This window comes from Pseudomonas sp. UBA6315 (assembly GCF_002438125.1).
GTDB lineage: Bacteria > Pseudomonadota > Gammaproteobacteria > Pseudomonadales > Pseudomonadaceae > Aquipseudomonas > Aquipseudomonas faucium.
This window is the reverse complement of the sequence record NZ_DJTF01000070.1, coordinates 1-53,689: the sequence shown is the minus strand read 5'-3', so window position 1 is coordinate 53,689 and position 53,689 is coordinate 1. Positions and strand designations below refer to the sequence as shown.

The window sequence follows — 53,689 nt, the reverse complement described above, 5'->3', positions numbered from 1 at the left end:
CCTGGCATTCAGCGTGGGTGCGCTTGATTGTCCGCCGCCTGGGCGTTGGCCCAGACTCGCTGCATTCAACCTGACCTGGAGCCAAGGGCATGAACGAGCCGGTATCTGTGCAAGACCGTGTGGTGATCGTCACGGGGGCCGGCGGCGGCCTGGGCCGCGCCCATGCGCTGTTGTTCGCCGCGCGCGGTGCCCGGGTGGTGGTCAATGACCTGGGTGGCTCCAGCCACGGCGAAGGCGCCAGTGCTTCGGCAGCCGACCGGGTGGTGGCCGAGATTCGCGCCGCCGGCGGCAGCGCCGTGGCCAACCACGATTCGGTCAGCGATGGCGCGCGCATCGTCGAGCAGGCCCTGGACGATTTCGGCCGGGTCGATGTGCTGGTGAACAACGCCGGCATCCTGCGCGACAAGACCTTCCACAAGATGGACGATGCCGACTGGGAGCAGGTCTACCAGGTGCATGTCGAGGGCGCCTTCAAGGTCACCCGCGCCGCCTGGCCGCACCTGCGCGAGCAGAACTGGGGCCGGGTGATCTTCACCGCCTCCACGTCCGGCATCTACGGCAATTTCGGCCAGGCCAACTACGGCATGGCCAAGCTGGGCCTGTATGGTTTGACCCGCACCCTGGCCATCGAAGGGCGCAAGCACGGCGTGCTGGTCAACGCCATTGCGCCTACCGGCGGCACGCGCATGACCGAAGGGCTGATCCCGCCGCAGGTGTTCGAGCGCCTCAAGCCCGAGTTGGTCAGCCCGTTGGTGGTGTACCTGGGCAGCGAGCAGTGCCAGGACAGCGGGGCGCTGTTCGAAGTGGGCGGCGGCTGGATTGGCAAGGTGCGCTGGGAGCGCAGCCTGGGCGTGGGCTTTGACCCGCGTGAAGGCTTCACCCCGGAGCAGGTGGCCGAGAGTTGGGCGCAGATTGGCGATTTCGAAGGCGCGCTGCACCCGCAGGACAACATCCAGGCCCTGCAGCAGATGATGGCCAACCTGCAGAAGTATCCGCTGGCGTGATCGCCGCTTTTCACCGGGCATAAAAAAAGCCGCTGCAATCGCAGCGGCCAATCGAGACGTTAGATCAAGGAGCTTCAAAATCTACGTCGGTGAACCTCGCAAGCCTGAAGAGCTGGGGGGGTAGTGCCCTTCATGCCGGCCAGTGAGTTAAGAATAAGCGCTTGATCCTGTGGGAAAAATAGCCGCTTATGACATTCACCTTTACGTTTCGGGCAACAGTGCCCAGGCGCTTCAGGCCTGTGGCGAATGGCCCATGCGCCAGCTCGTGTCACGCGCTGCCGCCAGCAGGCGCTGGGCCGCCGGGCCATGTTCATCGGCATGGAAGATCGACGTCGGCCCCACCACGGTCATGACCGCAGCAATCTGCCCCAGGGCGTTGAACACCGGCGCCGACAGCGCATCGACGCCAGGCATCAGCAGGCCATGCACATGGTGCAGGCCACGATCGCGAATGCCGGCCAGCAGCGCTTCGTAGTCGGCGGCGGTGTGCTGCAGCGTGGCCAGTTCACGTTCGCGCAGGTCCACGGTTTCGCGTTCGGGCAGGTAGGCGGCAAACACCAGCCCGGTCGACGAACTGAGCAGCGGCAGCACCGAACCGATCTGGGTCACCACGGTAACGGCCCGCACCGCAGGCTCGATGCTCACCACCGTGGCGCCCTGGTTGCCCCACACCGCGATGAAGCAGCTCTCGTTGAGCGCGTCGCGCAGTTGCGACAGCGGCAGCGCCGCCACCTTCAGCACATCGATGCTGCCCAGCGCCGCCAGGCCCACGCGCAGCGCTTCACGGCCCAGCCCATAATGGTTGGTGGCCGCATCCTGTTCGGCAAAGCCACTGGCGATCAGCGCCTGCAGGTAGCGGTGCACCTTGCTCGCCGGCATCTGCACATGTTCGGCCAGGCGCGACAGCGAGGTGGACGGGGACAGCTCGGCGAGGGCCTTGAGGATGTCGGTGCCGACTTCCGCCGAGCGGACCTTCTGCTTGCCGGTGTCGGTGGGGGAGCTGGCTTTGGCCATGGGCGTGGAGGTTCCGGATTCTTCGAGTCGCGCCTTTATAGCTTGACGCCATGCAGGGAGCAAATTACGTTATTCGTAATCTGATTACGATAAAAACAAAACCCGGAGGCTTCGATGAACCGCGACACGTCCCCCGACCTTCAGTACCTGAGCGGCTTCGGCAACGAATTCGCCTCTGAAGCCTTGCCCGGCGCATTGCCTGTCGGGCAGAACTCGCCGCAGAAGGCCCCCTATGGCCTGTACGCCGAGCTGCTGTCGGGTACCGCGTTCACCATGGCCCGCAGCGAACTGCGCCGCACCTGGTTGTACCGCATCCGCCCCTCGGCCCTGCACCCGCGCTTCGAACGCCTCGAGCGCCAGCCCCTCGGCGGCCCGCTGGGCGCGGTCACCCCCAACCGCCTGCGCTGGAACCCGCAGCCGATCCCCAGCGAGCCGACCGACTTCATCGAAGGCTGGCTGCCGATGGTGGCCAACGCGGCGGCGGAAAAACCCGCGGGCGTGAGCATCTACATCTACCGCGCCAACCGCTCCATGGACCGGGTGTTCTTCAACGCCGACGGCGAACTGCTGCTGGTGCCCGAACACGGCCGCCTGCGCATCGCCAGCGAACTGGGGGTGATGGATGTCGCACCGCTTGAAATCGCGGTGATCCCGCGCGGCATGAAGTTTCGCGTCGAGCTGCTCGATGGCCAGGCGCGTGGCTACATCGCGGAAAACCACGGCGCCCCGCTGCGCCTGCCGGACCTCGGCCCGATCGGCAGCAACGGCCTGGCCAACCCGCGCGATTTCCTCACCCCGGTGGCGCACTACGAAGAAGCCGAAGGGCCGGTGCAGCTGGTGCAGAAATTCCTCGGCGAGCACTGGGTCTGCGAGCTGCAGCACTCGCCGCTGGACGTGGTCGCCTGGCACGGCAGCAACGTGCCCTACAAATACGACCTGCGCCGCTTCAACACCCTGGGCACGGTCAGCTTCGACCATCCCGACCCGTCGATCTTCACCGTGCTGACCTCGCCGACCAGCGTGCATGGCCTGGCCAACATGGACTTCGTGATCTTCCCGCCGCGCTGGATGGTGGCCGAAAACACCTTCCGGCCACCGTGGTTCCACCGCAACCTGATGAACGAGTTCATGGGCCTGATCGACGGCGCCTACGATGCCAAGGCCGAAGGCTTCGTGCCGGGCGGCGCTTCGCTGCACGGGGTGATGAGCGCCCACGGGCCGGATGCCGACACCTGCGAAAAAGCCATCGCCGCCGACCTTGCGCCGCACAAGATCGACAACACCATGGCCTTCATGTTCGAGACCAGCCAGGTGCTGCGCCCGAGCCGCGAGGCCCTCGAATGCCCGCAATTGCAGGCCGACTACGACAGCTGCTGGGCCACCTTGCCGAGCACCTTCAACCCGAACCGGAGATAACCGATGAACCAGACCGCCAATGCCCGTAGCTGGGTCGAGCATGCCAACGGGCACCGCGACTTCCCGCTGCAGAACCTGCCGCTGGGCATCTTCAGCCGCCCGGGTGAAGCGCTGCGCTGTGGCGTGGCCATCGGCGACGCCATCCTCGACCTCGAGGCGGTGCTGGCCGCCGGGCTGTTCGATGGCCAGGCCAAGGCCGCCGTCGAGGCGACCCGTGGCGGGGCGCTGAATGCCTTCTTCGCCCTCGGCCGCAACGCCCGCGTGGCGCTGCGCGAACGCCTGCAGGCGCTGTTGGGCGAGCACAGCGAGCACCAGGCTGCACTGGGCGCGGCGCTGTACCCGGCCAGCGATTGCCAGATGCACATGCCGGCCAAGGTCGGCGACTACACCGACTTCTACGTCGGCATCCAGCACGCCACCAACGTTGGCAAGCTGTTCCGCCCCGACAACCCGCTGCTGCCCAACTACAAATACGTGCCGATCGGCTACCACGGCCGCGCCTCCACCCTGCGCCCCTCGGGCGCCGACGTGCGCCGGCCGAAAGGCCAGACGCTGCCGGCCGGCCACAGCGAGCCGAGCTTCGGCCCCTGCGCGCGCCTGGACTACGAGCTGGAGCTGGGCATCTGGATCGGCCAGGGCAACGACATGGGCCAGGCCATCCCAATCGCCGAGGCCGAACAGCACCTGGCGGGCCTGTGCCTGCTCAACGACTGGTCGGCGCGAGATATCCAGGCCTGGGAATACCAGCCGCTCGGCCCGTTCCTGTCGAAGAGCTTCATCACCTCGATCTCGCCGTGGGTGGTGACGGCCGAAGCGCTGGCGCCGTTCCGCTGCGCCCAGCCGGCGCGCCCGGAGGGCGACCCGCAGCCACTGCCGTATCTGCTCGACCCACGCGACCAGGCCAGCGGCGCCTTCGATATCGAACTGGAAGTGCTGCTGCTCACCGAGCGCATGCGCGAGCAGGGCCTGCCGGCCCAGCGCCTGGCACTGAGCAACACCCTGAACATGTATTGGACAGTGGCGCAGCTGATCGCCCACCACAGCGTCAACGGCTGCCAGTTGCAGCCTGGCGACCTGTTCGGTTCGGGCACCTTGTCCGGTGCCACGCCCGACGCCTTCGGCAGCCTGCTGGAGACCACCGTGGGTGGCAAGCAGCCGGTGGAGCTGGCCAGTGGCGAGCTGCGCAAGTTCCTCGAGGACGGCGACGAGATCATCCTGCGCGCCCGCTGCCAGCGCGATGGCGTGGCCAGCATCGGCTTCGGTGAATGCCGCGGCAAGATCATCGCGGCCAACTGAGGGGGCAGGGCCATGGAGCTGTACACCTATTACCGTTCCACCTCGTCCTACCGGGTGCGTATCGCCCTGGCGCTCAAGGGCCTGGATTACCAGGCCCTGCCGGTCAACCTGCTCAAGGGCGAACAGCGTGGCAGCGACTATGTCGCGCTGAACCCGCAGGGCCGGGTGCCGGCCTTGCGCACCGACGGCGGTGAGCTGCTGGTGCAGTCGCCGGCGATCATCGAGTACCTGGAGGAGGCTTATCCACAGCCTGCGCTGTTGCCGGCGGGTGCCGAGGCGCGGGCCAAGGTGCGCGGTGTGGCGGCCATCATCGGTTGCGATGTGCACCCGCTGCACAACGTCAGCGTGCTCAATGAGCTACGCCGGCTCGGGCATGACGAGGGGCAGATCAATCAGTGGATCGGCCACTGGATAGGCCAGGGCTTGGCGGCAGTGGAGCAACTGATCGGCGACCGGGGTTTCTGCTTCGGCGATGAGCCGGGCCTGGCCGATGTGTACCTGATCCCGCAGCTGTACGCGGCCGAGCGTTTCAACATCGACCTGGCGGGCTACCCGCGCATTCGCCGGGTAGCGGCGTTGGCAAGCGAGCACCCGGCCTTCGCCAAGGCGCATCCGGCCTGCCAGGTGGACACGCCCGCTTAGTGAAGCGAGTGGTTGGCTGTCGGGAGCTTGCCGATCCGTTCGGACAGCTTCAGGCGCTGCACCGGGTCGTCGGTCAGCAGCAGTGCATGTTCCAGGTCGAAGCGCTCGGCCTGCGGGCAATCCAGGTGCTGGTACAGCGATGCGCGAGTCATGTAGTCGCTGACCTGCACCGGGCCCAGTTGCATGACGCGCTCGGCGTCGATCAGCGCAGCCAGGTGGTCGTCGTTGCTGATGTGCAGCTGGCGCAGGTTGCGTGACAGGCGCTGGAGCATCTGCATCGGGCTGGCCGCGCGCAGGTGCTCGGCGGTCAGCGGCACATGCGGGCCGAACTGGCGTGCCAGCAGTTCGCGGCAATCGTTGGGGTACAGGCGCCGGCCGCCGCAAGGGTCGAGCAAATGATCGGCACCCGGCACTCGCAGCAGGAAGTGCCCGGGGAATGCCACGCCTTCCAGCGGTATCGACAGGCGGCGGGCCAGCTCCAGGGTGATGATGGCCAGTGCCAGGGGTTGGCCGCGGCGGCGTTGCAGCACCTTGTCCAGCAGTGCTGCCTGTGGGCGCAGCGGGTGAAATTCGTCTTGCTGGAAGCCCAGCGCGGTGAGTTGGCGCAGCAGCGGCTGCGCCAGTTCGCTCAGTGGCAGCATCGGCAGGCGGGTACTGATCTCACGCTGCAGCTCATGCAAGCTGGCAATCGCGCTCGCGGGCTCGGCCTTGCGGTCGTGCTCGGTGGCAATCCACAACGCGGCTTCAAGCAGGGCGACAGGTTCGCGTTCCAGGCAGGCCAGGCAGGCTTTACGTGGGTTCATCGGGGTTCTCCACACACCCTTGAGTATTAGCCCCGGCGCCGGCATTCGTCCAGTGGTCCGCCCGGCGTGCCGGCGATGGCCGCGTGCCTATACTGGTAGGAGCACCTCGTTGGGGAGCCCGTCGATGTTCGCGCTGATGCAAAGCACCCGTACCCAGTCGCTGCACCTGTTTATCGACCCGCCCACTGGCCTGAAGGCCGTGGTGGCGATTCACAGCGAGCACCTGGGCCCGGCAATGGGCGGTTGCCGCTATCTGCCCTATGCCGATGACGAAAGCGCCATGACCGACGCTATCCGCCTGGCCCAGGGCATGAGCTACAAGGCAGCGCTGGCGGGCCTGGCGCTGGGCGGCGGCAAGGCCGTGATCATGCGCAACCCGCATGTGGAAAACCGCGCGGCGCTGTTCGAGGCGTTCGGCCGTTTCATCGATACCCTGCAGGGGCGTTTCATCATTGCCGTGGACAGCGGCACCTCGACCCTGGACATGGACTGCATCGCCCAGAGCACACCCCACGTCACCAGCACCACGGCCTCCGGCGACCCCTCGCCGCATGCGGCCATGGGTGTGTTCGCCGGCATCCGTGCAACCTCCCAGGCGCGCCTGGGCAGCGGCAACCTCGAAGGCCTGCGGGTGGCGGTGCAAGGGCTGGGCAATGTCGGCTATGCCCTGGCCGAGCAGCTGCACGCCGCGGGCGCGGAACTGCTGGTGAGCGATTTGGACCCCGGGCGCGTGCGCCTGGCGGTCGAGCAGTTCGGTGCTCACCCGGTCACCAATGATGCCTTGATCAGTACCCCCTGCGATATCTTCGCGCCGTGCGGGGTAGGGCCGGTGCTCAATGGCCAGAGCGTGATGCAACTCCGCTGCGCAGCCGTGGCCGGGGCGGCGAACAACCAGCTGACCACCTTGCAGGTGGCCGACCAGCTGGAATCACGCGGCATCCTGTATGCGCCGGATTACGTGATCAATGCCGGTGGGCTCATCTACGTGGCGATGAAGCACCGCGGCGAAGACCTTGGCACCATCACCGCGCACCTGGCGCGCATTCCCTCGCGGCTGACCGAAGTGTTCGCCCACGCCCAGGCCGAGAAGCGCTCGCCGGCGCGGGTGGCGCAGATGCTCGCCGAGCGCCTGCTGTACGGCTGACAAGCACCTGGCAGCGCTTATTGCGCAGCGCCCCCTTCGAGCAGCTCGGCCAATGCATCCGGCTGGCTCTTGAACGCCCGGGCGAACACGTCACGGTTCTTGGCCATGTAGATGCCGGCTTCCTCGACTTGCTGCTCGGTCAGCGACGGCACTGCCTTGTGCAATACCTCGGCCAGGCGCTCGGCCAGCTCGAGCATCTTGTCGTGACGATCTGCTTCGGCCTTATCCATGAACAAGCGCTCCGGGTCGCGGCTGCTGCGGTACACCACTTCGACGGCCATTCATCACCTCTGTGCCTTTTTGCGGTTGGTTGATCGATTACTGTATGCGCATACAGTAATGGCCCGGCGCCCCAGGCGCAAGCCTTGCTGCAAAAAAGCCTAGCCCACAGGTGCCTTGCGGCAATCGGCCGCCTTCCAAGGCGAGGGCCTGGCCCTTTAACTGCATGGCACAAGCGTCACAGAGTTGGCGCATCATCTTCAGGTCGTATCGGGGGAGTTGGACATCGTGAACATCAAATGGGCTGAAAAGCTGCGCAAGGGGCTGCATGGCTCGGCCGATTCGCTGGGCAATCTGTGCGTCGAGGGGTTCCACTACCTGGCGCTGTTCGGCATTGGCGCCATCACCGCCTATGCGGCAGTGGTGACCTTCCTCGACATGCTCGGCAAGGGTGGGGTCAGCGTCGATGACATCCTGCTGCTGTTCATCTACCTGGAGCTGGGGGCGATGGTCGGGATCTACTTCAAGACCAACCACATGCCGATCCGCTTCCTGCTCTACGTGGCGATCACCGCGCTGACGCGCCTGCTGATCGGCGATGTGTCGCACCACAAGGCTCCGGACGTGGGCCTTCTGTACGTGTGCGGCGGCATCCTGCTGCTGGCCTTCGCGATCCTGGTGGTGCGCTACGCCTCCTACCGCTACCCGTCGACCAAGGTGCTCGATGCCAATGGCAAGGAAGTCGAAGACGGCAAGTGAGGGGCTAGCTATCTAGGCCCGAGGTTTGCGGCCTGCCGTGTTGAATCTTCGCCGGCGCCCAGCAACGAATCGTGACATCGGGTCGCGATCGAGGGGCGCTGGAGGAGAACAGCAATGAACGTGACCACCGAACAAGTCCATGCCCACCTCAAGTACGCGCTCAAGCTTGACCCTGAAGCCGTGCATGTCACCGAAGTCGCCGACGTCGTCCAATTGCGCGTGGTGGCTAGCCGCACACTGGTCGACGAGTCCATCCACTGGCTCAAGCAACAGCAGGAACCGACCTACGACCCGGGCCTGTTCGGCCTGTTCCATAAACCGCACACCTTCGACAGCGCGCACCGGTTCAAGGGCCTGGTCCTTGCCGACCTGGAGCGTGAAATCGGGCGGATGCTGGCGACCTTGGGCTGACGCTCAGTTGGCGATGCGCGCTGCCGCGAATGGGCGTGCGCCAGGGGCCGGCTCGCGGGTCAGGGCCGCGAGCACCTGCAGCGGGTTCTGTCCCAGCTCGATGGCCAGGCCCAGGCGAATGCTGTCGATGACCCGCTGCAGGCGCAGCGGGTCATTGCGTTGGGCTTGAGTGATCAGGCGCTTGGCGACCACGCCGGCGTCGTCGGAAAGGGTCAGCATGATGCTGCCGTCCAGGCGTTCGATGCTCAGGTTGACCCGGTATTCGGGGGCGAAGGCGGCGCTGATCTGATCGAATGGGTTGTGCATGGCCCAGCTCTGCAAAGTTGACTGCAGAAGTTGACCGGGCAAACGCCGGGTTGGTTCAGGGCCATTGATCGGCACCTTCATGCAAGGGGTAAGGCAATACGCCATCACCGCGACTACACTCCTTTGACCGACGCTGCAAAGGCTGGCCCCAGGCCTGCAAAGGAGTGCCCCGTGGTTCCCTGTTCCGCTGCTCGTCAACGCGGCGCGATTGGCCTGATGGCCGTGACCACCCTGGCCATGGCCTTGCTGTTTCTGCTGGTGGTGCTCGACAGCGGCCGCCTCTACCTCGAACAGCGCAAGCTGCAACGCATCGCCGACATGGCGGCGCTGGAGGCGGCCGGCCAGTACGCCGTGTGCACCGGCAGCGGCCCGCAGGCCACGGCCATCGCCCGCACCGCAGCCACGCGCAATGGCCATGCCGCCGGCAACCCGCTGGTGGCCAGCTGCGGCTACTTGCAGACCGGCGCCAACAGCCTGCGCAGCTTCACCAGCGACAACACCCGCAACGAAGCGATCCGGGTGGATGTCAGCAACACCGTCACCACCAGCGTCGCCGGCGGTATCTACACCTTGATGCAAGGCGCCGGGGTGCCGCTGACCACCACCTTGCACGCCCATGCCGTGGCCTCCATGCCGTTGCCGCCGCAGGCCATGCTGAGCATCCGCACCACCCTGGCCACGGTGGATTCACGCCAGTCGGTGCTGCTAAATGCCCTGCTCGGCGCCCTGGGCGGCAGCGTGCAGCTGGACCTGGCCGGCTGGAAAGGCATCGCCGCCACCGACCTGAACCTGCTCAAGTACCTCGACCAACTGGCCATCGACCTCAACCTCAAGGTGGGTGACTACAAGCAATTGCTCAATGCCAACGCCACCGCCACGCAGCTGCTGCAAGCGGCGGTGAAGGTGCTGCAGCAAAGTGGCGCGGCGGTCGATGTGGTGACCAACCTGGGCAAGCTGGCGCTGGGGGCCGGCAACAGCACCTTGCTGCAGCTGGGCGATATCCTCGATATCCAGAACGGCACGGCGCAGGCGGGCCTGGATGCCAGCATCCAGTTGCTGCAGCTGGTGCAGGGGGTGATCCAGCTGGCGGCGAGCGAAAGCGCCGCCAACGTCGACCTGCCGCTCAACGTGCTCGGCCTGGTCAATGGCCGGGTGCGGCTGAAAGTGATCGAGCCCCAGCAGATCTCGGCCGTCGGCGACCCACGCAAGGATGAGCTGAGGGTGCATACCGCCCAGGTGCGGGCGATGATTTCGCTCGACCTGCCACTGCTCAACTCCGTGCTGGGCCTGGTCAACGCGGTGCTCGACCTGGCCGCGCCACTGACCAACGTACTCGGCAACCTGCTCAGCCTGAACCTGGCCGCGACACTGGATTCGGTGTTCTGCCTGCTGGGCGTGCCGTGCACGGTCACCGACATCGTCCTGGTGCCCGACAAGCTGCAGGTGGACATCGGCCTGGAGGTCGCTGAAGCCACCACACGCCTCGACCCGAAAGCGTCCAACACCTTCAGCTGCTCGCCAAAGCGGCTCACCACCCAGGCACAGAGCGCGGCGGCGAAAATCGCGGTGGGGCGCTTCGATTCCCCCACGGCGTTCTTCACCACCGGCACCACGGCGATCAAGGCCTTGCCGTTGATCGACATCGGCACCAAACGCTGTACCAAGCTGCTGATCCTCGGCACTTGCGAGCCGCGCGTGCCGTTCGCCGGTGGCGGCCTTGGCCTGCGTGTCGACAGCAAGCTGCTGGGCAGCGGCCCGCTCGAGCGCCCGCTGGTGTTCCAGGCACCGGGCAGCGAGCCGCCCAACATCGGCCAGCCTCCGGCCTACCTGAACATGCGCACGATCAACGACAACGTGGTCGGCAGCCTCAGCGACACCTTGCTCGGGGTGCAGATACAGGCGTTCAAACCCACGGTCAACAGCGGCCTGGGGGAGGTGCTGGTGATCGTTGGCAACGTGCTCTCCACGGTCAAAGGCATTCTCGAACCGCTGATCAAGAACCTGCTCAGCCCGCTGATCGACCCCTTGCTCAACGTGCTCTTGAAGGTGCTGGGCATCGACCTGGTCAACGCCGAAGTCGGCGCCAACCTCAGTTGCTCCAGCGGCCGTGCTCAGCTGGTCTTGTAGGCCGGCAAGAGCACGCGGAAACAGGCGCCTTCGCCGGTATTGAACACCTCCAGCCGGCCGCCCATGGCCTCGACGATGCCGTGGCTCACCGACAGCCCCAGCCCCGTGCCGGCCCCCGCCGGCTTGGTGGTGAAGAACGGTTCGAAGATGCGCTCGAGCAGGCGCGGGTCGATGCCGCCGGCGTTGTCCTGCACGTGCAGGCACAGGTGCTGCCCCTCGATGTGCTGGCTCACGCTGATTTTGGGTGTGGCTGCCTGCCGTTCCAGCAGGGCATCACGGGCGTTGACCATGAGGTTGATCAGCACCTGCTCAAGCTGGTCCTGGTGGCCGAGCACCTGCGGGCACAGCTGCGGCTGTTCGAGCTGCAAGGCCACGCCCTTGCCGCGCAGCCCCTCCGCCAGCAGCGCCACGGCACCGTTTACGGCGGCCCAGGCGGCAAATGCCTGGGTTTCGACCTCAGACCGCCGGCCGTAGGTGCGCAGGTGTTCGACCAGGCGTGCCGCGCGCTCGACCTGGGCGTCGATGCGCTGCAGCTTGCCGTTGAGGTAGTCGACATCCACCGCGCCGCTTTCCAGGCGCTTGAGGGTGTTGGCCACGGCCAGGCGCATCACGTTCAGCGGCTGGTTGATCTCGTGCACCAGCCCGGTGGCCAGCTCGCCGAGGGTCGCCATCTTGGCGCCTTGCAGCAGTTGCTGCTGGCTCTGGCGCACCTGCGTGTTGTCGCGGCCCACCGCTTGCACTTCCAGCAGCTGGCCCTGTTCATCGAACAGCCCGCGCTCGGCCCATACCCACCAGGCGTGCCTGTGCCCCGGCAGTTGCAGGCAAACTTCTGCGCTGCTCAATGGCTGCGCCGGGGTCAGCGTTGCCAGGCGCTGCACGAACGCCTGGCGCTGGCTGTCGGACATCCATTGCCCCAGGTTCATCTCGCCCAATTGCTCGGGCGTGCACTCCAGTTGCTCGGCCAGCGGCCGGTTGCCGAACAGCAGCTGCAGGTCAGGGCGGTAGCGGCAGATCATGGCCGGCGAGTCTTCCACCAGCACCCGGTAGCGTTCTTCGCTCTGGCGCACACGTTCGGCAGCCTCGGTGGCTTCGCTGACATCCAGCCACAGGCCGACCACCTCGACCGGCTGGCCCAGGTCGTCGCGCAGCAGGCGCGCCTCGTCCAGCACCCAGTGGTAACCGCCCAGGTGATCGCGCAGGCGGTAGCGGCTGCGCACCTGGCCATCGCGCAGCAACCCACGGGTGCGCTCCAGCCACAGCGGGCGGTCGTCGGGGTGCACCGCCTGGCCGGGTTGGCGCGCCAGTTCGCTGTCCTTGGCCCAGCCGAGCAAGGGCATCAGGCTGTCGCTGAAGAACTCGCTGTGCAGGGCGCCGGCGGCGTAACGCTGGATGTAGATCACTGCGGGCGAACTGGCGATGAGGTTTTCCAGCCGGGCGCGGGCGGCATTGGCTTGAAGCTCCTGGGCCTTGAGTGCGCTGATGTCGAGCACAAAACCCTGGACCTGGCGGCCCTGCAGTTGCCCCACCCAGTGCAGCCAGCGTGGGCTGGCCGCGCTGTCGGCCTCCGGCAGGCGCAGGTTGAGGCTCAAGGCGACGCCGTCGCGGGCTTGCTCCAGGGCCATGTGCGCGGCCTCGCGGTCGGCCGGGTGCAGGTGCAGCAGCCAGCGCTCGAGGCTGACCTCGCAGGGCAGGCCGAGGCTGGCGGCCAAGGCCGGGTCCAGGCGTAACGGACCCTGCAGCGGCCATTCCCACCAGCCGGCGCCCAGTTGCCGTTGCAGCTCATCGAGGTGGCGCGAGCGTTGCTGCAACTGCACCTGGCGCAGGCGCGCCAGCAACGGCTCGACCAGCGCCTGCAGCAACAGCGTGGCGGCCTCCGGCGCAGGCACCGAAGGCGCCCCGGCACACAGCAGCCAGGCCTGGACGTGGTGGCCGTGGCTGTACGGCAGCAGAACCAGCGGCGCCCCTGCGCACAATGCCTGCCACTGGGGCGAGTCGGGAGCCACGTGCTGAAAGCGTGCAGGCAGCGCCTGCAGCCAGGGGTGCAGGCGTTCGTCATCGGGCCACGGCCAGTCGCCTTCGCTGCTGGCATAGGTGCGCCAGCCGGCGTCGTCCGCCAGCAGCAGCCGCAGCGCGCCGGCCTGCCAGTGCATGGCCAGGTGCTGCAGTTGCTCGGCGCTGGTCTGTGCCAGCCAGGGTTCGCTGCAGTCGCGCACGGCCTGGCTGATGTCGGCGGCCAGCTGGCGCAGGTTCAGCCACTGGTCCTGCTGGTTGCCCTGGCGCAGCAGGTCGCCGGTATCGAACAGCTGCAGCATCCAGCCGGCTGCGTTGCGCTGCAGCGAGCCTCGGGTATGCAAGGTGTGGCCGTGCACGGTGTGAAAATCCAGGTCCAGCGCCTGGCCTTGCCAGTCGGCGGGCTCACCTTCGAGCACCAGCCAGCTGTGCTGGCACAGGTAGCTGTGCAGGCGCGTGGGGGCCTGTTCGGGCACTGCCAGCACACAGCGCAAGGGGCCGGACAGGCGCAACACCTGGCCGTGCGCGTCAAGCCATACCTGCAGGCCGACGGCCGCGGGCATTTCGGCGGCCGGCTCGGCGGCGTGGCTGCTCAGCCAGCGGTTGAATAGGCCGCTCACAGCTGCAGGCTCGCTTCGGCCTTCAGGGTTGCCGGCAACCTCGGCACTTCGCCAATCAACGGTATGACCAACTGCGGCAGGACGTTGGTCAGCTTGGCCTTGGGGTAGTTGATGGTCACTTTCAGCAGCTTGCTCGCATCCAGCTGCACCTGCGCGTCGCTGGCAGGCTGAAAGTCCAGCGCAGCGGGCATCCAGGCCAGTTGGTCGCGGATCACCTGGCGGCCAAGTACCTGCACGTCGTTGGCGTAGGTGGCGCTGGTCGGGTCCAGGGCAACGCAGCGGCGCACCGCCTCGCTGCTGGCCTGGTTGAACGATTGCAGCATCAGCATCGGCAGGGTGTAGCTGACCAGCCCGTAGAACACCGAGAAAAAGATCATGAAGACAGCGACGAACTCCAGGGCTGCCGCGCCTTTTTGCCGAGTTGCCGGGCCTGCTTGCATGCTTGCGTCTACCCTGACCATGAGTCCTGAGTAACAGCATAGAACCGTTCGACGAACAGGGATGGCCAATTGCCAATATCTAGCGTTGCCCTGCTGGCGTGGCTTGCCCTGTGTGCCGGGCAAGACCTGCGGGAGCGGCAGATTTCCAACCTGCTCACCCTGGGCATCGCCGCGTGCGCGCTGGCCTGGCTGCTGGTGACCGGGCGCAGCTGGGTCGGTGCCCAGGCCAGTGATGCCGGCTGGGCGCTGGCCATCGTGCTGCTGCTCACGCTGCCGGGGTACATGCTCGGGCGCTTTGGCGCCGGTGACGTCAAGTTGCTTGGCGCGCTGGCCCTGGCCACCAGCCAGGCGCACGTGCTGGGCACCTTCATCGGCGCCGGCGTGGCCTTGCTGGCATGGGCGCTCGCCCGGCGGCTGTGGCGGCGCGGGGCAGGGCAGGCGGGCGACAAGCAGCCGTTCGCGCCCTGTGTGCTGGTGGGGTTCGTGCTGGCCAGTGCGTGCCTGGCGTGACAGGGCCGCTTCAGTTGTTGCTCGACTTCACCCGCTCCCAGCGATAGAAGTCCGGGATGACGTATTTGTAGGTGTCCAGCCAGCGCTGCTTCGACAGGTCACGCTCGCGTGCCGTCTGCACCTGCAACTTGGACGATGCCTGCTCGCCACTGGACTGCACCTGCAGCAAGGTTTCGGTCGCCGTCAGCGTAGACGGGCGCTGACGCGGGGTGTCGTCGGCCCAGGCCAGAGAGACGCTGGCGCAGCAGGCCAGCAGCATCGCAGAGCGGATCATCAGCATCGCCGTTCCCTCAGTTGACCATTTCGGTGGCGCGAGTGGCCGAGGCCAGCGGCCCGCGCCCGTTGGCCTTGATCTGGCTGGCGCGGTCCTGGGCCTGGGCGAACTGGTCGGGCTTGAGCCGCAGCCGCCCGACCAGGTCGGTGGCTTGCTGCCAGTTGTCCTGCAGCAGCGACAGGGTCACCAGGTTGACCGCCGGCAGCGGGTTGTCGTCCTTGAGCTCGACCGCCGTGAGGAACTCGAAGCGCGCCTGTTCATAGCGCCCCAGGTTCATCAATACGACGCCCAGGTCGTTGCGCACGCGCTCGTCGGTCGGCGCAAGGTGCGCCGCCCGCTGCAGGTTCTGCAGGGCCTGCACGTCATCGCCGCGGGCCGAGGCCAGCTGGCCAAGGCCGTGCTCGCCTTCGGCGGCCAGGCAACCGCCCAGCAAGCTGCGGTACAGCGGCTCGGCCTCGCTGCGCCCGAGCAGGCGGGAAACCCGGGCTTTGCGCAGGCGCACCTGGTCGAGGTTGTTCGGCAACTGCTCCAGGTGGGCAAGGCTTGCATGCGGGCGGCCTTCGTTGAGCATCTCGTCGGCCAGGTTCAGCGACAGTTGCTGGTCGGCGTCGGGCTTGGCGCAGCTGGTATTGCCGAACAGCTGGCGCAGCCCCTCGGGTTGTTGCCCGGCGCAACCGGCCAGCAGTAGCAGGCTTGTGAACAGCAGGATCGCTTTCATCCAATCTCCTCAGGGGCTCAAGGCCCGCGCCAGTGCAGAAAACCCCGGCCCGGCCAGGACGATGAGCAACGCCGGGAAGAGGAACACCATCATCACCGCCGACATCTTTGCCGACATCTTCGAGACCCGCTCCTGCATGCGCGTCAGGCGCCGGTCGTCGAGCAGGTCTTTGAGCGCCAGCAGCGACTTCATCGCGCCACTGCCCTGGGTCAGCAATTGCTGGAGGATCACGCAGGTGTCGGTGAATTCGTCCACGGCCAGCACGCTTGCGGCCTTTTCCAGCTCCGGCCCGAGCGCCAGGCCCGAGTCCACCCGGTGCAGGACCTGGCGTAGCTCTTCGCTGATTTCCGGCACCAGCGCCCGGCCTTCCAGGCTCAGCACGCGCAGCGCCTGCTCCACCGCAAGGCCCGTCTCGAAGAGGATGCGCAGCAGCGGGATCATCAGGCTCACTTCCAGGGCAATGCGTTGCTGGCGGCGTTTTGCCGCGCTGGCCAGCAGGCGCTTGGGCAGCAGGTAGCTGGCGCCCAGCGCGCACAGCGGCCAGATCAGCCAGTGCATGCCTTCACCGCTGCTGACCCCTTGCTGCAGCAGCACGGTCAGCAGCACCGTCAGCAGCGGCAGGCCCAGCTGCACCGCGGCGAACAGCGCCCGCTGGCGGCTGCGGCGCCAGCCCACACGCTCGAGCAGGGCCTGGCTTTCACCGTCGAGCTTCTGCAGGCGCTGGCCAAGCCGGCTGCTGCCCAGCCAGTGCAACCAGTCGCCCAGGCGCTCATCGCGGGCCAGGCGCCCTTGCAGGCGCCTGCCGATCAGGTAGCGGGCGCGCAACTGGCGGGCGGCCTGCAGGCCCAGCAGGCAGGCCGCGAACAACAGGCACAGGGCGCAGATCAGCAAGGCCATGTTCAGAGGCTCCTCATCATGCGCCACAGCACCAGGCAGCCCAGCACCTGCAGGGCGAACGCCAGCAGCAGCATCAGCTGCCCGGCGCTGTCTTGCCACATGGCCAGCAGGTAGCGCGGGTTGGCCATCAGGAAATAACCGGCCATGCACAGCGGCAAGGCGCCGAGAATCATCGCGGTGATGCGGGTTTCGCCGGTCATGGCCTTGAGCTGGCGGGCGCCTTGTTCACGCTCGCGGATCAGCTTGATCAGGTTTTCCATCAGCTCGCTGGTGTTGCCGCCATAGCGTTGGTTGATGCGCAGGCCCATGGCGAACAGGCGCAGTTCGTCCTGGTCGTACAGCTCGGCGAATTCGTTGACCGCATCGTCCAGCGGTACGCCCAGCTGCACGTTGCGCCGTACCCGGGTCATGGTCGAGCGCAAGGGTTCGCGGGTGCCATCGATGCCACCGAGCACCGCGTCGTTGAGCGTGCGCCCGGCCTTGAGGCTGCGCACGCTGTAGTCCAGCAGCGCCGGCAGCTGCTCGACCAGCTGGCGCACACGCCGGCGGTACAAGGCGCTGAGGGTGAAGTAGCCCAGCAGCGGCATGCTCACCAGCACCATCAGGGCGGCGATCCAGCCGCCGGCCAGTAGCGCCAGGAGCACCAGGCCCAGCCAGGCCAAGAGCCAGCGTTGCGGTTGCCAGTCGCTGGCGCCAAGCCCTGCACGCTGCAACATTGGCTCGAGCCAGTCGCGCCGCGCATTACCGCTGCGCACCACCTGCAAGGCCTGGCCCAGGCGCTGCAGAATGCGCTGTTCGCTGCGCTTGTACAGGCCCTTGCGAAACAGCAGCAGCGACACGCCCAGCAGCAGGGGCGACAGCGCCAGCAGCAGGGGGCCGATCACGGCACACCTTCGGTGCGCAGCTTGCTGCCGGCAGGGTTGGGCGCTTCGCGCAAAAAGACGTCGCCGCCGCGGCGGTCGAGGCGGAACAGGGTGTTGGTGACGTACACGTCGTCGCGCACGCCCACCACTTCCAGCACCTCGCTGACGCAGCGCCGGCCATCGGGCAGGCGGGTCAGCTGGATCACCACATCCAGCGCTGCGCAGATCATCTGGCGCAAGGTCTTTTCGGCGATCTGCCGGCCGCTCAGGCCAACCAGGGTTTCCAGGCGCAGCAGGGCATCCTGGGCGGTGTTGGCGTGCACGGTGCTCATCGAGCCGTCGTGCCCGGTGTTCATCGCGGTGAGCACATCGAGCACTTCGGTGCCACGGATTTCGCCGAGGATGATGCGGTCCGGGCGCATCCGCAGGGCGTTGCGGATCAGTTCGCTGGCCTTGATTTCGCCGTGCCCCTCGGCATTGGGTGGGCGGGTTTCCAGGCGCACCACGTGGGGGTGGTGCAGCTGCAGTTCGGCCACGTCCTCGATGGTGACCAGGCGCTCGCGCGGGGCGATCATCTGGCTGAGGATGTTGAGCAGGGTGGTCTTGCCGGTGCCGGTGCCGCCGCTGACCAGGATGTTGCAGCGCCGGCCGACGGCGCGCTCGAGGAAGTCGAAGATGTGCTGGTCGATGGCCCGGGTGGCGAGCAGGTCGGCGCTCTTGAGCATGTCCTGGCGGAACTTGCGGATCGACAGGCACGGGCCATCCAGCGCCACCGGCGGGATGATCGCGTTGACCCGGCTGCCGTCGGGCATGCGCGCATCGACCATCGGCGAAGACTCGTCCAGGCGTCGCCCGAGCGGGGCGAGGATGCGCTGCATCACGCGCTCGACGTGGTGGGCGTCGATGAAGCGCAGGTCGGTCTGCTGCAACTGGCCGGCCCGTTCGACGAACACCCGATGCGGGCCGTTGACCAGGATTTCGGTGACGCTGCTGTCGCGCAGCAGCACCTCCAGGGGGCCGAAGCCGGTCAGCTCGTCGACCAGCTCTTCGGCCAGGCGCTCCATTTCGTAGCGTGACAACGCCAGGCGCAGCCGCGCCACGTAGTCGCCCACCTGCTCCAGAACGAACTGGGTCAGCGCCGGGCGCGCGCCTTCGAGCAGGTTGCGCCCGCTGTCTTCGATGGCGTCGATGGCAAAGCGGTGCAGGGCGCGCTTGAGCGCGTAAGGGTCGCCCGAAGCATGCTGCTGGCCGCCAAAGGGCTGGTCGCCGTTCATCTGCTGCCCCACAGCCGACGCAGCCAGGTGAAGGCCGGTGGCGAAAGGTTTTCCGAGCGCTGTGCCAGCCGTTCACCCAGGCTGCGCAAGGCTTGCGTGAGGTTTTCCCGCGGGGCCAGTTCGAACAGGCTCAGCCCTTGGTTCTTGGCGTTCAGGCGCAGCTCGGCGCTGTCGGGCATGACCTTGAGCAGCGGCAGGGCGTAGCGCTTGGCCAGGCTTTCGGGGTCGGGGGCGACGTTGTTCAGGTGGCGGTCGACCAGCAGGCTGGCGTGCTCCAGCTTGATGCCATGGTCACGCCACAGCTCGAGCACTTCCAGGTTGCGCCGGCAGTCGAGGATGTTCTGGTCGGTGTAGACGATCAGCTTGTCGCAGTGGCTGACCAGGGTGCGCAGGGCTTCGCTGTCGGCGTGGCCGGTCAGGTTCACGACGATGTGCTGGAAGTGCTGGCGCAGGGCACTGAGCAGCATGTACAGCTCGGCGGCGCTGGTCTGGCGCAGCGGCTCGTCGTTTTCGGCGCAGGTGAGCAGGCGCAGGCCTTTCTTGTCGCGGGTGAAGGCGCTGTCGATCAGCGTGGTATCCAGCCGGCGCAGGTGGCGCAGGGCATCGCCGAAGTAGAACGACGCCTCCAGCCCAAGCAGGGCCAGGCTGTCGCCGCGTGGCATGCCCAGGTCGAGCAGCAGCGTCTGTTGCCCGCTTTCCTGCACCACCCGCGCCAGGTGGGTGGTCAGCAGCGCGCCGTCGGCGCCGGTCTGCGCACCGTACAACACGGTGAGCCCGCCCAGGGTGGGGTTGCTGGTGACGGTGGGCATGCGCTTGCCCAGGCGCCGTACCAGCCCGGCCACCTCGCTGGCGCGCGAGCCGTAGGCGACGAAATCGCGGGCGCCGGCGCGCATGGCGTGCAGCACCAGCTGGTTGTCCATGCCATCGCCCAAGGCGACGATGGCCAGCATCGGCTTGGCTTCCAGCACGCCTTCGATCAAGGCGCACTGGTGAACCAGCTGTTCACGGTCAAGGCCGATGAACACCAGGTTGCTGAAGGTCGCGTTGACCAGCGCCAGCAGCTCGTCGAGGTTGCCGGCGTTGGCGCCTATCACCTGGCCCAGCGGCGCCAGCGCGGCCTGCAGCCATTGCAGGTCCTCTTCGTTGCGGGTGATGCCGAGGAAGGTCTGGTTGAGGCTCTCGTTCATTGTGATAACCCGCTGCCGCCATCGAAATTGCCGTTTTCCATGAAGAACAGCCGGCCCCAGCTGGGGTCGTAGGTGCGCAGGCCTTCGCCGGGCAGCTGCGGCAGCCGGGCATTGGCGGCCAGGGGCTGGACCAGGTGCGGGGTGACGATCATCAGCAGCTCGGTTTCCTGGCGTACCAGCGACGACTGGCGGAAGAACGCGCCCAGGATCGGCAGGTTGCCCAGCCCTGGGAGCTTGTCTACCGAGGAGCGGGTGTCGTTGCTGACCAGGCCGCTGATGATGAAGCTCTCGCCATCGGCCAGCGAGATGCTGGTGTCGGTACGCCGCACGCTCAGCCCCGGCACCAGCGTGCCGGCGATGTTCACCGCGTTGTTGTAGTCCAGTTCGCTGACTTCGGGGGCGATCTTCAGGGTGATGCGGTCGCGGCTGACCACCGTTGGCGTCAGCGCCAGGCGCACGCCGAATTCCTTGTACTCGATCGAGACGTTGTCGCTGCCGGCGCTGGGCACCGGGATCGGAATCTCGCCGCCGGCCAGAAAACTTGCCGTCAGGCCGCTGAGCACGGTCAGGCTGGGGCGCGCCAGGGTGTAGGCGAAGCCGCTGTTCTCCAGGGCGTTGATGGCCGCCAGGAATCGGCTGCTGCCGCCGCCCCAGACGATATTGAACACACCGTCGTCGAGCGGGATGGCTGGGCGGGTGATCGGCACCGCGCCGGGTGTCACCGAGGTGCCCGGTACCGTGCCGGGCGAGCCGATCAGGCTGTTGTTCGAGCCGCTGAAGAACAGGCGGGCGCCGGCCTCCTTGTACTTGCTGCGGCGCACTTCGACGAAGCGGATGTCGGCCTGGACCTGGCTTGGCAACTGCGCATCCAGCGAGGGCGGCAGGCCACCCTCGGCCATGTCGACGCTGGCCCGGCCCTTGACGAACAGCATGGCCCGGTGCGGCGTGGGGGCGCAGGCGGTCCACAGCATCAGCGTGGTATTGCCCGGGCCCACGGCGGTCACCAGCACGGCGCGCTCGCCACTGGCCTGCACATCGGCCACCTTCGGCTCGCCGACGGCCACCCGGCTGATCGCCAGCGGCAGGCGCAGCTCTTGCTGCAGGCCTTCGTCCATTTCGATCACCGAGGGTAACTGGGCGTAGGCCTCGCACCCCTTGCCCGCAGCATGGGCCTGGGCCAGCACGCCGGTCAGCAGCAGCGCGAGGCACGCACGGTGGAAGACTCGTGTTGAACTGCAATGCTCGGAACTGCGCATACTGCATCCTTGCCGTGTCAGGGGGTGTTTTTCTCGCCAGCGGCCTGTGCGCCCCGGATCACCTGCATGCCCGCCACCGCGGTGACGGCGGCGGGTTTGCTCAGGGGCGCCTGGGACAGTTGGCTGAAGCGGTAGAGTTCACGGTTGAGGGTTTCAACCTGGGGTTGGTTATCGTGCTCGGCCCAGTAACTGGCCAGGCGCTGTTCGTCGGCGCTGCGCACGGCCAGGCGCAGGGTGCCGACCTGGGCCGCCAGCATCAGGCGGCTGGCGAAGGCTTCGGGCACGGCCAGCACCACGGTGCGGGTGCCGGAGGCCATCACCGGGTTGCCCTGTTCGCGGCGCGCCTTGAGCGCTTCGGCGCTCTGCGCCGGGTGCCCGTCGTTGGCCACGCCCATCTGCTCGCCGATGCTCAGCACACGCAGGGCGGGCAACACGACCTGGGCCGAGGACTGCGGGTTGCTGGTGTCTTCGCGCAGGTACAGCAGCACATCCACATAGTCGCCGGGCGCCATCTGCCCGGCAGCACCGATGACTTCGTCCACGCCAATGGCAACGGCGCGTTCGTGGCTGCGGATCATCCGCGCCAGCGGCCCGCCGTTTTCGAAGCTGGATTCGTCCAGCCAGCTGCCGGCTGCCAGGGGCCTTGCGCTGGTGCGGCCGATGACCTGGTCGATGGCCTGGAACGCGCCGTCGGGTACTATCTGCAGGCGTTCGAGCAGCACGTCGTCTGCGCTGACCGGGGTATTGGCCGGGAGTGCCTTGCGCAGTACCACGATGGGTGAACGCAGCGGTTCAGGCGGTTGCGGGGGAGGGGCTGGCGCCGTGGCGATGGGTTGTTCAGCCGGGGTGGCGGCAGGCACGGGTTGTTCTGCGGGGCGGCTCAGCACGAAGCCCCAGTAGCCGGCCAGCAGTGCGCCAAACAGGAAGAGCGCAGCCAGAATCATGGTCATGCGACTGCTCATCTCTGGCCTCCCTGCTGTGAACGAATGCTGGCAAAAAGTTACTATTTCGCTATTGCACGTTAGTGCAACCATCGCCTTTCGCCATGAGGCTCGCGGGTTTTTTTAGCGTTTTTGGCTAAACCCAATCAAAACAGTTGGTTAAGTGAAGTCGCCGCATTAATCCCTAGGGATTATCACTAAATGACTAATGCTTTTTTATATTTGCGGTTGCCCCCAGCTTGGCGATTCTTTGATGGCAAAAGGGTGTCACTTTGACGCCATTGTCGCCGGCGATGACGCCGCAAGGAGCTGGTCATGAAACAGTTCGTCCGTCACTGCAAACAATTCCTGCGCCGTAAAGACGGTGCGTCGGGTATCGAGTATGCGGTCATCGCGGCGATGGTGGCGGTGGTGCTGGCGGGCTTCGTCACGCCGATCTCGGACAAGATCAAGACGATGTTCACCACCATCCAGGGAATTCTGTAACCGGCGCGCCGTTGCCGGTGTCGCCATCATCTGTGTGGATGAACAGGAGCCGAACATGCAGAACTCTTCCTCGCTTCAGCAAATTCTATTGGTGGATGATGAGGAAGAGCACCTGCTGGAGCTGGCCGAACTGCTGGAGAACGAAGGGTATTCGTGCCTGGCCGCAGGCTCGGTGAAAGCGGCCCTGCAGCTGCTCACGCTGCACCCCGACGTTGCCTTGGTGATCACCGACCTGCGCATGCCGGAAGAAAGCGGCATCGGCCTGATCAAGCGCATGCGCGATCACGTCGCCCGCCAGCATCTGCCGGTGATCGTCATGTCAGGCCATGCCGGCGCCGATGATGTGAGTGACCTGCTGCGCCTGCAGGTGCTGGATTTCTTTCGCAAGCCCATCTATTACGCACGCCTGCTGCAGACGCTGGACAACCTGTTCCCGCAGCCGCTGTTGCAGGTGGTCAAGTACTGAGCTGATTGCCCAGAAACGAAAAACGCCCGGCATTGGCCGGGCGTTTTTTTTGCTGTTGCAATCAGGCGTCGGGGTCGTTCAGCTCCAGGACGCCGCGCTTGCTGCGCAGTTTGCCGTAAAAATGCTCCAGCGCATTGTTCAGCTTGCTGGCGGCACCGTCGACCGCCTGGTCCAGCGAGGTGGCGGTGTGGGTCACGGAAATCGGTTGGTGGCCTTTGGGGCGAGCCTCCATCTGGCAACGTTTGTCATGCGGACCGGGTTTGGCACCGTTGTCGTCGCGCAGGTGCACCTCGATGCGGGTGAGGTCCTCCTCGTAACGTTCGAGCGTGGCTTCCAGCGTACTGCGGACCCACTCGTTGAGACGGATGTTGCCTTCGATATGGTTGCTGCTGTTGACCTGGATTTGCATGATTCAATCCTTATTCAGCTTGCTCGCATGGAGGCGTGCCTAGGCCCTTGAGGCCCCTGGAATTTCTTCGCCTCTTGACTCTAAGGTCAGGCAACCAGTGAATGATTTCAACCCTTTTCTGAAAATAAATTTCTTGTTGCAAATTGGGCCGCCAAGCGGCCCAGCGGTGCTTCAGAACTCCACCGAAGTCTGCACGTACAAGGTCCGCGGCTCATCCACGTACTTGCCCTTGTTGTTGTCATCGAACGAGCGCGTGTAGTACTCGCGGTTGAACAGGTTCTTCACCCCCACCGCCACTTTCAGGTTCGACAGCTGCGGCCCGAAGTCATACCCGGCGCGGGTGCTCACCAGCATGTAGCCCGGGATGCGCCCGGTGCTGCCATCGGCGCTCTCGGCGCTGGTGTTGGCGTTGTCGGCGTACTGGCTGCTCTGGAAGCTGCCATCGAGGTTCAGCTGCCATGGCCCCTCGGTGTAGCCCACGCCAAGGTTGCCCTTGTGGCGCGACGAGAACGGCACCTGGTTGCCTTTGTTCGGCCCGTCTTCGCGGATGGTGGCGTCGACGAAGGCGTAGCTGGCGTGCACGTCGAAGCCTGCCAGCGCCGGGCTGAGGCCATCGAGGGCATAGCGCACGCTGGTCTCGATGCCCTGGTGGCGGGTTTCGCCGCGGGCGATCACCGAGTCGTTGGTCTGGTTGCTTTCGTACTGGTTGTCGAAGTTGATCAGGAACGCGCCGATCTCGGCCTGCAGGTCGCCGCTGTCGTAGCGGGTACCGACTTCCCAGGTGCGCGCTTTTTCCGGTTTCACCTCGCCGCTGCTGACGCGGTTGGGCATCTGGCTGTACTGCACGCTGCCGAACGAGCCTTCGGTGTTGGCGTACAGGTTCCAGCTGTCGGTCAGGTGGTACATCACGTTCAGCGCCGGCAGCGCGGTGTTGTAGCTGCCCTGGTAGCGCTGGCCATTGAGCTTGTTGCTCTGCTCGGAGTCGATCATCTCGTAGCGCACGCCCGGGGTGATGGTCCAGCGGCCGATGTCGATGCGGTCATCCAGGTAGATGGCATGGGCTTCGGTGCTGCCGCGGGTGTCGCGGTCGTTGCGGCTGGCGGTGGTTGGCAGGTTGCCGTTGACCGGCTCGCGGTAGCGCAGTTCGTGGCCGGCTTCGTTGACGTAGCGGTAGCCGATGCCCAGTTCGTGCCAGCTCTCGCCCAGCGCCAGGCCTTGCGAGAAGCGGGTCTCGATGCCGCGTACCCAATATTCGCGCGGCGACAGCGAAACGAAGTTGCCCTGGTCCAGGTAGCCGCTGCGCAGGGTCTTGGTGAAGAAGCTGTTGACGCTGAACTGGCGCTCGTCCTGCTTGTGCTCGTAGCCGAAGTTGAACAGCGTGCGGCGGCCCCAGAACTTGTCCTTCAGGCGCGTCGACTGATACGGGTCGGCATCGAAGGCGGCGCTGCTCAGGCCGCCGGGCATCTGCGCTTCACCTTCGTAGTACTGGGCCATGGCATGCAGGCTGTTGGCCTCGTCGAGCTGCAGCTTGCCCTTGAGGATCAGGTCGTCGATCTGCGTGTCGCTGTGCTCGCGCCAGTCGCCGCCGCGCACGCCCGAGTACAGCAGCGCGCCGCCCAGGCCGTTGTCGTTGGTGCCACCGACCAGCAGGTTGGCGCTGTTCTTCAAGCCGTCCTGGCTGGACGACGGGCTGACCTGGTTCTGCATGGCGGCCTTGAAGGTCGCCTGTTGCGGGATGGCGCGGGTGACGAAGTTGACGATGCCGCCGACGTTCTGCGGGCCATAGCGCACGGCACCGCCGCCGCGCACCACGTCCACCGCGTCCATGTTGCCCATGCTGATCGGCGCCAGCGACAGCTGCGGTTGGCCGTAGGGCGCGAAAGGCACCGGTATGCCGTCCATCAGCACGGTCGAGCGCGAGGCCAGGCGCGGGTTGAGGCCGCGAATGCCGAAGTTGAGCGCCAGGTCGTGGCTGCCGGTGCCGTTGTTGTCCGGGGCGTTGACGCCGGGGATGCGGTTGAGCACTTCGCGCGCGGTGGTGGCGCCGCTGCGTTCGAACGCCTCGCGGCGCACCACGTCGCGGGCGCCGGGGTGCTCGAAGACGTTGTCCTGCTGGGCCTCGCCCAGCCAGTCGCCGACCACGGTCGAGGCGCCAAGCTCCACGGCGGCGGCGGGTGCCGACGCACCTGCCGGCTGCAGGCTGAAGGCGTTGTCGGCCTCCTGGCGCGCCTGCAGGCCACTACCACGCAACAGCGCCTCCAGGCCCTGCGCGACCTCGTACTTGCCCTCCAGGCCTTGGCTGGCAAGGCCTTGGGTCAGCTGCGAGGCGAACGAGATCAACGCACCGCTCTCGCGGCCGAACTGGTTCAGGGCATCCTCCAGCGAGCCTGCGCCGATGTGGTAGGTGCGTGCCTCGCCAGCCTGCAGGGCTGGGGTGGCAAGGCCGAGGCTGGTGGCCAGCAGCAGGGCGTGGACGAGCGGGGTAGGGCGCAGGGGCATCGAGCAGGGTCCTGTAAGAAGGGGTTCTGCCTTCTCTGTCACGCGAGGTCGGGAAATTGGCTCAGCCGATTGCGAAAAAATTCATACCCGGGCTTCGAGGGTCACCCAGTAGCGGGTGAAGCGCCGCACCCGCACCGGCAACGCCACTTCCAGCATCTGCAAGATCCGCTCGCTGTCATCCAGCGGGTAGGAGCCGGACACCCGCAGGTCCGCGATCGACTCGCTGCACCCCAGCTGCCCCTGGCGATAGCGGCCAAGCTCGGCGAGGAAGTCCCCCAGGCGCATCTGCGAAGCCACCAGCATGCCGTCGACCCAGGCACCACTGTTGCGATCCACCGGCGCGATCGCCTGCCAGCCGAGGGGGGTGAAGCGGGCACGTTGCCCGGCCAGCAGCGCCTGGCCGGCGACACTGGCCTTGCCACTGAACACCGAAACCAGGCTGAAACCCTCGAACTCGCGCACGTTGTAGCGCCCGCTGTCCAGCTGCAGGGCGCCCTGGTCGGTGCGCAGCACCAGCGGCCGTGGGTCATCGAGCACATCCAGGGCCAGTTCGCCCTCGCGCAGCCGCACTTGGCGCTGCTGGCCATCGAAGCGCACATCGGCGGCGCTGCGGGTGTTGAGTTGCAGCACGCTGCCATCGTCCAGCTGCATTCGCCGGCGCTGCCCGAGCGGGCTGCGGTAGTCGGCCATCAAGCCAGGCAATGGGTTGTGCGATTGCAGGCCAAGGCCCGTGGCGCTGGCCACGCCGAGCAGCAGCAAGGCCTTGAGTGCACGGCGCCGGGCAGGGGACGGCGGGGCCTGCAGGGTGGCATGCACCACCGGCGAGGCAACCCCGCGCAGGCGCTGGTTGACCTGCTGGATATGCGCCCAGGCCCGCTGGTGCTCATGGTCGGCCTGCAACCAGCGCTGCAATGCCTGCTGCTGGGCCGGGTCGAAGTCATCGCCCTGGGACTCGATCAGCCAGTGCACGGCCTGTTCGGCCACCTGTGCGGAAAACGCCATGTTCACAGGGCGAAATAGCAGCGCAAGGCTGCCTTGTTCAGGTAGCGCTTGACCGTGGCCAGGGAAATGCCCAGCTCGCGGGCGATTTCGCTCTGGCCCATGCCATCGACCTGGGCCAGCAGGAACGCACGCTTGACCAGCGGGGCCAAGCCATCGAGCAAGCGGTCGAGCTCGAGCAAGGTCTCGAAGATGATCGCCTTCTGCTCTTCACTCGGCGCCACGTGCTCCGGTACCTGGGCCAGCGCTTCGAGGTAGGCGCGCTCCAGTTCCTGGCGGCGCAAGTGGTTGCACAGCACGCGCTTGGCCACGGTGGCGAGGAAGGCGCGGGGCTCGATCAGTTGCGGCGCTTCACGCGCTTGCAGCAGGCGCACATAGGTGTCCTGGGCCAGGTCCGCGGCGCTGTGCGGGCAGCCCAGGCGACGGCGCAGCCAGCCGGTCAGCCAGTTGTGATGGGCGTGGTAGAGGCCTTCGACCGTGGATGAGAGGGCGCTGGGCACCGTGCAGACTCCGGCGCCTGGGTAGCGCAACTGGTAGTAAGAATTGTTCGCATTGTAGTGAGGCGCGTTGTGCTCGGCAATCCTTGCTCGCGAAAGACCGACGGGCAGGCTTTGCTTATGAGAATCCAAATCATTATTATTGCAGCCCCGCATTTTTCCGGACCTTTCGCCATGAAGCGCACTGCCGCCGGGCTTCCCCTCAGCTACCGCCTGGCCGTGACCTCTCGCTGCCTGGCCGCGCTGCTGGGCGGTTACCTGCTGGCATCCATGGCCAGTGTCTGCATCAGCCTGCTGTCGCCGATGGCACGGGTAGACGCGGCCATGACCGGGATGATGCTGTCGTTCGTTTTCTACCTGTTGGCCTTCATCTACTGCTTCGCCTGCCGCAGCGCAGCGCGGGCCTGGCTTGGCGTGCTGCTGCCAAGCCTGCTGCTGGGGGCGCTCAATGGGCTCGCGTACTGGATGAAAACCCCATGAAGGAAGGCTTCCGCCAGGCGATGGCCTGGCTGCACACCTGGGCTGGCCTGCTCTTCGGCTGGCTGCTGTTCGCCATCTTCCTCACCGGGACGCTGTCGTACTTCAAGGATGAAATCAGCCACTGGACGCAGCCTGAAATCCGCCCCCATGCCCTCGACCCAGCGGCCAGCCTGGGCTTGGCCCAGCGCTACCTGCAGGCCAATGCCGAGCATGCCGAAAGCTGGATGATCCGCCTGCCCAGTGCCCGCGAGGCGGCGCTGAGCGTGAGCTGGCGCGAGCCCGGCGCTGGGCGCCGTGGCGGCGTCAGCAAGCAGCTCGATGCCCACACCGGGCAGCCGGTCGAGGCGCGTGACAGCCGCGGTGGCGAGTTCTTCTACCGCTTCCATTTCCAGCTGCAGATGCCGCACCCCTGGGGCCGCTGGCTGGCGACCTTCTGCGCGTTCATCATGCTGCTTGGCCTGGTCACCGGCATCATCACCCACAAGAAGATCTTCAAGGAGTTCTTCACCTTCCGCCCCGGCAAGAGCCAGCGCTCGTGGCTGGATGGGCACAATGCGATTGGCGTGCTGGTGCTGCCGTTCCACCTGATGATCAGCTACAGCAGCCTGGTGATCTTCATGTACATGGTCATGCCGGCCAGCATCATGGCCAGCTATGGCGGCAACACCAATGGCTATTTCAACGACCTGTTCGGCCGCGAAGAGGTGCCAAAGCTGGCCAATGCCGCCGCGCCCCTGGTGCCGCTGGCGGCGCTTTACGCCAAGGTGCAGGCGCAGGTGCCCGGCGCGGGCATGGGCTACATCCAGGTCTACAACCCGGGCGATCGCAATGCGCGGGTCAGCTTCACCCAGGCTTCGGCCGACAGCATCGCCTACAAGCGCAGCGCCAACTGGATGTTCGACGGCGCCAGCGGCGAGCTGCTGAGCCAGGGTGCCCCGGAAAGCGCGGCGATGATGACCTCGTTCACCTTCGTCGGTCTGCACATGGGCAACTACGCCGGGCCCTGGTTGCGCTGGCTGTATTTCGTCTTCGGCATCGCCGGCACGGCGGTGATCGGCACGGGCCTGGTGATGTGGCTGGGCAAGCGTCAGCTCAAGCATGCCAAGAGCGAGCGCATGCCCGGCGAGCTACGTTTGGTCGAAGTGCTTAACATCGCCAGCATGAGCGGCCTGCTGCTGGCCGTGGCCGCCTTCTTCTGGGCCAACCGGCTGCTACCGGTGGCCTTGCCCGAGCGCGCCGACTGGGAGGTCAACAGCTTCTTCCTGGCCTGGCTGCTGGCGCTGGTGCATGCCGTGCTGCGCCCGGGGCGCAAGGCCTGGGGCGAGCAACTGGCCTTCGGGGCCGTGGCCTTCGCCTTGCTGCCGCTGCTCAACGGCCTGGCCACCGGGCAGGGCTTGAACCATTCACTGGCCGAGGGCGACTGGGCCATGGCCGGGTTCGACCTGACTGCGCTGGGCAGCGGGCTGTTCCTGGCCTGGGCGGCAGGCAAGATGCTGCGCCCGGCAAAGCCTGCGGGCAAACGCGCCCCGCGCGCAGCCAAGGCGGCGATTGATTCGGCCGAGGTGCACGGATGCTGAGCGTTGCCTTGATCGGTTTTGCCGGCTTCGCCGCCCTGTGCCTGGCCATGGACAAGCATTTCAACGAGCTGCTCGGGCGCAAGCCTGGCCCCGGCCAGTTACGCCTGTTGCGTGGCCTGGGGTGGCTGCTGCTGGCGCTGTCGCTGATGCTGGCCGTGCACCTGCGTGGCTGGGCCTATGGCCTGGTGGAGTGGCTGGCGGTGCTGATGGCCGGCGTTACCCTGTGGGTGTTCGGCTTGCCCTATCAGCCGCGCCTGCTGCTGGGCCTGGCCGCTGCCAGCCTGGTGCTGGGGCCATTGCTGGCGGTGCTGCCAGGGTGATGCCTTGATCGAACACGACAGCGACGGCTCCCGCGCGCGCTTCGTCCAGGTGTTCATGGCCCAGCGTGCGCGCATGGAGGCGCTGGTCAGCCGTCGGGTCGGCTGCCGCGCCACGGCCTCGGACCTGGTGCAGGAGTTGTTCCTGCGCTTCTGGCGGCGCCCGCAGGTCAAGGTCGAGGCCCTCGACACCTACCTGCTGCGCTGCGCCGGCAACCTGGCCATCGACCACCTGCGCAGCGAAGGCAGCCGCGAGCGGGTGGCCGAGGCCGCAATTTTGCTCGACCAGGGCGCGCAAGGGCCGGCGCCGGAGCAGGCCCTGGAAATCGACCATGACTTGCAGCGCATCGAGGCCGCGCTGCGCGCCTTGCCTGAGCGCACCCGGCAGATCTTTCTGCTCAACCGCGTGCATGGCTGCAAGTACGGCGAGATCGCCAAGGCCATGCAGCTGTCCCAGAGCGCTGTGGAAAAGCATATGATGCGCGCCCTCGAAGCGTGCAAGGCGAGTGTTGCCGAGCCCGCTGTTTCCACGCGCCGGCCAGGGAGCGCCCGTCGATGAGCCATCCACACCCGATCACCGCTGAGCACTGGCTGAGCCGGATCATCGACCAGCCCGAGGTTGCCCACAGCGCGGCCTTCAAGCGCTGGCTGCTGGCCGACCCGCAGCATCGCCAGGCCTATGACGAGGCCCAGGCTGCGTGGCAGCTCAGCGCCGCGCCGGCGTCGCGCCTGGCGGAAGAAGAACAGGCGGGTTTGCAGCAGTATCTGGCTGCCATGGCCAGGCCGCCGGCGCGCAAGCCCTGGTTGCGGGCACTGGCCACGGCAGCCTGCCTGGCACTGGCGGTAGGCGTGGCGGGCGGTTGGCACCCAGGGCATTGGCTGCAGGATTTGCGAGCCGATTATCGCAGCGGCGAGGCGGTGCGCCAGGTGACGCTGCCGGACCAGTCCGAAGTGACCCTGGACGCCGGCAGCGCCATCGCGGTCGATTTCCAGCAGGGCGAGCGCCGCGTGCGGCTGTTGCACGGCGCTGCGTTCTTCCAGGTCACGCATACCGGCGAGCCGTTCGTGGTGGAAGCTGCGGGCGGTGAAGTGCGCGTGCTGGGTACCCAGTTCGAAGTGCGCGACCACGGCGCGGGGGCGCAAGTGACGGTGCGCAGCGGGCGCGTGGCCGTGGCTGCGGCGCAGGGCCAAGCGCCCAGTGAGCTGACGGCCAATCAGCAGCTGGGCTACGCCGATGGCCGCGCAGGTGCGGTGCAGGCGGTGGACAGCGACAGTCGGCTGGCCTGGCGCCAGGGCTGGCTGAATTACTACCAGGTGCCGCTGGCGCAGGTGGTCGAGGACCTGGGGCGCTACTACCCGGGGCGGATCGTGCTGCTCGATGGCGAGCTGGGGCAGCGCAAGGTCAGCGGTAGCTTCCCGGTGCAGGAGCCGTTGCTGGCGCTGGATTCGCTGGGCAAGGTGATGGGCTTTTCGCGCCAGACCGTATTGGGGCGGTTGACCATCATCAAGTAGTGGCTGTACCGGCCTCATCGCCGGCAAGCCGGCTCCCACAGGTTCTATGCAAGCCTTGTGGGGCTCTTACAGGTTCTGTGCAAGCCTTGTGGGAGCCGGCTTGCCGGCGATGAGGCCGGCACTGACAAAAAATTTCAGAAGGCGGGTGAGGTAACAGGACGTGACATCCGTGTAATGAGTGGAAGTGCGATTCATTCGCAGTAATAACCCTCTCACAGGTCAGCGTCCATGAAGTTCTCCTCGCGTTGCGTCCCTTTCTGGCTCGGTCTTTCCGTCTGCCCGGCCATGCTCATCGCCCCCCAGGCGCTGGCCGCCGAACAGGTGCAGGTATATGCCTTCGCCCAGCCCAGCCAACCCCTGGCCCAGGCACTCAACGCCTTCAGTCGCAGCAGTGGCCAGAGCGTGGTCTACACCCTCGAACTCCCAGCCGTGCAGGCGCCCGCCCTGCAGGGCTCGTTCAGCGCCGAGCAGGCGCTGCAGCAACTGCTGGGCAACGCCGGCCTGACCTGGCGCCGCGTCGATGCGCGCACCCTGACCCTGGAACCTGTAGACACCTCCGGCGCCCTCAACCTGCAAGCCACCACGGTGACCTCGCAGATGGACAGCTACAGCTACCAGCCCCCGGCCAGCGCGTCGATCATGCGCGGCCAGGGCCCGAACCAGGACATCCCTCAGGCCATCAACGTGGTGCCGGCCCAGGTCATCCGCGACCAGGCGCCGCGCAACCTGGACGACGCGTTGTACAACGTCAGCGGCATCACCCAGGGCAACAACTTCGGCGGCACGTCGGACACCGTCATGAAGCGCGGCTTCGGCGACAACCGCGACGGCTCGATCATGCGCGACGGCATGCCGATCGTGCAGGGCCGCAGCCTCAACGCCAGCACCGAGCGGGTCGAAGTGCTCAAGGGCCCGGCCTCGCTGCTGTATGGCATCCAGGACCCGGGCGGGGTGATCAACGTGGTCAGCAAGCGCCCGCAACTGCAGCAGTACAACGCCCTCACCCTGCGCGGCTCCACCTACGGCAGCGGCAAGAACGGCAGTGGCGGCGGCTTCGACAGCACTGGCGCGCTGGGCGACAGCCCGCTGGCCTACCGCCTGATCGTCGACCACGAAGACGAAGACTACTGGCGCAACTTCGGCGTGCACCGCGAGTCGCTGGTGGCACCCTCGCTGGCGTGGCTCGGCGAGGACACCCAGGTGGTGCTGGCCTACGAGCATCGCGAGTTCCTTTACCCGTTCGACCGCGGCACCGCCTTCGGCAGCAACGGCCACCCGCTGGACATCCCGGCCACACGGCGCCTGGACGAGCCCTTCAACGACATGGAGGGGCGCTCCGACCTCTACCGCCTGGAGCTCGACCACCAGCTCGCCGATGACTGGAAGCTGCATTTTGGCTACAGCTTCAACCGCGAAACCTACGATGCCAGCCAGGTCCGCGTCACCGGCGTGAACGAGGCCAAGGGCACGCTCACGCGCAGCATCGACGGCACCCACAACGCCATGAGCCGCGACCAGTTCGCCACCCTGAGCCTCAATGGCAACGTGCAACTGGCCGGCATGCAGCATGACCTGCTGTTCGGCGTCGACCACGAAGACCGCAAGATCTTTCGCGGCGACCTGATCCGCCAGACGGCGCGCTCGACCTTCAGCTACCAGCAGCCGATCTACGGCCAGGAAGTGGAAGGCAGCACGGTACGCGCCAGCGACAGCGACCAGACCGACAAGCTGCGCACCGACGCGCTGTTTGTGCAGGACGCACTGCACCTGGACGAGCACTGGATCGTCGTGGCTGGCGCGCGCTACCAGCAATACGACCAGTACGCCGGCCGCGGCCGCCCGTTCAAGGCCAACACCGACAGCAGCGGCCAGGCCTGGGTGCCGCATGCAGGCATCGTCTACAAGGTGGACGATCAGCTGTCGTTCTATGGCAGCTACAGCGAGTCGTTCAAGCCCAACTCCAGCATCGCGCCATTGACCGGCGGGCTGGTGCTCGATTCCTCGATCGCGCCGGAGGAGGGCAAGTCGTGGGAACTGGGGGCCAAGCTGGACATGCCGGGCAGCCTGACCGGTACGCTGGCGCTGTTCGACATCACCAAGCAGAACGTGCTGGTCGCCAACTTCGACACCGGCACCGGCGAGACGCTGTACAGCAATGCCGGCGAGGTCAGTTCACGCGGCGTCGAGCTCGACCTGACCGGGCAGCTCAGCGAGCGCTGGAGCCTGATCGGCAGCTATGCCTACACCGATGCCAAGGTGACCAAGGACCCGGACCTGGAGGGCAACCGCCTGCAGAACGTGGCAAGGCACAGCGGCTCGCTGTCGGCGGTGTATGACTTCGGCAGCCTGTTCGGCGGCGATCGCCTGCGTTTTGGCGCCGGGGCGCGCTATGTGGGCGAGCGGCCGGGCAACTCGACCAACACCTTCGACCTGCCCAGCTATACCGTGGCCGATGCGTTCGCCACCTACGAAACCAAGCTGGACGAGCACAATGTGCGCCTGCAGTTGAACGTGAAGAACCTGTTCGACAAGGTCTACTACAGCTCGGCGGTGAACCAGTACTTCGTGGCCATTGGCGATGCGCGGCAGGTGAGCCTGAGCAGTACGTTCGAGTTCTAGCGGCAGAGGGAGAGGGGGCTTGCGACGCCTATGACGGGTAAGGCGCCGCAAGTGGCCAACGGTTGACACTCAGTCATCATTGAAAATGAACTGGCCGTTGGAAAACTCGAAACCTTCGTTGTTGCTCGCCTGATAGCGGAGGGTCAGTTGTTTGCCCACTCGGGTGAGGGTCACGTCGCCATTGAAATCACTCCAGAAGCGCAGGCGGCTGCCATTGTGGAGCGATCCCGCCATCGTGGCGCGTTCTTTATCGCCGTCGTATTCGTTGAGCGGGATGATTCTGAGGCTCGAGCTCCCATCGGCGGTTGGAATCTTTACCGTCGGGATATTCAGCGAGATCCATTCCTGGGTGTTCAGGTCCGCAGCGAATTGAATGTGATCTCCCGAGGAGTTTGGGGTGGCCCAAGGAGTACCTTCGTTGTACGTCTTGTCAGGCAGAGCCGGGTGTGCCAGATCAACAGTGAAGCTGTCGGACGCATTCAATTTAAGCGGCCGGGCTGGCTTCTTTTCAAAGTCCTTGGGGTTGAACGCTTTGCTATTCATGCGGACTCCCTGCGTTGCCATCAGCAACGGTTGTTGGTGTCCGCGCAGCGTAAGTTAGGAGCGTTTGGGCGTGCTACTGACAGAATTATCAGGTACCCACTGGGTATTAATGGCCAGGTGAGGTGCGTTATTTCTGCCTGTGCGCGTTGGCAAGTGCCGAGCGATACTCCCCCGGTGTCGCCCCCAGGGCCTGGCGGAAGCGATTGCTGAAATGGCTTGCGCTGGCGAACCCGCACAGCAGCGCCACCTGGCCTAGCGGCAATTGGCCCAGACGCAACAGCCGACACGCCAGCTGCAGGCGCCGAGCGAGCAGGTACTGGTGCGGCGGCACGCCGAAGCTTGCGCGGAACATGCGCGCAAAGTGGTATTCGGACAGGTTGCAGCGCAAGGCCAGCTCACCCAGGGTGATCGGCTGGTCCAGGTGCGCCTCGATGTAATCGACCAGTTGCCGGCGCAGGTTCGGCGCCAGCCCGCCCTTCAGGCGCAGGCCCTGGCGCAGGCCCACTTGGCCGAGCAGCGCATGATCGACGATCTCGTGCGCCAGGCTGCTGGCCAGCAGGCGTTCGGCAGGCTCGTCCCAGTCCAGGGTGATGAGCTGGCGGAAGCGCACGGATTGCTGCGGGTCGTCCAGGAAGGTCGCCTCTTGCAGCTGCACCTCCCGTGGCTCGCGGTCGAGCAGGCGCACGCAGCCCAGGGCGAACTGCGCCTCGCTGATGTACAGGTGGGCCAGGCGGATCGAGCCGTTGACCACCCAGTTCGATTCCTGGCCGGCCGGCATGATGCACAGCTTGTCGGGCGCGCCCTTGTCGGCAGGGCGCTGGCGGCGGTGGGTGCCGGTGCCGTCGGCGATGTAGCAGGACAGCGTGTGGTGGCTCGGCGCCTGGTAGTCGCGGGCGTCGTCGCGGTTGCTCCACAGCGCGGCTGCCAGGCCGTCGCCCAGGTGCGCGCTGTGCTCCAGCCGCGCTTGGGGCGAGGCGTGCATGGCGTTAAACACTTGCAGCTGGCTGAGTGGGGTCATCGGCGATTCCTCTGACGGCCATCGTACTGCTACTGGGCCCGGGTGGCAGCAGGTGTTGCGAGAAAACAGCAAGAATGTGCAAGCGCGAAGTGCAGGCCCGGGGAAGACTGGGGGCTCTGGCGAGGGCTGCGCCCTCGATCGCCGGCAAGCCGGCTCCTACAGGGCTGTGGGAGCTGGCTTGCCAGCGATGGGCCGCAAAGCGGCCCCGTGGTCGAACATCCTAGGAGCCCCACCCATGAACCTCTCCCTGTACCTGCTGACCGTGCTGATCTGGGGCACGACGTGGCTCGCCTTGAAACTGCAACTGGGCGTGGTCGCGATCCCGGTGTCGATCGTCTACCGCTTCGCCCTGGCCGGGCTGATCCTGTTTGCCATGCTCCTGCTCACCCGGCGCCTGCAGCCGATGAACCGGCGTGGCCACCTGATCTGCCTGGCCCAGGGCGTGTGCCTGTTCTGCGTCAACTTCATGTGCTTTCTCACGGCCAGCCAGTGGATTGCCAGCGGCCTGATCGCCGTGGTGTTCTCCACCGCCACGTTGTGGAATGCGCTCAATGCCCGGGTGTTCTTCGGCCAGAAGATCGCCAGCAACGTCCTGGGCGGCGGTGCGCTGGGCCTGCTGGGCCTGGGGCTGCTGTTCTGGCCGGAGCTGGCACACCACACGGCGAGCCGCGAAACGCTGTACGGGTTGGGCCTGGCGCTGCTCGGCACGCTGTGCTTCTCGGCCGGCAACATGCTCTCGAGCATGCAGCAGAAGGCCGGGCTCAAGCCGATGACCACCAATGCCTGGGGCATGGTCTATGGCGCGGCGATGCTGGCCGGCTACTGCCTGGCCAGTGACGTGCCGTTCGCCATGGAGTGGAATGCGCGCTACATCGGTTCGCTGATGTACCTGGTGATCCCCGGGTCGGTGATCGGCTTCACCGCCTACCTGACCCTGGTCGGGCGCATGGGGCCGGAGCGGGCGGCCTATTGCACGGTGCTGTTCCCGCTGGTGGCGTTGAATGTGTCGGCGTTTGCCGAGGGGTACCAGTGGACGGCACCGGCGCTGCTGGGGCTGGTGGCGGTGATGGCGGGGAATGTGCTGGTGTTTCGCAAGCCCAAGGGCAGGGTGGAGGGAAGCATGGTTGCGGCCAAGTAAGCCGTTCATCTGCACCGGCCTCTTCGCGGGGCAAGCCCGCTCCCACAAGTGCTCCACTGCTTTCAAGGTTGTGCAGTGTACCTGTGGGAGCGGGCTTGCCCCGCGAAGAGGCCGGTGCAGGCGATAAACAAACGGTCAGCCCTTCCACACCTGCGGGTTCACCAGGTCCCGCGGCCGCTCACCCAGCAGCGCCGCACGCAGGTTGTCCATCGCCCGGTTGGCCATGGCCTCGCGGGTTTCGGCCGTCGCCGAGCCGATGTGCGGCAAGGTCAGCGCATTGGGCAGCTGGAACAGCGGCGATTGGCTCAGCGGCTCCTTCTCGTACACATCCAGGCCCGCGCCGCGAAGGGTGCCGTTGCGCAGTGCCTCGACCAGCGCCGCCTCGTCGACCACCGGGCCGCGGGCAATGTTGATCAAAAAGGCGCTGGGCTTCATCAGTTTGAGCTCCCGCGCGCCGATCAGCTTGCGCGTGGCCTCCGACAGCGGCACCACGATGCAGACGAAATCGGCTTCGGCCAGCAGTTGCTCGAGGCTGCGGTACTGCGCGCCGAGTTCCTGCTCCAGCGCGGCCTTGCGGCTGTTGCCGGCATACAGCACCTGCATGTTGAAACCAAAACGGCCACGGCGGGCGATGGCTGCGCCGATGTTGCCCAGGCCGACGATACCCAGGGTCTTGCCATGCACATCGGTGCCGAAGTGCGCCGGGCCGACGGTGGCCTGCCACTGGCCGGCCTTGGTCCAGGCATCGAGTTCGGCGGTGCGCCGGGCGCAGCCCATGATCAGCGCGAAGCCAAGGTCTGCGGTGCTTTCGGTGAGCACGTCGGGTGTGTTGGTGAGGGCGATGCCGCGCTCGTTGAAGTAGTCCAGGTCGTAGTTGTCATAACCCACCGAGACGCTGGACACCACCTCCAGCCTGGCCGCGCCTTCGAGCTGCGCGCGGCCGAGCTTGCGGCCCACGCCGATCAGGCCGTGGGCCTCGGGCAGGGCTTCGTTGAACTGGGCATTGATGTCGCCGAGTTTCGGGTTCGGCAGGATCACGTTGAAGTCTTGCTGCAGGCGCTCGGCCATGGCCGGGGTGATACGGCTGAAGGCCAGGACGGTCTTTTTCATCGGGCAACTTCTCTGCAAGGCGGGGTGGAGGTCTGCGCCGGCCTCTTCGCGGGGCAAGCCCGCTCCCACAAGTGCTCCACCGGCATTGGGCTGGGAGCAGGTCCTGTGGGAGCGGGCTTGCCCCGCGAAGAGGGCGGCATTGATTAGCAAGCTACCATTGTCCGCCGGCACTGCGCAGCAGCTTTTTCAGTTGGCGATCAACAGCTCGTGGGTTTTCAGGTCGGCCTCATGGGCCGCGAGGATTTCCGGCAGCGAGTTGCGCAGGTACTCGACCCAGGTCTTGATCTTGGCATCCAGGTACTGGCGCGAGGGGTAGATGGCGTACAGGTTCAGCTCCTGCAGGCGGTAGTCGGGCATCACCCGCACCAGGCTGCCATCGCGCAGCCCGTCGATGGCCGAATAGATCGGCAGCACACCCATGCCCATGCCGCTGCGGATCGCGGTTTTCATCGCATCGGCCGAGTTGACCTGGAACGGCGAGCTGGTGATGTTGACCAGCTCCTGCCCCTCGGGGCCGTCGAACAGCCACTTCTCCAGCGGAATCACCGGGCTGACCATGCGCAGGCAGGCATGCTGGAGCAGGTCCATCGGCTTGTTGGCAAAGCCATGCCGGGCCACGTACTCAGGCGATGCGCAGACGATGCTGTAGGTGATGCCCAGGCGCTGCGAGACGAAGCCTGAGTCCGGCAGCTCGGTGGCCAGCACGATGGACACGTCGTAGCCCTCGTCGAGCAGGTCGGGCACGCGGTTGGCCATGGTCAGGTCGAAGGTGACGTCCGGGTGCGACTCGCGGTAGCGGGCGATGGCATCGACCACGAAGTGCTGGCCGACCCCGGTCATCGAGTGCACCTTCAGCTGCCCGGCAGGCCGGGCATGGGCGTCGCTGGCCTCGGCTTCGGCTTCTTCCACATAGGTAAGAATCTGTTCGCAGCGCATCAGGTAGCGCTTGCCTGCCTCGGTCAGCGCGATGCGCCGGGTGGTGCGGTTGAGCAGCCGGGTTTGCAGATGGGCTTCCAGGTTGGAGACCGCCCGCGACACGTTCGCGGTGGTGGTATCGAGTTGCGCCGCGGCGGCGGTGAAGCTGCCGAGCTGGGCTACGCAACTGAAAGCACGCATGTTTTGCAGGGTGTCCATGGGTCACTCTCAAGATAGAGGACAAAATTGTGTCACGAAGTTACTTCAAAAGAACGAAAAGTTGCCTTCGACCAAAGCCGGATTATCGCTGTTTCGGTAACAAAGATTCGCAGGAATCTGCGCTTATCGCCAGTGCAACGGCCCCCTAGAATTGCCGGGCCCTCCACCTCTTCCTCGGGAAATCGCAGCTGTGCCGCGTCGCATCATCAGAACGCTCCAAGCGTTCAGTGCCTGTGCCCTTAGCCTTACCTTGAGCGGCTGTATCGGAACCTGGGGCATCGCCCCGCACGACAAAGCGCTGCCAGCCAATACCTTGACCACCGACGCGGCCATCCGTGAAGCCGCGACCGACGCCCATTGGCCCGACCAGCAATGGTGGCACGCCTATGGCGACCCCCAGCTCGATCGCTGGCTCGCCCTGGCCGTTGCCGGCAGCCCGAGCCTGGCCATGGCCGCGGCGCGGGTGCGTGAGGCCAAGGCCATGGCCGGTGTGGTCGAATCGGCGGAAAAACTCCAGGTCAACGGCCAGGCGAGCCTCAAGCGCCACAACTGGCCAGAAGACCAGTTCTACGGCCCTGGCGCGCTGTCCGGTGCCAACACCTGGGACAACAACGCCGCCATCGGCTTCAGCTACGCCCTCGACCTCTGGGGCCGCGAGCGCAACGCCAGCGAGCAGGCCGTGGACCAGGCGCACATGAGCGTGGCCGAGGCCCGCCAGGCGCAGCTCGAACTGCAGAACAACGTGGTGCGTGCCTACATCCAGCTGAGCCTGCACTTTGCCCAGCGCGACATCGTCAAGGCCGAACTCGAGCAGCAGGAGCAGATCCTGGCCCTGGCCAAGCGCCGCCTCGAGGGCGGCATCGGTACCCATTTCGAGGTCAGCCAGGCCGAAGCGCCGCTGCCCGAAACCCACCGCCAGCTCGACAGCCTCGACGAAGAAATCGCCCTGACCCGCAACCAGCTCGCCGCGCTGGCGGGCAAGGGCCCGGGCGACGGCGCGCAGATCCAGCGCCCAACCCTGACCCTCGGCGCCCCGCTGAAGCTGCCTTCGGCGCTGCCGGCCGAGCTGGTCGGCCAGCGCCCCGACGTGGTCGCCAGCCGCTGGCAGGTGGCTGCGCAAGCGCGTGGCATCGATGTCGCCCACGCCGGGTTCTTCCCCAACGTCGACCTGGTCGGCAGCCTGGGCTTCATGGCCACCGGCGGCGGCCCGCTGGAGTTCCTCACCGGGCGCAAGTTCAACTACAACGTCGGCCCGGCCATCAGCCTGCCGATCTTCGATGGCGGCCGCCTGCGCTCGCAGCTGGGTGTGGCCTCGGCGGGCTACGACATGGCCGTGGCGCGCTACAACCAGACCGTGGTCGGTGCGCTGAAGAACATTTCCGACCAGCTGATCCGTCGCGAGTCGATGAAAGAGCAGTCGCACTTCGCCGCCGAGTCGGTGGCCGCTGCGCAAAAAACCTACGACATCGCCCTGGTCGCCTTCCAGCGCGGCCTGACCGACTACCTCAACGTGCTCAACGCGCAAACCCTGCTGTTCCGCCAGCAGCAGGTGCAGCAGCAGGTGCAGGCTGCGCGGCTGGTGGCCCACGCCGAACTGGTCACCGCCCTGGGCGGCGGCCTGCAGGCGGGCGAGGACGTGCCGGACCAGGACCGCCAGGACGCACCGAAAACCCCGGCCACCCTGGCCATCTTCGAGCGCAAGGCAGGCCACGCCGAATGAGCACATCAAGCCTGCCCCTGCGCTGGCTGCACAGCCTGGAGTGGCGCCGGGGCTTCTTTGCCTGGGCGCGCACCGACGGGGTGACCTGGGTCTACATCTTCAAGGTGCTGGCCGCCGCGTTCATCACCCTGTGGCTGGCCATGCGCCTGGAACTGCCGCAGCCGCGCACGGCGATGATCACCGTGTTCATCGTCATGCAGCCGCAGAGCGGGCATGTCTTCGCCAAGAGTTTCTACCGGGTGCTGGGCACCTTGGCCGGCTCGGCGATGATGGTGGCGCTGATCGCCATCTTCCCGCAGAACACCGAACTGTTCTTGCCCAGCCTGGCCGTGTGGGTGGGCCTGTGCTCGGCCGGCGCCATGCGCTACCGCACCTTCCGTGCCTACGGCTTCGTGCTGGCCGGCTACACCGCGGCGATGATCGGCCTGCCGGTGCTGCAGCACCCCGACCAGGCCTTCATGGCGGCCGTGTGGCGGGTGCTGGAGATTGCCCTGGGGATTCTGGTGTCGACCTTCGTAAGCGCCGCGATCCTTCCGCAATCGGCCAGTGCGGCCATGCGCAACGCCCTGTACCAGCGCTTTGGCGTGTTCGCCGGGGTGGTGGTCGAAGCCCTGCGCGGCGACAGCCAGCGCGACCGCTTCGAAACCAGCAACGTGCGCTTCGTCGCCGAGGCGGTGGGCCTTGAGAGCCTGCGCAATGTCACCGCCTTCGAAGACCCGCACATGCGCAGGCGCTCGGGCCGGCTGGTGCGCATGAACAGCGAGTTCATGGCCATCACCACGCGCTTCAACGCCCTGCACCGGCTGCTCGAGCGCCTGCGCGCCCGCGGCCCGCTGCAGATCGTCAGCGCTATCGAGCCGGGCCTCAATACCCTGGTCGAGCTGCTGCAGCCCTACGTGGGCCGGGCCCTGACCGACGCCGACGCGCTGCGCCTGACGCTGGAGCTGGCCGCCTACAAGGAGGGCCTGCAAGCCCAGGTGCGCGGCCTGCGCAACGAGTACCTGCAGACCAACCCCAGCGAGTCGGACCTGCTCGACTTCCACACCGCCTTCGAGCTGCTCTACCGCTTCGTCGACGAGATGTTCAGCTACGCCGAAACCCACGCCTCGCTGGCTGCGCACAAGCACGAGCGCGAGCAGTGGGACGAACCCTATGTCGCGCAGACCAGCTGGCTGGTGTCGCTGGCTGCCGGGGTGCGGGCGTCGGCGGTGCTGTTGCTGCTGGGCAGCTACTGGCTGCTCAGCGACTGGCCCAGCGGCGCCATGATGACCCTGATCGCCACCGTCACCGTGGGCCTTTCGGCGGCCTCGCCGAACCCCAAGCGCATGTCGTTCCAGATGGCCTGCGGCACGGCCATCGGCGCCTTCATCGGGTTCTTCGAAACCTTCTTCGTGTTCCCTTGGATCGACGGCTTCCCACTGCTGTGCATGGTCCTGGCACCGGTGTTCGTGCTTGGCGCGTTCCTGTCCTCACGGCCGGCCTACGCGGGTTACGGCATCGGCTTGCTGGTGTTCTTCGCGATCGGCTCGGTGCCCAACAACCTGACCGTGTACGACCCCTACACCTTCATCAACGACTACATCGGCATGGTCATCGGCATGTTCGTCTGCGCCGCGGCCGGGGCGATCATCCTGCCGCCCAACAGCCGCTGGCTGTGGTGCCGCCTGGAGCAGGAGCTGCGCGAGCAGGTGCTGTTCGCCATCAGCGGGCGCCTGCGCGGCCTGGGCTCGGCCTTCGAGAGCCGCACCCGCGACCTGCTGCACCAGGCCTATGGCCTGGCGGCCGGCAAGCCCAAGGTGCAGAGCGAGCTGATGGGCTGGATGTTCACGGTGCTGGAAGTCGGCCACGCCATCATCGAGCTGCGCAAGGAACAGGCCCGTGCCCCGGTGCACCCGGCCTATGCCGAGTCGCAGCCGTGGCGCCAGGCGATCCGGGTCATGGGCCGCGCCCTGGCGCGGCTGTTCCTGCAGCCCAGCGCCAGCAACCACGAACGCGCCCTGGTGGCGGTGGACCACGCCATCAGCCGCGTGCAGGCCACCGACGAGCCATTCGCCCGGCACTTCGACACCTCGGTGCTGCGCCGTGCGCAGAGCTACCTGCACTTCATCCGTTCTTCCCTGCTCGACCCACAGTCGCCGCTGGCACCGGCGAAAGGACTGCACGATGCTCCGTGAAATGCCCCGTGAAATCGCCTTCCATGGCGTGTACATGCCCACCATGACCTTGATGTTCCTGTTCGCCCTGGGCCTGGCCTGGGGCCTGGACCGGTTCATCGCCAGCCACGATGGCTACCGCTTCTTCTGGCACCCGGCGCTGTTGCGCCTGTCCCTGTTCGTCTGCCTGTTCGGCGCCCTGGCGCTGTCGCTCTACTGGTGAGAATCCTTCGATGAAAAAGTTTTTCAGCCTGATCGCCACCTTGCTGGTGCTGACCGCTGCCGTGGTGATCGGCCGCCAGTTGTGGCTGCACTACATGACCACGCCCTGGACCCGCGACGGCCGTGTGCGTGCCGACATCATCAACGTCGCCGCCGACGTGCCGGGCTATGTGGTGGACGTGCCGGTCAAGGACAACCAGCGGGTGAAGAAGGGTGACCTGCTGATCCAGATCGACCCCGAGCATTACCAGCTGGCGGTCGACCAGGCCAAGGCCATGGTCGCCTCGCGCAAGGCCACCTGGGAGATGCGCAAGGTCAACGCCAAGCGCCGCGCCGACATGGACAACCTGGTGATCTCCAAGGAAAACCGCGACGACGCCAGCAACATCGCCAACTCCGCCCTGGCCGATTACCAGCAGGCCCAGGCCGAGCTGGCGGCGGCCGAGCTCAACCTCAAGCGCACCCACATCGTCGCCACCGTCGATGGCTACGTGACCAACCTGAACATCCACAAGGGCGACTACGCGCGCACCGGCGAGGCGGTGATGGCGGTGGTCGACGAGAACTCGTTCTGGGTGTACGGCTTCTTCGAGGAAACCAAGCTGCCGCACGTGAAGGTCGGCGACACGGCCGAGCTGCAGATGATGAGCGGCGAGCGCATCAAGGGCCATGTGGAGAGCATCGCCCGCGGCATCTACGACCGCGACAACCCGCAGAGCCGCGAGCTGATCGCCGACGTCAACCCGACCTTCAACTGGGTGCGCCTGGCCCAGCGGGTGCCGGTGCGGATTCATATCGATGAAGTGCCGCAGGGGTATCTGCTGGCAGCGGGGACGACCTGCACGGTGGTGGTGAAGCCGAGCGAGGGGTGACCCTTTTCAGCGACCTCTTCGCGCTGCTGGCGAAGAGGCCCGCGGTGCACGATCAGTCACATCCAGCGCCAGCCTCCTGCAGCAATTGATCCCAATCGTCAGGAGGGTGGCCGTTGAGCAACATCTTCTGGAAGACCTTGTAAGCATCGTCACTGCTTTCATAGGCCCGCTTGCAGGTGTCGTCGTTCACCCAGGCCAGCACGATGATCCTGCTGGGGGTGTGGTAGCGAAAGAACAACCGGTACTGTTGAAAGAACTTGGCCCGGAACCAGTGCTTGTGGTCTGCGCCCAGTGTTGCACCTTGGCGGTACTCCGCTTTGGTCGGGTCTTGTGGAATGATGTCAAAGGCCAGTCGGCTGATGGCTGCCAGTCGTTTGTACGCGTTCTTTTTCGTGTACCCGGCAGGGTCTTTCTGGCGCTGAGCCTCGACTTGCCTCTGGAGCGCGTCCAGGTTGGCTAGAAACAGCGGGTGGGCAAATACCGTCCATCCATGAATCGTTGAAGGCTTCCTCGCATCACTCATTCATCGTCCGCCGACAGAGGTTGATCCAGATCGATTTCAGCGTCGCCCACGAGGCTATCGAGGCGAGCGATGAGTTGCGCATCGACAACCTGCAGACGTTGCGGATTGGTAGCGATGTCGTGGGCCAGAAAGTTCAGGAACTGGCCCAGCACCGGATCGTCTTCGGTTGCTTCAGCGCGGGTGAGTATCACCCCCCCGTCGGGTTGGATCGAGTAATGGATCTTGTCGCGTTTTTTCAAGCCCAGGGCGCGACGCACCGTCTCGGGAACGGTTGTCTGGTAGCGATCGGTCAATGTGGATTCAACGTCGAAGGTAGCAGCCATGGCCAGGTTCCTTTGCATTGCAGCGGTGGTTGCAAAGGTAATGCGATTGCATTGCCTGGTCAATGTGAGGCCCGGCCTAGCGGATGAATGGCCTATGCCACGCCCACCAGCACCGGCACCTGAACCCGATCGATCACTTTCGCGCTGATCGATGGGTCCAGCAACCGCCCCAGCCGCGACAGATGCCGGTGGCCCATGATGATCAGCTCGCAGTCCAGTTCCTGTGCCTTGCTGACGATCACCTCGACCGGCTGCCCGGCGACCATGCAGCCCTGGCTGGCGAACCCGGCCTGCTGCAGCGCGGCGACCGCCTCGGCCACGGCGCGTTCGCCCAGGTGCTGTTCTTCACAGGCAGCGGGGTATTCCTCCAGCTCCTCGGGGGTGTAGGGCGCGGGTTTGTCGTGCACGGCGAAGGTCGAATCGATGGCCAGCAGCACGTGCAGTTCGTGCTCGCTTGGGCGGCAGTAGCGGCGGGCGAGGGCGAGCAGGGCAGTGGAAGCGGGGGAGGCGTCGATGGCGATCAGGACGGGGGTGGGCATGTGGGGGCCTTCTTGAAGCAGGTTGAATGGTTGCCTGTACCGGCCCTATCGCCGGCAAGCCGGCTCCCACAGGTGATCGTGGTGCACCTGTGGGAGCCGGCTTGCCGGCGATAGGGCCGGTACAGCCACTGCAAGACTTATGGCGGATTCACTGGCTAAGATAAATGCCCCACCACGCACGGGCGCATTGCGTCTGGCGCAATCCACCAAGCTGTTAACATCACCTTCCCACACCCGCCACGGAAAACGGCCATGCAACTCCCGGACATGAACCTGCTCGTCGCCCTCGATGCCCTGCTCGACGAAGGCAGCGTGGTGGGCGCTGCGCAGCGCATGAACCTGAGCCCGGCGGCCATGAGCCGGACCCTGGGGCGTATCCGCGATGCCCTGGGCGACCCGATCCTGGTGCGCGCCGGCCGCGGCCTGGTGCCGACACCGCGGGCACTGGCCCTGCGCGAGCAGGTGGCGGCGCTGGTGGAGCAGGCCGGCGAGGTGTTTCGCAGCGCCGATGAGGTCGACCTGCCCAGGCTCGAGCGTGCCTTCAACATCCGCACCAACGACCTGTTCATTGCCTTGTATGGCGCCCAGCTGCTGCGCCGCATGCACGAGCAGGCGCCGCGCACGGTGTTGCGCTTCGTGCCCGAGAGCCCCGGCGGTGATGACGACAGCGTGCTGCGCGATGGGCGCACCGACCTGATCATCAGCTCGACCGTCGACCTGGGCCCGGAAATCAAGGTGCAGAGCCTGTTCCAGACGTACTACGTGGGCCTGGCGCGGCGCGACCACCCGATCTTCGAACAACCGATCACGCCCCACAGCTTTGCCAGTTATCCACAGATCAGCGTCTCCCGGCGCGGGCGCGCGAATGGGCCGATCGATGTGGAACTGGCCAACTTCAAGGCCCCGCGGCGGGTGGCACTGATTACCCCAAGTTTTCACTCGGCACTGTTCTCGCTGCCGGATTCGGACCTGATCCTGCCGATGCCGGCGAACATCCTCAACAGCGTGCACAAGCTCGGGCTACCGCTGCGCTCGTTCGAGATCCCGGTGCCGCTGGAGCGGGTCACGGTGCTGCAGGCGTGGCACCCGCGGTTTCACAACGACCCGGCGCATCGCTGGCTGCGCCAGACCTTGAAGGCCTGTTGCAGCGTCGATCCTTGATCGGCTGTAGGGCCCTATCGCCGGCAAGCCGGCTCCCACAAAAAAAAAGCAGGCCGCTGCCAATCCTGGGGCTGGCGCTGCCCCCTTGTGGGAGCCGGCTTGCCGGCGATAGGGCCCTCACTGACAAACCCGGATTGCGTCCAGCGCAACTTAAAACTACCGATAAGTCAGTTTTCGTCAGCATTCGACCTTCATAGACTTGCCCCAGTCGCAAATTTGTTGCTGGAGTTGTCTGTCCATGAGTTCCATGACCACCCCCTCTGCCACGCTCGCCGCCGCCCCCGCGCCGGCCGCGCCCGTGCAGGCGGCGTTCGGCCTGCGGGTGGTGGTCGGGCTGTTCGGGGTGCTGCTGGCGGTGCTCTGCGCCGGCCTCAACGAGTCGGTGACCAAGATCTCCCTGGCCGACATCCGCGGCGCCATGGGCATCGGCGCCGACGAAGGCGCCTGGCTGCTGGCGGTATACAGCGCCGCCTCGGTCTCGGCCATGGCCTTCGCCCCCTGGCTGGCCACCACCTTCTCCCTGCGCCGCTTCACCCTCAGTGCGGTCGGCCTGTTCGCCGTGCTCGGCCTGCTGCAGCCGTTCGCGCCCAACCTGCACAGCCTGATGCTGCTGCGCGTGCTCCAGGGCTTCGCCTCGGGCGCCTTGCCGCCCATGCTGATGAGCGTGGCGCTGCGCTTCCTGCCACCGGGCATCAAGGTCTATGGCCTGGCCTGCTACGCCCTGACCGCCACCTTCGGCCCCAACCTGGGCACGCCACTGGCCGGGCTGTGGACCGAATACGTCGGCTGGCAGTGGGCGTTCTGGCAGATCATCCTGCCCTCGGCGCTGGCCATGTTCTGCGTCGGCTGGGGCCTGCCACAAGACCCGCTGCGCCTGGAGCGCTTCGCGCAGTTCGACTGGCGCGGCGTGCTGCTCGGCCTGCCGGCCATCAGCTGCATCGTCCTGGGCCTGTCGCTGGGTGACCGCTGGGGCTGGTTCGATTCGCCGCTGATCTGCTGGCTGCTGGGCGGCGGTGCGCTGTTGCTGGTGCTGTTCATGTACAACGAATGGTCCGAGCCGCTGCCGTTCTTCCAGCTGCGCATGCTGCAGCGGCGCAACCTGAGCTTCGCCCTGGTGACCCTGGCCGGCGTGCTGGTCGTGCTGTCTGGTGTGGGCAGCATTCCATCGGCCTACCTGGCGCAGATCCAGGGCTATCGCCCGGCGCAGACCAGCCCGCTGATGATGCTGGTGGCCATGCCGCAGCTCATTGCCCTGCCGCTGACGGCGGCGTTGTGCAACATCCGCGCGGTGGACTGCCGCTGGGTGCTGGCCGCGGGGCTGGCGATGCTGGCGGTGTCGTGCGTGGGCAGCAGCCTGCTCACCTCGCAATGGATTCGCGGCGACTTCTACCCGTTCTACCTGCTGCAGGTGTTCGGCCAGCCGATGGCCGTGCTGCCGCTGCTGATGCTCTCCACCAATGGCATGACCCCGCAGGAAGGCCCGTTCGCCTCCAGCTGGTTCAACACCGTCAAGGGCCTGGCCGCGGTGATCGCCGGCGGCCTGCTGGATGCCCTGGGCACCCTGCGCCGGCATTTTCATTCCAACCACCTGGTGGACAGCCTGGGCAACGCCCCGCTGATCGACGATAACGCCGCGGGCCTGGCCAAGCGTATCCACGACCAGGCGCTGGTGCTGACCTCGGCCGACCTGTACCTGGTCATGGCCTGCGTCGCCGTGGCGCTGATCTGCCTGATTCCTTTCGTGCCTACCCGGGTCTACCCGCCGCGTGCGGTGGCCTGACCCCTGGATGAATTCGAGACCGCTGAAAATGACCCACAAGCGCAAGACAATCGTGATCGCCTCGGTGCTCGCCGTGGCCGTGCTGGCCGGCATCGTCGGCCCCTGGATAGTCGGCAGCGACCAGCGGCAGAGCACCAACGATGCCTATGTGATCGCCGACTACACCGTGGTGGCGCCGAAGGTCGCCGGCTTCATCAAGGAGGTGCTGGTCGAGGACAACCAGCAGGTCCAGGCGGGCCAGCTGCTGGCAACCATCGATGCGCGTGATTACCAGGCCGCACTGGACGCCGCCCAGGCCCAGTTGCTGGTGGCCAAGGCGCAAAGCGCCGATGCCCGCGCCACCCTGGAGCGCCAGGCGTCGCTGATCGCCCAGGCCGAGGCGGCGGTGAAGGCGGCCCAGGCCGAAGCGGCCTTCGCCGACCATGAAGTCAACCGCTACAGCCGCCTGGCCGAGCAGGGCGCCGGCACCGTGCAGAACGCCCAGCAGGCGCGCAGCCGGGTCGACCAGGCCCGTGCGCGGCTGGCCAACACCCAGGCGGCGCTGGTGGCCACGCGCAAGCAAGTGGACATCCTCAGCGCCCAGGTGGCCAGTGCCGACGGCCAGTTCAAGCGGGCCGAAGCCGGCCTGGAAAAAGCCCGGCTGGACCTCTCCTACACACGCATCACCGCGCCGGTCGATGGCATGGTCGGCGAGCGCGCCCTGCGCGTGGGCGCCTTCGTCAACCCGGGCGCGCGCCTGCTGTCGGTGGTGCCGCTGCAACAGGCCTACGTGGTCGGCAACTTCCAGGAAACCCAGCTCACCCACGTGCAGCCGGGCCAGCCGGTGAACATCAGCGTCGACACCTTCTCCGGGGAAACCCTCAAGGGCCATGTCGAGAGCATCGCCCCGGCCACCGGCGTGACCTTCGCGGCGGTCAAGCCGGACAACGCCACCGGCAACTTCACCAAGGTGGTGCAGCGCATTCCGGTGAAGATCGTCTTCGATGACGGCCAGCCGCTGCTCGCCCGCCTGCGCGTGGGCATGTCGGTGGAAGCGACCATCGATACCCGCGGCGACACCCTGGCCGGCAAAGAGGTGAGCGCCCGATGAAACCTGCCGCACGCTTGAGCCCGCTGCTGCTGGCCGTGCTGCTGGCCGGCTGCACCCTGGGCCCCGACTTCCAGCGCCCGGACAGCCAGGCGCCGCAGCAATGGGCGCCGCTGCAAGGCGAGGCTGCCGCGAGCCAGCCGCAGGCCGAGCCGCTGCAGCTGCGCTGGTGGGAGACCTTTCACGATGCGCAGCTGAGTGCGCTGATCCAGCGCGTCGCCGAACGCAACCTCGACCTGCAGATGGCCAGTGCCCGCCTGCTGCAGAGCCGCGCCCTGCGCAGCACGGTCGCGGTCGATGAAACGCCGTCGGTCGATGCCAGCGCCGGTTACAGCCGCGCGCGCAACAGCGCCGAAGGCTTGAGCGACCCTTCCGGGCACTCGGGCAAGTCGGCCTTCAACCTGTGGCAGGGCGACCTGGTCGCAGGCTGGGAGCTGGACCTGTGGGGCCGCGTGCGGCGCCAGGTGGAAGCCGCCGACGCCAGCGTCGAAGTGGCCGAGAACGACCGCCGTGGCGTGTTGCTGGCGCTGCTTTCGGAAACGGCCGGCAACTACATCCAGCTGCGTGCCGTACAGCACACCCTGGAGGTGAACCGCAACAACTTGGAGGTTGCCCGGCACAGCCTGAAACTGTCCGAAAACCGCCAGGCCGAAGGCGTCGCCACGCGCCTCGACGTGGCCCAGGCCAGCGCCCAGGTGGCGTCCATCGAGGCGCGCCTGCCGAGCCTGGAAGCCCGGCGTGATGACCTGATCAACGCCCTCAGCCTGCTGGCCGCCGAACCGCCGCGCAGCCTGCAGGCCGAGTTGCTCGAAGACGCGCAACTGCCCGCGCCGCAGCAGACATTCGCCATCGGCCTGCCGTCCGAGCTGGCCCAGCGCCGCCCCGACATCCGCCAGGCCGAAGCCCGCCTGCATGCCGCCACGGCGAGCATTGGCGTGGCCAAGGCAGACTTCTACCCGAGCATCCGTCTGTCGGGCAGTGTCGGCTTTCAGGCCCTGCAGCTTGCCGATTTCGGCGCCTGGGATTCGCGCCGCTTTGCCTTCGGCCCGCAGCTGTCGCTGCCGATCTTCGAGGGTGGGCGGCTGGCCGGCACCCTGCAATTGCGCGAGGCGCAGCAGCAGGAGGCGGCGCTGAACTACCGCAAGGTGGTGCTTGGCGCCTGGCACGAAATCGACGATGTGCTACGCCTGTACAACGCCAGCCAGTTGCGTCGCGACCACCTGGCCGAAGCGGTGCGGCAGAACCGTATCGCGCTGGAAACGGCCCAGCGTCAGTACGTCGAGGGGGCGGTGGACTTTCTCAACGTGCTGACCGTGCAAGGGGCGTTGCTGGCCAGCGAAGAGCAGTGGATCGACAGTTCGGCCGCGGTGTCGCAGGCGCTGGTGGGGCTGTACAAGGCCCTGGGCGGTGGCTGGCAGGCATTCGACGAGCAGCCGGGTAATTCTCACAGCTAGAGAGGGTGCACAGATGCATATTTCCTTGAACGGCAAGCGCGCCATCGTCAGCGGCTCGACCGCTGGCATCGGCCTGGCCATCGCCACGGGGCTGGCCGAAGCTGGCGCCGAAGTGGTGCTCAATGGCCGCACCCAGGCGCGTGTCGATGAAGCCCTGAACGCGGTGCGAGAGCGCTTGCCGCAGGCGCGCATCATCGGCATCGCTGCCGACCTGAGTACCGCAGCGGGCGCGCAGGCGCTGTTCGACCAGGTGCCGCACACCGACATCCTGGTCAATAACCTGGGCATCTTCGAGCCCAAGCCCTTCTTCGAGATCGACGATGCTGACTGGCTGCGCTTCTTCGACGTCAACGTCCTCAGCGCCGTGCGCCTGTCGCGCCACTACGCCCAGGGCATGGCCGAGCGCAAATGGGGGCGGGTGATCTTCCTGTCCAGCGAGTCGGCGCTGCAGATCCCCACCGAGATGGTCCATTACGGCATGACCAAGACGGCGCTGCTGGCGGTGTCGCGGGGGTTGGCCGAGACCTTGGCCGGTAGCGGGGTGACGGTGAACTCGGTGTTGCCGGGGCCGACTCGCTCGGAAGGGGTGAGCGATTTCTTTGCCAAGCTGGCGCAGGAGCAGGGGGTGTCCACGGATGAGCTGGAAGCCAACTTCGTTGCCGAGCACCGGCCCAGTTCGCTGATCCAGCGCCTGGCGACAGTGGAGGAGGTGGCCAGCATGGTGGTGTACCTGGCGTCGATGCAGGCCAGTGCGACCACCGGGGCGGCGTTGCGCGTGGATGGTGGGGTGCTGCGGTCGATTGCCTGATTCGTGGGTTGCCTGTGCCGGCCCCATCGCCGGCAAGCCGGCTCCCACAGGTCATGTGCTGTAGTTGAACCTGGACTGCCCCCAAGGGTTGGATGGGTGTCCAACTTCTTGGGGGCAGTCCAAACCTGTGGGAGCGGGCTTGCCCCGCGAAGAGGCCGGCACAGGCAACTGCAAACTCAAAGCGGCCGCAAAAGCCCGAAGCGCTTGCGCAACGCCCAATCCAGCAACCGCCGCGGCAGCAGCCGGGCCATCAACGGCAACGCGGTACTGCCGTTGCCCAGCCGCACCACCGCCGGCACCGGCGACTTGCCCAGCGCGGCCAGCACCCCCTGGGCAAACACCGCCGCAGGCGTCGGCTTGTCCTGCGAAGCTCGCGCCCGTGCCTGCACCTGCTCACGCAACGGCCACCACGGCGAATCCGCCGCCAGCACCTGCTCGGCCTGGCGCTGGGCGTTACTGGCGAACTGCGAGGCAATCGCCCCCGGCTGCACTTCCATCACCCGCACCCCGAACGGCGCGAGCTCCAGGCGCAGGGCATCGCTCAAGGCATGCACGGCGGCCTTGGAGGCGCAGTAGGCGCCGGCAAACGGCGTGACCAGCACCCCGGACACACTGCCGATGTTCACCACCAGGCCGCGTGAGCGGCGCAGCAATGGGAACAGTGCGCGGGTAACGCCGACCACGGCGAAGACGTTGGTCTCGAACTGCTGGCGCATGGCGTCGACCCCGCCATCGAGCAGCGGCCCCATGGCGCCGTAGCCGGCGTTGTTGATCAGGATGTCGAGGGTTTCGAGCTCCGCGGCCAGGCGCGCCAGGGCGTCGTTGTCGTTCACGTCCAGTTGCCGGGCGGTGAAGCCTGCGGCGCTCAGCTGCGCGACATCCTCGAGTTTGCGGGCGGTGGCCCAGACGGTGTGGCCGGCATCGCGCAAAGCGTCGGCCAGGGCGCGGCCGATGCCGCTGGAACAACCGGTGATCAGGACGGTGGGCATGAGAGAGGCCTGTTAGCTGGGGCTATGGGTGTGCCTGTGCCGGCCCTTTCGCGGGCAAGCCCGCTCCCACACACTACCTTTGGTAGTGCATGACGTCTGTGGGAGCGGGCTTGCCCCGCGAAAGGGCCGGCACAGGCAATGCATCAATTGGCAAAGCTGCCTTGCAGGTGCTCGGCACGAAATTCCAGGGTCTGTGGCCGGTAGCCCGCACGCAGCGGCGGCAACGGCAGGCAGTCTTGCCACTCGGTCCCCGGCTGCAGGTCGCCCGGCCCGCGATAACGCGGTGCGGCGTAGGTGTTCTCGGCCAGGTTCACGGTATCGCCCGGGGCATACGCCGCCACGCGCCAGCGCAGTTCGGTGAGCGGGGCCTTGTTGCCGTTTTTCATGTGCACCTGCAACGCGCGGTCGGCAGGGCAGTGTTCAGGGGCGTAGGTCAGGCGCAGGTCCAGCCGCGCCAGTTGCGAGGCTTCGCGCTGGTCTTGCCAGACCACCCACAGGGCGACCAGGCCGAGGCCGAGTACGGCCGCCAGCGAGATCGGCAGGGCCTTGGCCGGGTAGCGCAACAGCAGCACCAGCCAGGTGAGGATGAGGAAGGCACCGATGATCATGATGCGGGCAGACCTTGTTTGCGCAGGTCCGACCATCGTAGCGCCAAATCACGGTGGCCTCAAAGAAGGGGCCGCAATGCGGCCCCAGGGTGTTGCCTACTGCGCGATGGTCTTCACCGAAACGCCACGTTCCACCGGCGTCGAGGTGCGCCCGTAGACGTCCTCGAAGCGCTCGATGTCATCCTCGCCCAGGTAGCTGCCGGACTGCACTTCGATGATCTCCAGCGGGATCTTGCCCGGGTTGCGCAGGCGGTGGATCGAGGCAATCGGAATGTAGGTCGACTGGTTCTCGGTGAGCAGGAACACGTTCTCGTCGCAGGTGACCTCAGCCGTGCCCGATACCACGATCCAGTGCTCGGCACGGTGGTGGTGCATCTGCAGCGACAGGCTCGCGCCCGGCTTGACGGTGATGTGCTTGACCTGGAAGCGCCCGCCCATGTCCACCGAATCGTAAGAGCCCCACGGGCGGTACACCTCCAGGTGGTTCTGGGTCTCGCTGCGGCCCTGCTCGTCGA

At 66.5% G+C, this 53,689-nt stretch carries 55 protein-coding genes; 27 read left to right on the top strand and 28 right to left on the bottom strand.

The genetic code is table 11. The annotated features are described in order from the left end of the window. The first annotated feature begins 89 nt into the window (after window positions 1–89). A complete protein-coding gene (locus B3E94_RS08870; RefSeq protein ID WP_176510884.1) occupies window positions 90–1,004 on the top strand; it encodes an SDR family oxidoreductase in 915 nt (304 codons plus the stop codon). Between the two features lie 231 nt (window positions 1,005–1,235). Here B3E94_RS08870 and B3E94_RS08865 read toward each other — a convergent pair whose 3' ends face one another. After that, the gene (locus B3E94_RS08865) at window positions 1,236–2,018 is read right to left on the bottom strand and encodes an IclR family transcriptional regulator (RefSeq protein ID WP_286913131.1); all 783 of its coding nucleotides are present in this window, start codon (window positions 2,016–2,018) and stop codon (window positions 1,236–1,238) included. Window positions 2,019–2,132: 114 nt separating this feature from the next. Between B3E94_RS08865 and hmgA the strand changes: the two genes are divergently transcribed. The 3 genes from hmgA to maiA are packed head-to-tail and all read left to right on the top strand — an operon-like array spanning window position 2,133 to window position 5,372. Then, complete coding sequence (gene hmgA / locus B3E94_RS08860) at window positions 2,133–3,434, top strand: homogentisate 1,2-dioxygenase (protein WP_286913129.1); 1,302 nt, start codon at window positions 2,133–2,135, stop codon at window positions 3,432–3,434. 3 nt (window positions 3,435–3,437) lie between these two features. Next, on the top strand, window positions 3,438–4,730 hold the full coding sequence (fahA, locus tag B3E94_RS08855; RefSeq protein WP_286913128.1) for a fumarylacetoacetase: 1,293 nt from the start codon (window positions 3,438–3,440) through the stop codon (window positions 4,728–4,730). Window positions 4,731–4,742: 12 nt separating this feature from the next. Then, on the top strand, window positions 4,743–5,372 hold the full coding sequence (maiA, locus tag B3E94_RS08850) for a maleylacetoacetate isomerase (protein ID WP_286913127.1): 630 nt from the start codon (window positions 4,743–4,745) through the stop codon (window positions 5,370–5,372). Here the strand turns inward: maiA and B3E94_RS08845 are convergent. Then, window positions 5,369–6,175, bottom strand: coding sequence for a SirB1 family protein (locus B3E94_RS08845; RefSeq protein ID WP_286913126.1), 807 nt, complete (start codon window positions 6,173–6,175; stop codon window positions 5,369–5,371). The two genes, maiA and B3E94_RS08845, sit on opposite strands and share 4 nt — an antisense overlap. 124 nt (window positions 6,176–6,299) lie before the next feature. Between B3E94_RS08845 and B3E94_RS08840 the strand changes: the two genes are divergently transcribed. Beyond that, window positions 6,300–7,319: a Glu/Leu/Phe/Val dehydrogenase family protein gene (locus B3E94_RS08840; protein ID WP_176510890.1), complete on the top strand. Its 1,020-nt coding sequence runs from the start codon at window positions 6,300–6,302 to the stop codon at window positions 7,317–7,319. A gap of 17 nt (window positions 7,320–7,336) precedes the next feature. Here the strand turns inward: B3E94_RS08840 and B3E94_RS08835 are convergent, their stop codons facing one another. After that, a complete protein-coding gene (locus B3E94_RS08835; protein ID WP_176510891.1) occupies window positions 7,337–7,600 on the bottom strand; it encodes a YebG family protein in 264 nt (87 codons plus the stop codon). Window positions 7,601–7,826: 226 nt separating this feature from the next. On the opposite strand from B3E94_RS08835, the gene B3E94_RS08830 reads away from it, so the two are divergent. Together B3E94_RS08830 and B3E94_RS08825 are read left to right on the top strand one after the other, a co-directional pair. Further along, window positions 7,827–8,297 carry a phosphate-starvation-inducible protein PsiE gene (locus B3E94_RS08830; RefSeq protein WP_008096673.1) on the top strand — a complete coding sequence of 157 codons (471 nt, stop codon included), beginning with the start codon at window positions 7,827–7,829 and terminating at the stop codon, window positions 8,295–8,297. A 114-nt stretch (window positions 8,298–8,411) separates the two neighbouring features. After that, complete coding sequence (locus B3E94_RS08825; protein ID WP_286913123.1) at window positions 8,412–8,708, top strand: hypothetical protein; 297 nt, start codon at window positions 8,412–8,414, stop codon at window positions 8,706–8,708. A gap of 3 nt (window positions 8,709–8,711) precedes the next feature. Here B3E94_RS08825 and B3E94_RS08820 read toward each other — a convergent pair whose 3' ends face one another. After that, window positions 8,712–9,014, bottom strand: a complete 303-nt coding sequence (locus tag B3E94_RS08820; RefSeq protein WP_236235302.1) for a DUF3509 domain-containing protein — start codon at window positions 9,012–9,014, stop codon at window positions 8,712–8,714. Window positions 9,015–9,185: 171 nt separating this feature from the next. On the opposite strand from B3E94_RS08820, the gene B3E94_RS08815 reads away from it, so the two are divergent. Further along, the gene (locus B3E94_RS08815) at window positions 9,186–11,141 is read left to right on the top strand and encodes a pilus assembly protein TadG-related protein (protein ID WP_286913121.1); all 1,956 of its coding nucleotides are present in this window, start codon (window positions 9,186–9,188) and stop codon (window positions 11,139–11,141) included. On the opposite strand, the gene B3E94_RS08810 is transcribed toward B3E94_RS08815, so the two are convergent. Together B3E94_RS08810 and B3E94_RS08805 are read right to left on the bottom strand one after the other, a co-directional pair. After that, window positions 11,126–13,771: a PAS domain-containing sensor histidine kinase gene (locus B3E94_RS08810; RefSeq protein ID WP_286913120.1), complete on the bottom strand. Its 2,646-nt coding sequence runs from the start codon at window positions 13,769–13,771 to the stop codon at window positions 11,126–11,128. The genes B3E94_RS08815 and B3E94_RS08810 overlap by 16 nt on opposite strands. Further along, the gene (locus B3E94_RS08805) at window positions 13,768–14,211 is read right to left on the bottom strand and encodes a TadE/TadG family type IV pilus assembly protein (protein WP_176510896.1); all 444 of its coding nucleotides are present in this window, start codon (window positions 14,209–14,211) and stop codon (window positions 13,768–13,770) included. Before B3E94_RS08805 ends, B3E94_RS08810 begins: the two co-directional genes overlap by 4 nt. A gap of 75 nt (window positions 14,212–14,286) precedes the next feature. On the opposite strand from B3E94_RS08805, the gene B3E94_RS08800 reads away from it, so the two are divergent. Then, on the top strand, window positions 14,287–14,721 hold the full coding sequence (locus B3E94_RS08800; protein WP_236235360.1) for a prepilin peptidase: 435 nt from the start codon (window positions 14,287–14,289) through the stop codon (window positions 14,719–14,721). 10 nt (window positions 14,722–14,731) lie between these two features. Here the strand turns inward: B3E94_RS08800 and B3E94_RS08795 are convergent, their stop codons facing one another. From B3E94_RS08795 to cpaB, 8 genes are read right to left on the bottom strand one after another with little or no spacing between them, the layout of a single operon-like run. After that, window positions 14,732–14,995 carry a DUF3613 domain-containing protein gene (locus B3E94_RS08795; protein WP_286913119.1) on the bottom strand — a complete coding sequence of 88 codons (264 nt, stop codon included), beginning with the start codon at window positions 14,993–14,995 and terminating at the stop codon, window positions 14,732–14,734. A 16-nt stretch (window positions 14,996–15,011) separates the two neighbouring features. Next, window positions 15,012–15,713 (bottom strand): tetratricopeptide repeat protein, encoded by a 702-nt coding sequence (locus B3E94_RS08790; protein WP_286913118.1) that lies wholly within the window; start codon window positions 15,711–15,713, stop codon window positions 15,012–15,014. Window positions 15,714–15,722: 9 nt separating this feature from the next. Next, on the bottom strand, window positions 15,723–16,610 hold the full coding sequence (locus tag B3E94_RS08785) for a type II secretion system F family protein (protein WP_286913117.1): 888 nt from the start codon (window positions 16,608–16,610) through the stop codon (window positions 15,723–15,725). Between the two features lie 2 nt (window positions 16,611–16,612). Continuing rightward, entirely contained in the window at window positions 16,613–17,494 is an 882-nt protein-coding gene (locus B3E94_RS08780) for a type II secretion system F family protein (RefSeq protein ID WP_286913116.1), read from the bottom strand. After that, window positions 17,491–18,747, bottom strand: a complete 1,257-nt coding sequence (locus B3E94_RS08775; RefSeq protein WP_176510901.1) for a CpaF family protein — start codon at window positions 18,745–18,747, stop codon at window positions 17,491–17,493. The genes B3E94_RS08780 and B3E94_RS08775 overlap by 4 nt, the downstream gene beginning before the upstream one ends. Then, complete coding sequence (locus B3E94_RS08770; protein WP_176510902.1) at window positions 18,744–19,934, bottom strand: pilus assembly protein; 1,191 nt, start codon at window positions 19,932–19,934, stop codon at window positions 18,744–18,746. The genes B3E94_RS08775 and B3E94_RS08770 overlap by 4 nt, the downstream gene beginning before the upstream one ends. Then, window positions 19,931–21,190 (bottom strand): type II and III secretion system protein family protein, encoded by a 1,260-nt coding sequence (locus tag B3E94_RS08765; RefSeq protein WP_286913113.1) that lies wholly within the window; start codon window positions 21,188–21,190, stop codon window positions 19,931–19,933. The genes B3E94_RS08770 and B3E94_RS08765 overlap by 4 nt, the downstream gene beginning before the upstream one ends. A gap of 17 nt (window positions 21,191–21,207) precedes the next feature. Next, a complete protein-coding gene (gene cpaB / locus B3E94_RS08760; RefSeq protein ID WP_286913111.1) occupies window positions 21,208–22,152 on the bottom strand; it encodes a Flp pilus assembly protein CpaB in 945 nt (314 codons plus the stop codon). Window positions 22,153–22,446: 294 nt separating this feature from the next. On the opposite strand from cpaB, the gene B3E94_RS08755 reads away from it, so the two are divergent. Together B3E94_RS08755 and B3E94_RS08750 are read left to right on the top strand one after the other, a co-directional pair. Beyond that, window positions 22,447–22,617: a Flp family type IVb pilin gene (locus tag B3E94_RS08755; RefSeq protein ID WP_176518351.1), complete on the top strand. Its 171-nt coding sequence runs from the start codon at window positions 22,447–22,449 to the stop codon at window positions 22,615–22,617. A 55-nt stretch (window positions 22,618–22,672) separates the two neighbouring features. Further along, a complete protein-coding gene (locus B3E94_RS08750; protein ID WP_236193928.1) occupies window positions 22,673–23,083 on the top strand; it encodes a response regulator in 411 nt (136 codons plus the stop codon). A gap of 61 nt (window positions 23,084–23,144) precedes the next feature. Here the strand turns inward: B3E94_RS08750 and B3E94_RS08745 are convergent, their stop codons facing one another. The 4 genes from B3E94_RS08745 to B3E94_RS08730 form a co-directional block, all read right to left on the bottom strand. Then, window positions 23,145–23,492, bottom strand: coding sequence for an HPF/RaiA family ribosome-associated protein (locus tag B3E94_RS08745; RefSeq protein ID WP_176518352.1), 348 nt, complete (start codon window positions 23,490–23,492; stop codon window positions 23,145–23,147). Between the two features lie 171 nt (window positions 23,493–23,663). After that, on the bottom strand, window positions 23,664–25,991 hold the full coding sequence (gene fecA, locus B3E94_RS08740; RefSeq protein WP_286913110.1) for a TonB-dependent Fe(3+) dicitrate receptor FecA: 2,328 nt from the start codon (window positions 25,989–25,991) through the stop codon (window positions 23,664–23,666). A gap of 81 nt (window positions 25,992–26,072) precedes the next feature. Beyond that, window positions 26,073–26,999 (bottom strand): FecR domain-containing protein, encoded by a 927-nt coding sequence (locus tag B3E94_RS08735; RefSeq protein ID WP_286913109.1) that lies wholly within the window; start codon window positions 26,997–26,999, stop codon window positions 26,073–26,075. Next, complete coding sequence (locus tag B3E94_RS08730) at window positions 26,996–27,490, bottom strand: sigma-70 family RNA polymerase sigma factor (protein WP_176517709.1); 495 nt, start codon at window positions 27,488–27,490, stop codon at window positions 26,996–26,998. The genes B3E94_RS08735 and B3E94_RS08730 overlap by 4 nt, the downstream gene beginning before the upstream one ends. Before the next feature lie 171 nt (window positions 27,491–27,661). Here B3E94_RS08730 and B3E94_RS08725 point away from each other — a divergent pair, with 171 nt between their 5' ends. The 6 genes from B3E94_RS08725 to B3E94_RS08700 all read left to right on the top strand — a co-directional run bounded on the left by B3E94_RS08725 (window position 27,662) and on the right by B3E94_RS08700 (window position 33,992). After that, on the top strand, window positions 27,662–27,967 hold the full coding sequence (locus tag B3E94_RS08725) for a DUF3649 domain-containing protein (RefSeq protein WP_176517710.1): 306 nt from the start codon (window positions 27,662–27,664) through the stop codon (window positions 27,965–27,967). Continuing rightward, complete coding sequence (locus B3E94_RS08720) at window positions 27,964–29,544, top strand: PepSY-associated TM helix domain-containing protein (RefSeq protein WP_286913108.1); 1,581 nt, start codon at window positions 27,964–27,966, stop codon at window positions 29,542–29,544. Before B3E94_RS08725 ends, B3E94_RS08720 begins: the two co-directional genes overlap by 4 nt. Continuing rightward, window positions 29,538–29,864, top strand: a complete 327-nt coding sequence (locus B3E94_RS08715) for a DUF3325 domain-containing protein (protein ID WP_176517712.1) — start codon at window positions 29,538–29,540, stop codon at window positions 29,862–29,864. The genes B3E94_RS08720 and B3E94_RS08715 overlap by 7 nt, the downstream gene beginning before the upstream one ends. Window positions 29,865–29,919: 55 nt before the next feature. Continuing rightward, window positions 29,920–30,420: an RNA polymerase sigma factor gene (locus tag B3E94_RS08710; RefSeq protein WP_286913144.1), complete on the top strand. Its 501-nt coding sequence runs from the start codon at window positions 29,920–29,922 to the stop codon at window positions 30,418–30,420. Further along, the gene (locus B3E94_RS08705) at window positions 30,417–31,373 is read left to right on the top strand and encodes a FecR family protein (protein ID WP_286913107.1); all 957 of its coding nucleotides are present in this window, start codon (window positions 30,417–30,419) and stop codon (window positions 31,371–31,373) included. Before B3E94_RS08710 ends, B3E94_RS08705 begins: the two co-directional genes overlap by 4 nt. A 228-nt stretch (window positions 31,374–31,601) precedes the next feature. Further along, complete coding sequence (locus B3E94_RS08700) at window positions 31,602–33,992, top strand: TonB-dependent siderophore receptor (protein WP_286913106.1); 2,391 nt, start codon at window positions 31,602–31,604, stop codon at window positions 33,990–33,992. Window positions 33,993–34,061: 69 nt separating this feature from the next. On the opposite strand, the gene B3E94_RS08695 is transcribed toward B3E94_RS08700, so the two are convergent. Together B3E94_RS08695 and B3E94_RS08690 are read right to left on the bottom strand one after the other, a co-directional pair. Next, window positions 34,062–34,535: a hypothetical protein gene (locus B3E94_RS08695; protein ID WP_286913104.1), complete on the bottom strand. Its 474-nt coding sequence runs from the start codon at window positions 34,533–34,535 to the stop codon at window positions 34,062–34,064. Between the two features lie 127 nt (window positions 34,536–34,662). After that, window positions 34,663–35,553 carry a helix-turn-helix domain-containing protein gene (locus B3E94_RS08690; protein ID WP_286913103.1) on the bottom strand — a complete coding sequence of 297 codons (891 nt, stop codon included), beginning with the start codon at window positions 35,551–35,553 and terminating at the stop codon, window positions 34,663–34,665. Between the two features lie 235 nt (window positions 35,554–35,788). On the opposite strand from B3E94_RS08690, the gene B3E94_RS08685 reads away from it, so the two are divergent. Beyond that, window positions 35,789–36,691 (top strand): DMT family transporter, encoded by a 903-nt coding sequence (locus B3E94_RS08685; RefSeq protein WP_286913102.1) that lies wholly within the window; start codon window positions 35,789–35,791, stop codon window positions 36,689–36,691. Between the two features lie 135 nt (window positions 36,692–36,826). On the opposite strand, the gene B3E94_RS08680 is transcribed toward B3E94_RS08685, so the two are convergent. Together B3E94_RS08680 and B3E94_RS08675 are read right to left on the bottom strand one after the other, a co-directional pair. Next, a complete protein-coding gene (locus B3E94_RS08680) occupies window positions 36,827–37,801 on the bottom strand; it encodes a 2-hydroxyacid dehydrogenase (protein WP_176517719.1) in 975 nt (324 codons plus the stop codon). 186 nt (window positions 37,802–37,987) lie between these two features. Continuing rightward, a complete protein-coding gene (locus B3E94_RS08675) occupies window positions 37,988–38,935 on the bottom strand; it encodes a LysR family transcriptional regulator (protein ID WP_286913101.1) in 948 nt (315 codons plus the stop codon). Window positions 38,936–39,125: 190 nt separating this feature from the next. Here B3E94_RS08675 and B3E94_RS08670 point away from each other — a divergent pair, with 190 nt between their 5' ends. Genes B3E94_RS08670 through B3E94_RS08655 form a run of 4 tightly spaced genes read left to right on the top strand, consistent with a single transcriptional unit; the run spans window position 39,126 to window position 43,902 of the window. Then, a complete protein-coding gene (locus B3E94_RS08670) occupies window positions 39,126–40,655 on the top strand; it encodes an efflux transporter outer membrane subunit (RefSeq protein WP_286913100.1) in 1,530 nt (509 codons plus the stop codon). Continuing rightward, window positions 40,652–42,829, top strand: coding sequence for an FUSC family protein (locus tag B3E94_RS08665; protein ID WP_236235286.1), 2,178 nt, complete (start codon window positions 40,652–40,654; stop codon window positions 42,827–42,829). Before B3E94_RS08670 ends, B3E94_RS08665 begins: the two co-directional genes overlap by 4 nt. Before the next feature lies 1 nt (window position 42,830). Then, window positions 42,831–43,031 carry a DUF1656 domain-containing protein gene (locus B3E94_RS08660; protein WP_008097766.1) on the top strand — a complete coding sequence of 67 codons (201 nt, stop codon included), beginning with the start codon at window positions 42,831–42,833 and terminating at the stop codon, window positions 43,029–43,031. A 10-nt stretch (window positions 43,032–43,041) separates the two neighbouring features. Continuing rightward, the gene (locus B3E94_RS08655) at window positions 43,042–43,902 is read left to right on the top strand and encodes an HlyD family secretion protein (protein ID WP_176517723.1); all 861 of its coding nucleotides are present in this window, start codon (window positions 43,042–43,044) and stop codon (window positions 43,900–43,902) included. A 52-nt stretch (window positions 43,903–43,954) separates the two neighbouring features. Here B3E94_RS08655 and B3E94_RS08650 read toward each other — a convergent pair whose 3' ends face one another. The 3 genes from B3E94_RS08650 to B3E94_RS08640 all read right to left on the bottom strand — a co-directional run bounded on the left by B3E94_RS08650 (window position 43,955) and on the right by B3E94_RS08640 (window position 45,287). Then, a complete protein-coding gene (locus tag B3E94_RS08650) occupies window positions 43,955–44,425 on the bottom strand; it encodes a type II toxin-antitoxin system YhaV family toxin (RefSeq protein ID WP_286913098.1) in 471 nt (156 codons plus the stop codon). Further along, window positions 44,422–44,748, bottom strand: coding sequence for a type II toxin-antitoxin system PrlF family antitoxin (locus B3E94_RS08645; protein WP_236193930.1), 327 nt, complete (start codon window positions 44,746–44,748; stop codon window positions 44,422–44,424). The genes B3E94_RS08650 and B3E94_RS08645 overlap by 4 nt, the downstream gene beginning before the upstream one ends. A 92-nt stretch (window positions 44,749–44,840) precedes the next feature. Further along, a complete protein-coding gene (locus B3E94_RS08640; RefSeq protein WP_286913097.1) occupies window positions 44,841–45,287 on the bottom strand; it encodes a universal stress protein in 447 nt (148 codons plus the stop codon). 252 nt (window positions 45,288–45,539) lie between these two features. Here B3E94_RS08640 and B3E94_RS08635 point away from each other — a divergent pair, with 252 nt between their 5' ends. The 5 genes from B3E94_RS08635 to B3E94_RS08615 all read left to right on the top strand — a co-directional run bounded on the left by B3E94_RS08635 (window position 45,540) and on the right by B3E94_RS08615 (window position 51,577). Then, window positions 45,540–46,448 (top strand): LysR family transcriptional regulator, encoded by a 909-nt coding sequence (locus B3E94_RS08635; RefSeq protein WP_176512289.1) that lies wholly within the window; start codon window positions 45,540–45,542, stop codon window positions 46,446–46,448. Between the two features lie 238 nt (window positions 46,449–46,686). Then, window positions 46,687–48,228 carry an MFS transporter gene (locus B3E94_RS08630; RefSeq protein ID WP_286913096.1) on the top strand — a complete coding sequence of 514 codons (1,542 nt, stop codon included), beginning with the start codon at window positions 46,687–46,689 and terminating at the stop codon, window positions 48,226–48,228. 28 nt (window positions 48,229–48,256) lie between these two features. Continuing rightward, window positions 48,257–49,318 (top strand): HlyD family secretion protein, encoded by a 1,062-nt coding sequence (locus B3E94_RS08625; RefSeq protein ID WP_286913143.1) that lies wholly within the window; start codon window positions 48,257–48,259, stop codon window positions 49,316–49,318. Next, the gene (locus B3E94_RS08620; RefSeq protein ID WP_286913094.1) at window positions 49,315–50,769 is read left to right on the top strand and encodes an efflux transporter outer membrane subunit; all 1,455 of its coding nucleotides are present in this window, start codon (window positions 49,315–49,317) and stop codon (window positions 50,767–50,769) included. Before B3E94_RS08625 ends, B3E94_RS08620 begins: the two co-directional genes overlap by 4 nt. Window positions 50,770–50,782: 13 nt before the next feature. Further along, entirely contained in the window at window positions 50,783–51,577 is a 795-nt protein-coding gene (locus B3E94_RS08615) for an SDR family NAD(P)-dependent oxidoreductase (protein ID WP_286913093.1), read from the top strand. Window positions 51,578–51,753: 176 nt separating this feature from the next. On the opposite strand, the gene B3E94_RS08610 is transcribed toward B3E94_RS08615, so the two are convergent. The 3 genes from B3E94_RS08610 to B3E94_RS08600 all read right to left on the bottom strand — a co-directional run. Then, window positions 51,754–52,566: an SDR family oxidoreductase gene (locus tag B3E94_RS08610; protein ID WP_286913092.1), complete on the bottom strand. Its 813-nt coding sequence runs from the start codon at window positions 52,564–52,566 to the stop codon at window positions 51,754–51,756. Window positions 52,567–52,709: 143 nt separating this feature from the next. Further along, window positions 52,710–53,174, bottom strand: a complete 465-nt coding sequence (locus B3E94_RS08605; protein ID WP_176512294.1) for a multidrug transporter — start codon at window positions 53,172–53,174, stop codon at window positions 52,710–52,712. A 96-nt stretch (window positions 53,175–53,270) separates the two neighbouring features. Next, window positions 53,271–53,689 (bottom strand): cupin domain-containing protein (locus tag B3E94_RS08600; protein ID WP_286913090.1); only part of this gene is annotated, 419 nt, incomplete at its 5' end.

Excerpts from the sequence above, each read along its gene's own strand:
- B3E94_RS08870 (WP_176510884.1), top strand. The coding sequence starts at position 90 with ATGAACGAGCCGGTATCTGTGCAAGACCGTGTGGTGATCGTCACGGGG.
- B3E94_RS08865 (WP_286913131.1), bottom strand. The coding sequence starts at position 2,018 with ATGGCCAAAGCCAGCTCCCCCACCGACACCGGCAAGCAGAAGGTCCGC.
- hmgA (WP_286913129.1), top strand. The coding sequence starts at position 2,133 with ATGAACCGCGACACGTCCCCCGACCTTCAGTACCTGAGCGGCTTCGGC.
- fahA (WP_286913128.1), top strand. The coding sequence starts at position 3,438 with ATGAACCAGACCGCCAATGCCCGTAGCTGGGTCGAGCATGCCAACGGG.
- maiA (WP_286913127.1), top strand. The coding sequence starts at position 4,743 with ATGGAGCTGTACACCTATTACCGTTCCACCTCGTCCTACCGGGTGCGT.
- B3E94_RS08845 (WP_286913126.1), bottom strand. The coding sequence starts at position 6,175 with ATGAACCCACGTAAAGCCTGCCTGGCCTGCCTGGAACGCGAACCTGTC.
- B3E94_RS08840 (WP_176510890.1), top strand. The coding sequence starts at position 6,300 with ATGTTCGCGCTGATGCAAAGCACCCGTACCCAGTCGCTGCACCTGTTT.
- B3E94_RS08835 (WP_176510891.1), bottom strand. The coding sequence starts at position 7,600 with ATGGCCGTCGAAGTGGTGTACCGCAGCAGCCGCGACCCGGAGCGCTTG.
- B3E94_RS08825 (WP_286913123.1), top strand. The coding sequence starts at position 8,412 with ATGAACGTGACCACCGAACAAGTCCATGCCCACCTCAAGTACGCGCTC.
- B3E94_RS08820 (WP_236235302.1), bottom strand. The coding sequence starts at position 9,014 with ATGCACAACCCATTCGATCAGATCAGCGCCGCCTTCGCCCCCGAATAC.
- B3E94_RS08805 (WP_176510896.1), bottom strand. The coding sequence starts at position 14,211 with ATGCAAGCAGGCCCGGCAACTCGGCAAAAAGGCGCGGCAGCCCTGGAG.
- B3E94_RS08795 (WP_286913119.1), bottom strand. The coding sequence starts at position 14,995 with ATGATCCGCTCTGCGATGCTGCTGGCCTGCTGCGCCAGCGTCTCTCTG.
- B3E94_RS08790 (WP_286913118.1), bottom strand. The coding sequence starts at position 15,713 with ATGAAAGCGATCCTGCTGTTCACAAGCCTGCTACTGCTGGCCGGTTGC.
- B3E94_RS08785 (WP_286913117.1), bottom strand. The coding sequence starts at position 16,610 with ATGGCCTTGCTGATCTGCGCCCTGTGCCTGTTGTTCGCGGCCTGCCTG.
- B3E94_RS08775 (WP_176510901.1), bottom strand. The coding sequence starts at position 18,747 with ATGAACGGCGACCAGCCCTTTGGCGGCCAGCAGCATGCTTCGGGCGAC.
- B3E94_RS08770 (WP_176510902.1), bottom strand. The coding sequence starts at position 19,934 with ATGAACGAGAGCCTCAACCAGACCTTCCTCGGCATCACCCGCAACGAA.
- B3E94_RS08765 (WP_286913113.1), bottom strand. The coding sequence starts at position 21,190 with ATGCGCAGTTCCGAGCATTGCAGTTCAACACGAGTCTTCCACCGTGCG.
- cpaB (WP_286913111.1), bottom strand. The coding sequence starts at position 22,152 with ATGAGCAGTCGCATGACCATGATTCTGGCTGCGCTCTTCCTGTTTGGC.
- B3E94_RS08755 (WP_176518351.1), top strand. The coding sequence starts at position 22,447 with ATGAAACAGTTCGTCCGTCACTGCAAACAATTCCTGCGCCGTAAAGAC.
- B3E94_RS08750 (WP_236193928.1), top strand. The coding sequence starts at position 22,673 with ATGCAGAACTCTTCCTCGCTTCAGCAAATTCTATTGGTGGATGATGAG.
- B3E94_RS08745 (WP_176518352.1), bottom strand. The coding sequence starts at position 23,492 with ATGCAAATCCAGGTCAACAGCAGCAACCATATCGAAGGCAACATCCGT.
- fecA (WP_286913110.1), bottom strand. The coding sequence starts at position 25,991 with ATGCCCCTGCGCCCTACCCCGCTCGTCCACGCCCTGCTGCTGGCCACC.
- B3E94_RS08725 (WP_176517710.1), top strand. The coding sequence starts at position 27,662 with ATGAAGCGCACTGCCGCCGGGCTTCCCCTCAGCTACCGCCTGGCCGTG.
- B3E94_RS08720 (WP_286913108.1), top strand. The coding sequence starts at position 27,964 with ATGAAGGAAGGCTTCCGCCAGGCGATGGCCTGGCTGCACACCTGGGCT.
- B3E94_RS08715 (WP_176517712.1), top strand. The coding sequence starts at position 29,538 with ATGCTGAGCGTTGCCTTGATCGGTTTTGCCGGCTTCGCCGCCCTGTGC.
- B3E94_RS08710 (WP_286913144.1), top strand. The coding sequence starts at position 29,920 with ATGGCCCAGCGTGCGCGCATGGAGGCGCTGGTCAGCCGTCGGGTCGGC.
- B3E94_RS08705 (WP_286913107.1), top strand. The coding sequence starts at position 30,417 with ATGAGCCATCCACACCCGATCACCGCTGAGCACTGGCTGAGCCGGATC.
- B3E94_RS08700 (WP_286913106.1), top strand. The coding sequence starts at position 31,602 with ATGAAGTTCTCCTCGCGTTGCGTCCCTTTCTGGCTCGGTCTTTCCGTC.
- B3E94_RS08695 (WP_286913104.1), bottom strand. The coding sequence starts at position 34,535 with ATGAATAGCAAAGCGTTCAACCCCAAGGACTTTGAAAAGAAGCCAGCC.
- B3E94_RS08690 (WP_286913103.1), bottom strand. The coding sequence starts at position 35,553 with ATGACCCCACTCAGCCAGCTGCAAGTGTTTAACGCCATGCACGCCTCG.
- B3E94_RS08685 (WP_286913102.1), top strand. The coding sequence starts at position 35,789 with ATGAACCTCTCCCTGTACCTGCTGACCGTGCTGATCTGGGGCACGACG.
- B3E94_RS08680 (WP_176517719.1), bottom strand. The coding sequence starts at position 37,801 with ATGAAAAAGACCGTCCTGGCCTTCAGCCGTATCACCCCGGCCATGGCC.
- B3E94_RS08675 (WP_286913101.1), bottom strand. The coding sequence starts at position 38,935 with ATGGACACCCTGCAAAACATGCGTGCTTTCAGTTGCGTAGCCCAGCTC.
- B3E94_RS08665 (WP_236235286.1), top strand. The coding sequence starts at position 40,652 with ATGAGCACATCAAGCCTGCCCCTGCGCTGGCTGCACAGCCTGGAGTGG.
- B3E94_RS08660 (WP_008097766.1), top strand. The coding sequence starts at position 42,831 with ATGCCCCGTGAAATCGCCTTCCATGGCGTGTACATGCCCACCATGACC.
- B3E94_RS08655 (WP_176517723.1), top strand. The coding sequence starts at position 43,042 with ATGAAAAAGTTTTTCAGCCTGATCGCCACCTTGCTGGTGCTGACCGCT.
- B3E94_RS08650 (WP_286913098.1), bottom strand. The coding sequence starts at position 44,425 with ATGAGTGATGCGAGGAAGCCTTCAACGATTCATGGATGGACGGTATTT.
- B3E94_RS08645 (WP_236193930.1), bottom strand. The coding sequence starts at position 44,748 with ATGGCTGCTACCTTCGACGTTGAATCCACATTGACCGATCGCTACCAG.
- B3E94_RS08640 (WP_286913097.1), bottom strand. The coding sequence starts at position 45,287 with ATGCCCACCCCCGTCCTGATCGCCATCGACGCCTCCCCCGCTTCCACT.
- B3E94_RS08635 (WP_176512289.1), top strand. The coding sequence starts at position 45,540 with ATGCAACTCCCGGACATGAACCTGCTCGTCGCCCTCGATGCCCTGCTC.
- B3E94_RS08630 (WP_286913096.1), top strand. The coding sequence starts at position 46,687 with ATGAGTTCCATGACCACCCCCTCTGCCACGCTCGCCGCCGCCCCCGCG.
- B3E94_RS08625 (WP_286913143.1), top strand. The coding sequence starts at position 48,257 with ATGACCCACAAGCGCAAGACAATCGTGATCGCCTCGGTGCTCGCCGTG.
- B3E94_RS08620 (WP_286913094.1), top strand. The coding sequence starts at position 49,315 with ATGAAACCTGCCGCACGCTTGAGCCCGCTGCTGCTGGCCGTGCTGCTG.
- B3E94_RS08615 (WP_286913093.1), top strand. The coding sequence starts at position 50,783 with ATGCATATTTCCTTGAACGGCAAGCGCGCCATCGTCAGCGGCTCGACC.
- B3E94_RS08610 (WP_286913092.1), bottom strand. The coding sequence starts at position 52,566 with ATGCCCACCGTCCTGATCACCGGTTGTTCCAGCGGCATCGGCCGCGCC.
- B3E94_RS08605 (WP_176512294.1), bottom strand. The coding sequence starts at position 53,174 with ATGATCATCGGTGCCTTCCTCATCCTCACCTGGCTGGTGCTGCTGTTG.